Source organism: Brevundimonas sp. (genome assembly GCF_004210735.1).
GTDB lineage: Bacteria > Pseudomonadota > Alphaproteobacteria > Caulobacterales > Caulobacteraceae > Brevundimonas.
Genome location: NZ_SDZL01000011.1, coordinates 1 through 55,866, shown reverse-complemented (window position 1 = coordinate 55,866; position 55,866 = coordinate 1). Strand labels below are relative to the sequence as shown.

Below are 55,866 nucleotides of genomic sequence, written 5' to 3'. Positions count from 1 at the left end.
CGCCCGTCCCGTGCGCAATGCCACGGTCGAGCTGTGGCAGTGCGACGGCGCCGGCCGCTATCTGCACAGCGCGGACGCCGGGCGCGCCCCGCGCGATGAGGGCTTTCAGGGCTATGGGGTGGTCAAGACGGACGATCAGGGCCGTTATCGGTTCCGCACGCTGAAGCCGCCGTCCTATACCGCCGACGCCGGCCCCTATGGGATCATTACGCGCGCGCCGCACATCCACATGGCGGTGACGGTCGGCGGAGTGCGGCGATTGACCACCCAGCTGTTCTTCGCCGGAGAGCCCCTGAACGATCAGGATGTGGAACTGGCCCGCATCCCCGAGCCGCAGCGCAAGGCCGCCTTGATGACCACGCCCGTCGATGGCATCGCGCGGTTCGACATGATCGTGCTGCTGTAACGGACTGAGAGGATCATCGATGGCGCTGACGCTCTGGTATCATCCCTACGCCGGCTATGGGCAAAAGGCGGTTGTCGCCTTGTACGAGCTGGGCCTGCCCTTTGATCGCCGGATCGTCGACGCCCAGGACGCCGCGGTCATGGCCCAGTTTCGCGGCCTGTCGCCCTTCGCCAAGATGCCGACCCTGGTCGACGATGCGGCGGGGCGGACCGTCTATGAATCGAGCATCGTGATCGAGTATCTGGATGGGCTGGCGGGCGGCGATCGCCTGATACCCGTTGACCGCGATCGGGCGCTTGAGGTGCGGTGGGTTGACCGGATCCTGGACACCTATGTCGGTGGGCCGATGAACCGCATCGTCCTGGAGACCTTTCGGCCGGAGGGTTCGCGCGACCCCTATGGCTCGGATCAGGACCTACAGGTGTTGGCCCAGGCCTGGGACTGGCTGGAGGCGCGACTGTCGGACGGGCGGACCTGGGGCGCGGGTGAGGATTTCACCCTGGCCGACTGCGCGGCCGCGCCGCTGATCACCTATGCGCGGCGTCTGGTTCCATTGGGCGATCGCCCACACCTGCGCGCCTGGCATCGGCGGCTGATGGACCGGCCGTCCTTTGTTCAGGCGCTGGCGGATGCGGCCCCCTATGGCGACCTGATGCCGGCGCCGCCCGCCGAGGATTGATCCCGCGCGCCAATGCGGGGAGAAGAGGGCTCGCCTCAAGGAGCTCCCCGCCATGAAAACCCGCGCCGCCGTCGCGTTCGAAGCCAAACGTCCGCTGGAGATCGTCGAGGTCGATCTGGAAGGCCCGCGCGCCGGCGAGGTGCTGATCGAGATCAAGGCGACGGGTGTCTGTCACACCGACGCCTATACGCTGGACGGTCTGGACTCAGAGGGCATCTTCCCCTCGATCCTGGGGCACGAGGGCGCAGGGGTCGTGGTCGAGGTCGGGCCGGGCGTGACCAGCCTGGAGGTCGGCGATCACGTCATCCCGCTGTACACGCCGGAATGCCGCCAGTGTAAGTCGTGCCTGTCGCGCAAGACCAACCTGTGCACCTCGATCCGCGCGACGCAGGGCAAGGGACTGATGCCCGACGGCACGTCGCGCTTCAGCTACAAGGGTCAGGCCATCGCCCACTATATGGGCTGCTCGACCTTCTCGAACTTCACCGTCCTGCCCGAGATCGCGGTGGCGAAGATCCGCAAGGACGCGCCGTTCGACAAGGCCTGCTACATCGGCTGTGGCGTAACCACCGGCGTCGGCGCCGTGGTCAACACGGCCAAGGTCGAGCCGGGCGCCAACGCCGTGGTCTTCGGTCTGGGCGGCATCGGCCTGAACGTTATCCAGGGGCTGAAGATGGTCGGGGCTGACATGATCGTCGGCGTCGATCTGAACCCGGACAAGGAGGAGTGGGGCCGCCGCTTTGGCATGACCCATTTCGTCAATCCCAAGGATGTGCCCGACGTGGTCGCCCATCTGGTCGAGCTGACCGGCGGCGGCGCGGACTACACCTTCGACTGCACCGGCAACACTGTCGTCATGCGCCAGGCGCTGGAAGCCTGCCACCGCGGCTGGGGCGAGAGCATCATCATCGGCGTGGCCGAGGCGGGCAAGGAGATCGCGACCCGTCCGTTCCAGCTGGTCACCGGTCGCGTCTGGAAGGGCTCGGCCTTCGGCGGCGCGCGCGGCCGCACGGACACGCCCCGGATCGTCGACTGGTACATGGACGGCAAGATCGAGATCGACCCGATGATCACCCACACCCTGCCGCTGGAACGCATCAACGAGGCGTTCGACCTGATGCACGAAGGCAAGAGCATTCGCTCGGTGATCGTGTTCTGACCTGTAAGGGTTGCTAAAGGAAACTGACATTGTCTACCCTCCCCTTCGCCGCCAACGAGCGGCCAAGGGAGGATTTGCGATGTTCACTCACGTTACCGTCGGCTCGAACGATCTTGAGGCGTCGACTCGTTTTTACAACGCCGTCCTGGGCGCGCTGGGCACGGCGTCCGGCATGCCGGACGAGGCCGGTGGGCGGGTCTTCTATCTGTCGTCGCGCGCCATGTTCGGCGTTACGCGCCCCATCGACGGTCAGCCCGCCTGCCACGCCAACGGCGGCACCATCGGCTTTGCGGCCTCCAGCACCGAGGCGGTCGACGCCTTCCACAAGGCGGGGGTCGAGAACGGCGGCGTCTCTGTCGAAAGCCCGCCTGGCGTGCGGAACATGAAGTTCGGCGCCATGTATCTGGCCTATCTGCGCGATCCGGCCGGCAACAAGATCTGCGCCGTCCATCGGATGGGATAGTTCGCCTTCCGTTCATCCCCGCGGAGGCGGGGACCCAGCGAAAACCACGGACTCGCCGGTGGCCTTTTGCGCCAAGGCTTCCTATTGCAGCAGCGAAGCCAAAGACTTGGGTCCCCCGCGGGGATGAGCGGAGTATTCGCATGGACGTCGTCAAGCAGCATCAGGTCCACGGCGGCACGCTGCGCTATCTGAAGCACGACAGCACGACCACCGGCACGCCCATGACCCTGTCGGTCTTCGTTCCGGCGGGGCAGGGGCCGTTTCCGGTGCTGATCTGGCTGTCGGGCCTGACCTGCACCGAGGATAATTTCACGACCAAGGCCGGGGCCTATAAAGCCGCCGCTGAGCACGGCGTCATTATCGTCGCGCCAGACACCAGCCCGCGCGGTGAAGGTGTCGCGGACGATCCGGCCTACGACCTGGGGCAGGGGGCGGGTTTCTATGTGGACGCGACGCAGGCGCCTTGGGCGTCGCATTTCCGCATGGAGAGCTATGTCACGGGTGAGTTGATCGCCCTGATCGACGCCCAGTTCCCGACGACGAAGACCCGCTCTATCTCGGGCCATTCCATGGGGGGGCACGGGGCGTTGACGCTGGCTCTGCGCCATCCGGCGCTGTTCAAGTCCGTATCGGCCTTTGCGCCCATCGCCTCGCCCACGCGCTGCGCGTGGGGTGAAAAGGCGTTCGGCGCCTACTTGGGCGACGACCGGGTCGAGTGGGCCAACCACGATGCCGCCCTGCTGATCGCCCGTGGCGCGGCGCGGGGCGTCTATGACGACATCCTGGTGGATCAGGGCGACGCCGACAGCTTCCTGACGGATCAGCTAAAGCCCGAACTGCTGATCGAGGCGGCGAAAGCGGCGCGTCAGACGCTGACCCTGCGCATGCAACCGGGCTATGACCATTCCTATTTCTTCATGGCCAGTTTCATCGACGACCATGTCGCCTTCCACGCCAAGCGGCTGAAAGCCTGAACCATGACCGACGACGCACCGATTAACGCCGACCCGATCCAGCCCGACTGGGACGCCCTGTTCGCCGCCCTGTGCAAGGAGGTGGGCTTCTGCCTGCACGAAAAGGGCGAGGCGCGCGTCAAGGCGGCCCTGCCGAACGGTCTGGACGCCGGCGTTCGCGCCGTTCTGGCGGCCGAGGGGGTGGACGAACCGAACGCCCCCGGCGACCTGAAGCGCGCCATCCGCGACTGCCTGAAGGCGCATCTGCCGCAGCGCTGAGCTGAACTAAATTTCGCCGATACAGTTGGGTTTGCATCAGCGGCGCCTAGATACGGCGCAGTCATTCCCTTGTCTAAAAGGAGCCTCCCCATGGCCTTCACCCTGCCCCCGCTGCCCTACGCCTATGACGCGCTGGAGCCGGCCATCGACAAGGAGACGATGACCTTCCACCACGACAAGCACCACCAGACCTATGTCGACAATCTGAACAAGGCGGTGGACGCCGACGCCTCGCTGCAGGGCAAGTCGCTGGAAGAGCTGTTCGCCACTATCTCGACGCTGCCCAAGGCCGTGCGCAACAACGGCGGCGGTCACTGGAACCACAGCCTGTTCTGGGAACTGCTGGCGCCCCAGGGCCAGACCGGCGAACCCTCGGCCGAACTGGCGGCCAAGATCGACGCCGAACTGGGCGGCATGGACAAGTTCAAGGCCGATTTCGACGCTGCCGGCGCCGGTCAGTTCGGTTCGGGCTGGGCCTGGCTGATCCTTCAGGACGGCAAGTTGAAGGTCACCTCGACCCCGAACCAGGACAACCCGCTGATGGACGTGGCCGACGAAAAGGGCGCCGTCCTGCTGGCCGCCGACGTGTGGGAGCACGCCTATTACCTGAAATACCAGAACCGCCGGGTCGACTATCTGAAGGCGTTCTGGTCGGTCGTGAACTGGAACAAGGTCAACGAACTGTACGACGCCGCCAAGTAAGCGACGCCGTCTGATCACGGTGCTGAGGGGTCGGGTTCGCCCGGCCCCTTTTTCGTGTTCAGGGCTTGTTAAGCGTAACCGTTCGCCGTCCCTTCAAACCTTGGCTTCAGAAAGGGCTGTTTCTCCCCCGAAGTAACCGGTTTCATGCGCGTCCTTTCCTGCCTGTTCGAACAGCACGACCATCTGCTGGTGGCGTTGGCCGCGCTGATCTGCGTGGTCGGCTCGATCGTCACCGCCCGGCTGTATGTAAAGACGCGCGCCAGCATCGGCCGCGCCCGGGTGGCCTGGCTGTTCATGGGCGCCGTGGCGGGTGGAGCGACCATCTGGTGCACCCATTTCGTGGCCATGCTGGCTTATCGGCCGGGGGTCGAGACGAGCTATGCGCCGGCGATGACCGGGGCGTCCCTGCTGGTCGCCATGCTGGGCTGTGCGGTCGCCCTGTGGCTGGGATCGGCCCGTTTCCGCCGCGCGCCGGAAGTCGGGGGCGCTGTGTTCGGCGGCGCCGTCACGGCCATGCACTACACCGGCATGGCCGCCTTTACGGCCGAAGCCTTTGTCATCTGGTCGCCGGCCTATGTCGTCGCCTCGGTTCTGGCGGCTCTGGGCGGCGGCGCGCTGGCGTTGCGCCTGGCGGCGGACACACGGAGCAAGCGGCCCATCGCCTGGTCCAGCCTGGCGCTGGTCCTGACCATTGTGGCTCTGCATTTCACCGGCATGGGCGCCCTGACGGTTCTGCCGCTGGCGCCGATGGACGGTTCGCTGAACGGCCAGGACGCCGCCGCCCTGCTGGCGGTCGGCGTGGCCGCCGTGGGCTTCCTGATCCTGGGCACGGCTGTGGCCAGCTATGCTCTGGAAGAGCAGACCCAGCGCCTGTCGCGTGGTCGCCTGAACTCCCTGATCGAAGGCAGCGTGGACGGCATGGTGGTCGAGGCGGACGGTGTCGTCCTGCTGGCCAACGCCGCCTTCCTTCGCCTGTGCGATGCGACCGCCGACGCTGTCACCGGCGCTCCGGCAAGTCGCTGGATTGAGGACGCTGACACCCTGACCGGCGGTGAACTGGTGCAGACCCGCCTGACGCCGCGCGATGGCGTCACCATACCGGTCGAAGTGGCGGTGCGGCGCGAAACGGGCGCTGACGGGCGTGTGTTCCGGGTCCTGGCGGTGCGCGACCTGCGCGCGCGTTTGGCGCAGGAACGCCGGATCGCGCACCTGGCCCGCAACGACAGCCTGACCGGCCTGCCCAACCGTGCGTCCTTCCTGGAAAAGCTGAACCGCATGGCGGCGGCGGGCGAGGGCGCGCGCTTCGCCCTGCTGGCCATCGACCTGGACCGGTTCAAGGAGGTGAACGACCTCTATGGCCACGCCGTCGGCGACCGCCTGCTGACCCATGTCGCCGAACAGATGTCCGCCGTGCTGAGGGAGGGCGAGTTCATCGCCCGTCTGGGTGGGGACGAGTTCGTCGCCCTGACCCCGGTCAATGATCGACTGGAAGCGATGGAGGCGGCCGAGCGTCTGCGCGCCGCGATCCAGACCCCGACCCGGGCGGACCACGCCGACCTGCAATGCGGCGCCTCGGTCGGCGTCGCCCTGTGGCCCGACGACGCGCGCGAGGCGTCGGTCCTGATCAACAACGCCGACCTGGCCATGTACCGGGCCAAGGCGGCCCTGGCGACGGACGTCTGTTTCTATGAAGAGGCGATGGACGAGGCGGTGCGCCAGCGTCGCCGCGTCACCCAGGGCTTGCGTGAGGCATTGGATAACGACCGGTTCGAGCTGCACTACCAGCTTCAGGCTTCGGTCGAGACGGGCGAGGTGACGGGCTATGAGGCGCTGTTGCGCTGGCGGCAGCCGGACGGGACCTATATCTCGCCGGTCGACTTCATTCCCATCGCCGAAGACACAGGCATGATCCTGCCGATCGGCGAATGGGTTCTGCGCCGGGCGTGCGAAGAGGCGGCCGGCTGGCCTGAACCGCACCGCGTCGCGGTCAATCTGTCGCCGATTCAGCTGTCGCACGTCGACCTGCCGCGCCTGGTCCATCGCATCCTGCTGGAGACCGGCCTCAAGCCGTCACGGCTGGAGCTGGAGATTACCGAGAGCGCCATGATCTCCGACATGGAGCGCACGACCCATATCCTGCGTCAGCTCAAGGCGCTGGGCGTGTCGGTGGCGATGGACGATTTCGGCACCGGCTATTCGTCGCTGTCGACCCTGCGCGCCTTCCCGTTCGACAAGATCAAGCTGGACCGGTCCTTTATGTCCGAACTGGACGGTAGTCCGCAATCACAGGCCATCATCCGCGCCGTTCTAGCGCTGGGCGAGAGCCTGGCGATTCCGGTCCTGGCCGAGGGTGTCGAGACGCAGGATCAGCTGGACTTCCTGCGCAGCCAGGGCTGTAACGAGGCGCAGGGCTATCTGCTGGGTCGACCCGCGCGCGAGGCGGCCTCGGGCGTCGCCGAAACGCCGCCCGCAAAGGTCCGCGCGGCTTGACTCAATCGGGCTGAATGGCCATAAGCCGCGCCTTCACGTTCCGACCTTCGGGTCCGGCGCGCGACAAATGACGGATGATGCGTGGACCGCCGTTGAGATCGCATTCCCAATCGGGGGGATGCCGGGCCGCATCGTGATGAAGAGTGACATATGTCCAAGCGCCATAGCGCCAAGTACAAACTCGATCGGGTCATGGGTGAAAACCTGTGGGGCCGCGCCAAGTCGCCGGTCAACAAGCGTTCGTATGGCCCCGGCCAGCACGGCCAGCGTCGCAAGTCGAAAGTCTCGGACTTCGGCCTGCAGCTGAAGGCCAAGCAGAAGCTCAAGGGCTACTACGGCAACATCACCGAGAAGCAATTCTCGGCCATCTATGATGAAGCCGGCCGCCGCAAGGGCAACACCTCGGAAAACCTGATCGGCCTGCTGGAATCGCGCCTGGACGCCATCGTCTACCGCGCCAAATTCGTCCCGACCGTCTGGGCCGCCCGCCAGTTCGTCAGCCACGGCCACGTGACCGTCGACGGCAAGAAGGTCGACATCGGTTCGTACCGCGTCAAGCCAGGCCAGGTCGTCGAGATCAAGGAAAAGAGCCGCGCGATGGCTCTGGTTCTGGAAGCCCAGCAATCGTCGGAACGCGATATCCCGGATTACCTGGAAATCGGCGATCGCGGCTTCTCGGTTCGCTACGTCCGCGTGCCGGAACTGGCCGATGTGCCGTTCCCGGTGAAGATGGAGCCGAACCTGGTCGTCGAATACTACTCGTCGTAAGCGCGTAGTTTCGAACCTGGATACAAAGGGCCCCGGATCCGTCCGGGGCCCTTTTCCTTTTCGCCGGTTCCCTCGGATGGCGAATAGGGGCAAGATCAACACGCTGACCGCATGGGGCGGGGAGGCTGGGATGACCCATAGAATCGTCGCGATCGCCGCTGTGGCCATGCTGGTTTCCGGCTGCGCCTGGCTGCGTCCCGATGCGCCGGAACAGGCCCGCGTCCCCACCGACATGCCCGGCCAGCTGGAGCCGATCCACGCCGCCGCCTTCACCAAGGATCTGGCGGTGTTCTGGGTCAGCTCGAACGGCTGCACCGACAAGGACGATCTGCAGCCCGTCATCAGCAATGAGGGCAGGGGCGGGTCGATCATCACCCTGCGCCGCTTGGAAGAAGACCGCTGCGACCGGCCCATGGCCGACGGCGTTGAACTGCAATGGTCGTTCGAGGAACTGGGCCTGAAACCCGGCGCCTCGGTCGCCGTCAACAACCCCTATATGCTGCCGCAGAGCTGACTGCGGGCTCCGCCTCAGCCCCCGCCGTGGATGCGATCATAGGCCGGCCAGGTTTCGGCCGTCGCGCGCCCGTACTGCTTCGGCCACTCCCCCTTCGCGCCCAGCGCCGCCGCCGCATGCAGCGGCCAGTGCGGATCATCCAGCACCGCCCGGGCGACGGCGATCAGGTCCGCCTGGCCTGAGGCCACGATGGCCTCGGCCTGATGCGCGTCATAGATCATGCCCACGGCCATCACCGTCGCCTGGGGAACCGCCGCCTTCATCCCTTCGGCGAAGGACAGCTGATACGACGGCTGGTCGCCCGGAATGGGCGCGCGCGGGACATTGCCGCCGCTGGTCAGGTGCAGATAGTCATAGCCCAGGTCATGCAGCGCCCGGCCGAAGGCCTGAACCTCGTCTGGCGTCACGCCGCCCTCGACCCAGTCTGACCCGTTGAACCGCGCGCCTAGCGCTCGCGTCCGGGGCCAAACGTCGCGCAGGGCCTGCGCCACCCGCAACGGGAACCGCATCCGGTTATCGGCTGACCCGCCATAGGCGTCGGTCCGCAGGTTCGAGATCGGCGACAGGAATTCGCTCAGCAGATAGCCGTGCGCGGCATGCAATTCGACCAGGTCGAACCCCGCGCGCTCCGCCCGCCGTGCGGCGTCGACAAAGGCGTCGATCACCCGCTGCATGCCCGCCTCGTCCAGTTCCGTCGGCGTGTGCCAGTCGTCGCGGAAGGGGATGGCCGAGGGGGCGACGGTTTCCCATGCGCCTTCCTCGGGTTTCATTGCGCGCCCGCCGTCGATCCACGGCGGGGCCGTCGAAGCCTTGCGCCCGGCATGGCCCAGTTGCACGCCGATGGGTGTGTCCGAATAGGTGCGGATGTCACGGATCAGGGCGGCGAAGGCGGCCTCCTGCGCGTCGTTCCACAGGCCGGTGTCGGCCGGGCTGATCCGGCCGGCGGCCTCGACGCCCGTCGCCTCGACGATCAACAGGCCCGCGCCCGACAGCGCCAGTCGGCCCAGATGCTGCGCATGCCACGGCTGGGGCACGCCATCCACGGCCGAGTACTGGCACATGGGTGCGATGACGATCCGGTTGCGCAGGGTCAGCGGACCCACGGCGCGGGGCGAGAACAGAACGGACATGGAGGACTCCGGGGAGGATATCCTTCGCACCTATGTCTGTTGCGGTTTCATTCAAGGCGCAGCTTGCGGATTATTCATGTGCAATCCCGCAAGAGGCTTGGCACTAACGGGACACTGTTTTTCGGGGATCCCATCATGCTTCGTCTCGCTATCGTCATCGCCATCGCCGCTCCGCTGCTGTCGGGCTGCATCATCATCGCCAGCGAAAAGCCGACCACGCGCGTCATCCACACCGCGCCGGCCGAAGCCGCCCAATGATCCGGCCGCTTCTGATCGGCGCCGTCGCCCTGCCGATGCTCGGCGGCTGCGTCATTTATTCGAACGAGGGTGGCGAACGGGTTTCGGTGCGCGTGGCGGACGCCGCGCCGCTGGCCTCTGCAGCCGTGCTGGAGACTGTGCGCGGCGCCGCGTTCGAGGGGCAGCGACTGAATGTTCGCGTCGACTCCAACGGCTGCACCGAGGCCGCCAGCTTCGAAGTTCAGGTGACCGCCGGCGACCCGGCCGACATCACCCTGACGCGGCGTTCGGCGGACCTGTGCAAGGCGCTGGTTCCGGACGGCGTGGTGGTCAGCTGGACCTACGACGAACTGGGTCTGGCCGCCGGTCAGGCCGCCCGGGTGCTGAACCCCGTCAGGCTGTAGGCCCCGCCGCAAACGGTCCCAGCATGTCCGCAGGGATACGGCTGGGGCGCAGCGACTTCGCCTCGACCAGACACCATTCAGAGACGCCCTGGGCGCACAGGCGACCCTCGGCGTCCTCGATCCGGACATAGCGGTTGAAGCGCGGACCCTGCGGGTCTCCGACCCAGGTCCGGGCGGCGATGCCCGTAGCGCCCGGCTCTATGCCGCGCAGATAATCGATCTCGTGGCGCAGGGCGACCCAGGACCATTTCGTCCGCGTCGCCTCGTCAAAGCGCGCGTTCCAGTGCGCTGTACCCACGTCCTGCAGCCAGCCGACATAGACCACATTGTTGACGTGGCCGTTCTCGTCGATGTGCTCGGGCCGGACGTCCAGCGGCACGACGAAGACCTCGCGGTCCTCACGCGGCTGAAGCTGGGCGCGCGCCATGGGGGCTTACGCCTCGCCCAGGGGTACGCCCTCCTCGACCATCAGGGCCTGAAGCTCGCCCGCCTGGAACATCTCGCGCACGATGTCCGAACCGCCGACGAACTCGCCCTTCACATAGAGCTGGGGGATGGTCGGCCAGTCGGTGAAGCTCTTGATGCCCTCACGCAGGGCCTCGTCCTGCAGCACATCCACGCCGACGAAGGACGCGCCCACATGATCCAGGATCTGCACCGCCAGCGACGAGAAGCCACAGCGCGGCGAATCCGGCGTGCCCTTCATGAACAGCACCACGTCATGCTCGGCCAGGGTCTGGGCGATGAAGGCGTGGACGGGGTCGGCGGTCGCTTGATCGGTCACGGAACAGGGCCTTTCGTTCAGCCCGTCAGCTAGGCGTCGCCCCCCGCCCGGTCAAGGGCGACGCGGCCTCACGCCGCGCCCTCAGGCTGCGGCCGTGCCGACGCGGGCCATCTCGATCTGGGCCGCCAGGCCTGGCGGCAGGTCGCGATCAGGCACCAGCGCCAGAGTATTCAGCCGCACATCATCGGCGGCCTTCACCAGCACGCTGGAGACCGAGGGCTCCAGCATCGCATAGGCCAGGCAGATTTCTTCGGCCGTCCAGTTGGGCGTCCGGTTCAGGAAGCCGAACGCGTCCCTGGCCGTCATCGCCGCCGCCTGTTCGGCCGATGGCGCGCGGCGGGTAAAGCCGAACAGGCTCTTCTTCTCGGGCTCGGGCGCCGTTGGGGCGGCCTGCGGCGCAGCGAAGGTGGCGGGCTGATAGCCATAGGCGAAGATGGCCATGTCCTGCTCGCGGGCGGCGCGCATCCGTCCCCGGATCGGCCACTGCGAATTCATGTGATACGGCGTGGCCAGCACGTCGAAGGCGTTGGTCGAGACATAGGTGTCCATCACCTCACCGTCGCCTGACACCCCCAGCAACCTTACCCGCCCATCGGCGCGCAGGGCCTTCAGCGCGTTCAGCGAGGTCTGCGGCAACTCATGCTCGCCCGGCTCGTCCAGCAGCGCCACGTCGATCCAGCCCAGGCCCGAGGCGTGCAGGGTGCGATCGATAGCCGAGGTCATGCCTTCGGCCGAGAAATCGCGCTCCAGCGCCCGACGTCCGTCGCCATTGCCCAGGTTCAGGCTGATGCAGACCAGCCGCCGCTCGACCTGACGCAGCGCCTGACCCACGACCTCCGCCAACACCGGATCGGGCGTTTCCAGACGATAGGCGTTGATGCCCGCCTCCAGCGCCGAAAAGATCAGCTGTCGCGCCGCTTCCGGCCCTTGGGCCAGGGTGTCCGCGCCCAGGCTCAGCGTGACCGACGACACCGCCGCGCCCGATTTTCCGAACGGCCGATAGCGCATCAGCCACCCTCGGCGGGGGCGGATGTCTCCAGCGCCAGGGCGTGCAGTTCGCCGCCCATCTGACCCTTCAGTGCAGCATAGACCAGTTGGTGCTGTTTCACCCGCGACAGACCGGCGAATGCGGTCGAGACGATGCGCGCGCGATAATGATCCCCGTCACCGGCCAGATCCTCGATCGCGATCACCGCGTCGGGAAAGGCGTCGGCCAGATGGGCGCGCAGGGTTTCGACGGGCATCGGCATGGGTCGTTGGGGCTCCGGCTGTTCAGGCTCAGAATGCAGCATAAACCTTAATGAGCGGAAACGGCGATCAGCCGCCCATCGGCCGCTGGAACAGGGTCACCGCCGACCCCTTGTAGGTCGTGTCGGCATAGGTGGCGTATCCGACGCGCCCGGCCAGCCGGATCGACGGCGCGTTGTCCGGTGAGATCATGCAGACCGTGCGCGACGCCTTCAGCGCCGTGTCCGCCCATTGCAGCGCCGCCTGCAAGGCCTCAGCCGCCAGCCCCTGACCCTGGAAGCGCGGCGCCAGGCCCCATCCCAGTTCGGGCGCGTTCAGGGCCGGTTCGACCTCGCGTCGGAAATCCAGCACACCCACGCTGCCGACATAGTCGCCGCTGTCTCTTAGTCGGATGGTCCAGTTGCCGTGACCCAGCGCCGTCCAATGCCCTATGTCACGCAGCAGCCGATACCAGACGTCCTCGGCCGACAGCGCATGCCCCATGATGAAACGGGTGAAATCCGGGTCGGCCCACAGGGCGCACAGCTCTTCGAAATCGCCCACGGCTTTCGGCATCAGAATCAGGCGTTCGGTGGTCAGGATCGGTCCGGCGGTCACATCAGTCCCAGTTGCTTGAAGCTGGCCACGCCTTCGCGGCCGACGATCAGGTGGTCGTGAACGGCGATGCTCAGCGACTGCGCCGCCTCGATCACCTGGCGGGTCATGTCGATGTCGGCTCGACTGGGCGTCGGGTCGCCCGACGGATGGTTGTGCACGATGATCATGGCGCTAGCCGACAGCTCCAGCGCCCGGCGCACCACTTCGCGTGGATAGACGGGCGCATGGTCGACCGTGCCCCGGTTCTGGATCTCGTCCAGGATCAACTGGTTCTTCTTGTCCAGATACAGCACCCGGAACTGCTCGCGCGGTTCATGCTGCAGCGACAGCCGCACATAGGCCAGCAGCGCCGTCCAGGACGAGATGACGGTGCGCCGGTTGGCCTCTTCCTTGGTCACCCGCCGCGCGACTTCATGCAGGGCGGCGATATCCAGCGCCGTCTCGGCCCCGACGCCTTTCGAGCGCCCGCGCGAATCCTCGGCGCGAACGGTCATCAGATCCTCGACCGAGGCGGCCAGAACCGCCGCCAGCGATCCGAACCGGCCCAGCAGCGCCTTGGCGATCGGTTTTACGTCACCCTGCGGCTGGCTGCGGAACAGGAACAGCTCCAGCAACTCATAGTCCGGCAGGTGATGGATGCCCGCGCCGCGTGCGCGGTCACGCAGCCGTTCGCGGTGACCGGCATGATGCGGCTTCGTCGGCTTGGCCGGCGTGTCGGGCGGTTGATCGATCATGCGCCTCCCCAGGGAAGCGCAGCCTATCCTAGAATTGCGGGCGGAACAGGCCCTGCGGCGAGGCGGTGAAGATTTCGATCCCGTCCTCGGTCACGCCGATGCTGTGCTCGCACTGGGCCGACAGCGACTTGTCGCGGGTCACGGCGGTCCAGCCGTCCGACAGCACCTTCACCGCCGGCTTGCCCAGGTTCACCATTGGCTCGACGGTGAAGAACATGCCCGGCTTCAGCACCGCGCCTTCGCCCCGGCGGCCATAGTGCAGGACGTTGGGGCTGTCGTGGAAGACTCGCCCGATGCCATGGCCGCAGAAGTCGCGCACCACGCTCATCCGCTGCGCCTCGACATACTGCTGGATGGCCCAGCCGATGTCGCCGAATGTATTGCCCGGCTTGATCTGGGCCAGGCCCTTCTCCAGCGACTCATAGGTCACGTCGATCAGCTTTTTGGCCCGGGCGTTGACGTTCCCGACCGCGTACATGCGGCTGGAATCGCCGTGCCAGCCATCGACGATGACGGTGTGGTCGATGTTGACGATGTCGCCGTCCTTCAGAACCTTGTCGCCCGGAATGCCGTGGCAGACGACGTGGTTGATCGAGGTGCAGATCGTCCTGGTATAGCCCTTGTACCCCAGGCAGGCGGGGACGGCGCCGTTGTCCAGGGTGAACTCCCGGATCAGGTCGTCCAGCTCGCCGGTGGTCACACCCGGCTGGACGTGCGGCGTGATCATGTCCAGCGCCTCGGCCACCAGACGGCCCGCCTTGCGCATACCCTCGAAGCCTTCGGCGTCGTGGATGCGGATGGCGTTCGACCGGGTGAAGGTGTCGGTGTCCAGCTCGGGGGTCTCGTACATATCGGTCCAGGGGCAGGGGAGGCGGGGCGAAAACGGCCCGCGCCGTCAGATGGCCATTGTAGCACGGAACCTCAAGCCCGGTCGAACCGGCGGGTCAGCGCGCCTTCACATCCACCCGCAACTGATAGATGCCCGGTCCGGTGCGCTCGAAATTGGCCCGGTAGCTGGCGCCCCACTGATAATCCTGACGCGGGGTCAGCGGCTGGCTGACCATCATCGGACGGCCGTTATGGCGCGCGGTGATCTCGTAGATCTGGGGGCGCAGGCCGGTGACGACATAGCCTTCGCCGGTGTTGCGCAGGCGGCGCGTGATGGTCTCGCCGCCGGCGACGGGCCGCAGGGTCAGCTCCACCTCGGCCAGATCGGTGTAGTCGCCGATGGCGGAGGTGACCAACACCATGGCGCCCGTTCCATAGGCGTTGTCCTCGGTCTGCTCGGTGAATTTGACCGAGAAGTTCCGCACCGCGCCGACATTGCCCGCGAACGGCGCGTCGTCATTCGGCGTCAGGTCCATCATCATCGAGCCGTTGGCCGTGCTCACCCGCGCCTTCGCATAAACGGTCCAGGTGCCCAGCCGGTCGGCGACGTGGATGCTGTACCGGCCGTTGGCGTCGGTGCGGGCGCTGCGCGAATAGCTGACGTAATAGGTGCTCTGCCCATACTGGGCGGTGATCTGCGCGCCCGCGACAGGACGTCCCGCCTCGTCCAGAACCCGGCCGGTCACATAACCTGCGCGAACGGACTGGTAGGCCGACGCTTTGCCATGAACAGCCGTCACGACCATGGCGCAAACAAACGCCGCGAGGGCGAGGATCAGAATTCTGGGGGACATGTCTGGGGGCTCCGGGTCTTTACCGACGCGCAGACATGACGTCGGAACATCAGCCCCGCGCGGCGTTTGCGACGAAGGGCCGCCCGGCTGCGGCGAAGCGCCCCTGATCCTTGCGGCGACGAAGGCGTCGACACATATCCGCCACAGCCGGGTCTGATTTCAGACAGCGGGCGCCGCCGTCGGCAACCCTCTGGCTTGATGCACTTTCCCGCATCCCAAGACGACTTCCTCCCCCTACGTCGCGTCGCTGTTCGGCGAGCGACGGTCGATAAGTGAACGTTGATTATGTACCAAGTCCTCCCCCGATCCAGCCGCGTCCTTCTGGCCGGTATTCTGATGGCCTCCGTGGCCGCTCCGGCTTTCGCCGGCTCGTTTTATCTTCAGGAACAGTCGGTGCGCGGCGCGGGCCGCGCCTATTCGGGCGAGACCGCTGATCGCGGCGTCTCCTCGCTGTGGTGGAACCCGGCTTCGATCGCGCGCAGCGGCCGTGAGCTGTACTTCGGCGCTCATGGGCTGAAGATCGACTCCAACGTCGACAACGCCGGCTCGACCATCACCTATGCCAACGGCGCCGTCGTCCCGGTCCAGGGCCAGGACCACAACATCGACCCGATCGAGAGCGGCCTGGCGCCCAATTTCGCCTTCGCCACGCCCATCGGCGACCGGTTCGCCGTCGGCCTGTCACTGGCCGCGCCGTATAATTTCACGACCAAATATCAGCCGACCAGTTTCGCCCGCTACGACGCCCTGACGTCCGAGCTGCGCACCGTCGACGCCGGCGTGACTGTCGCCATGCGCGTCACCGACTGGCTGGATGTCGGCGCCGGTTTCAACGGGCAGTATGTGAAGGCCAAGCTGACCTCGGCCATGCCGGGCGTATCGCCCCTGCTGCCGGACGGCTCGTCCTCGCTGGAAGGCGACGGCTGGGACTATGGCTGGAACGTCGGCGCCCAGGCGCACACCGGTCGCTGGGATTTCGGCCTCAGCTACCGGTCGGAAATCGCGCATGAGCTGGACGGCGACGTGAACGTCGTCCTGACCGGTCCGCTGGCGCCCAACAGTGTCTCGTCGTCCGGCGTCGCCAGCTTCAACACCCCGTGGTTCGCCTCGGCCTCGGTCCGTTATGCGGCCACCGACCGCCTGACCCTGAACGCCCAGGTCAACCGCATCGGCTGGAGCGAGTTTCAGGCCATCACCGTCGACTATCCCGGCGGCGGCGACGTGATCCATCAGAGCTACAAGGACGTGACCACCGGCGCGATCGGCGCCGACTATGCGGTCAATGACAAGCTGACCCTGCGCGCCGGCGTCGGCTATGATCCGACTCCGACGCAGGACGCGCTGCGCACGGCGCGCATCCCCGACGCGGACCGCTGGCTGTTCTCGGTCGGCGGCTCGGCCGAAGTGCGCGAGGGCGTTACCGTCGATGCGGGCCTGACCTATATCGCCTTCAGCGACAGCGACATCCACGACGACCGCACCTTCTACGCCGGCACGCCCGTCGAGACGGTGTCGAACCTGCGTGGCACGGCCGAAGGTTCGGGCGTGGTCGCCTCGATCGGCGCGCGCTGGGCCTTCTGATCCCCAGCGACAGCCTGACATGAAAACGGCGGCTCCCTTGCGGGAGCCGCCGTTACTTTTGGTCGCTCAGGCGGCGTATCAGCCCTGCGGCGCATAGCCCTTGCCGCCGTTCGACGGGCGACGACGCGGGCGGCGCTTCATCTCGCCGACCGGCTTGGCCTCGGCCGACGGCGCGGCGCGAACCGACGAACGGGCGCGATCACCCGACATCGGATCATAGACCGCCGCCGGACGATCCGCGTGGTGCGTCCGGTCGCGCTGGGCGCCACCCTTGCGCTGGCGATGGGGCTGGCCGCCACCCTCCGGCTTGACGCCGTCGCGGTGCGGGTTGCGGTTGCGGCCGCGGCCCTCGCCCTGGGGACGACCTTCGCGTTCGGGCAGGGTGGCCTTCTTGTTGACGCCGGCCGCCATGATCGAAGCGTCCAACTGGCCCAGCGCCTTGTCGTTACGGCGGTCGATGGCCGGGATTTTCTGGCGCGTGACCTTCTCGATGTCCTTCAGCAGCTTCATCTCGTCGCCGGCGACGAAGCTGATGGCGGTGCCATCCTTGCCCGCGCGGGCCGTCCGGCCGATGCGGTGGACATAGGCTTCGGGCACATAGGGCAGCTCGAAATTCACGACGTGGGTGACCTTGTCCACGTCGATGCCGCGGGCGGCGATGTCGGTGGCGACCAGCACGCGCAGCTTGCCGTTCTTGAAGGCCTCCAGAGCGCGTTCACGCTGCGGCTGGCTCTTGTTGCCGTGGATGGCGCCGGCCTCGACGCCGCCGGCTTCCAGATAGGCCGCGACCTTGTCGGCGCCGTGTTTGGTCTTGGTGAAGACCAGGCAGCGCGTATAGGCCGGATCGCTGAACAGCTCGGTCAGCAGGGCGCGCTTGCGGCCCTGTTCGACGTGGATCACCGACTGCTTGATACGCTCGACCGTGGTGGCCTGCGGCGTGACCTGGACCTTGACCGGGTCCTTCAGCAGTTCGCCCGCCAGCTTGCCGATCTCGGACGGCATGGTGGCCGAGAAGAACAGGTTCTGGCGCTTGGCCGGAATGCGGCTGACGATCTGGCGGATCGGCTTGATGAAGCCCAGGTCCAGCATCTGGTCGGCCTCGTCCAGGACGAAGATTTCCGTCGACGACAGGTCCAGCGTCTTCTGCTGCAGGTGGTCCAGCAGGCGGCCGGGGGCGGCGACTAGGACATCCAGGCCCTGTTGCAGCGCGCGTTCCTGCGGGCCGTACTTCACGCCGCCGAAGATCACGGCGACGCGGAAGCCCAGATGGGCGCCGTATTGCTTGAAGCTGTCGGCGATCTGGGTCGCCAGTTCGCGCGTCGGCGACAGGATCAGGGCGCGCGTGGTGCGCGGCTTGGGCGCGATACGGTTCTCGGCCAGACGATGCAGGATCGGCAGGGCGAAGGCTGCGGTCTTGCCGGTGCCGGTCTGGGCGATGCCCAGCAGGTCCTTGCCCAGCATGACGTCGGGGATGGCCTTGGCCTGAATCGGCGTCGGATTGACGTAGCCGGTCGTTGCCAGAGCCTGAAGGAGAGCCTTGTTCAGGCCCATGGATTCAAAGGTGTTGCTCACGGAGAGTCTTTCACATGCGACGAAGCGCAGTCCCTGCATGCGTCGGATCGGGAAGGCGAAAGCCTTCTGACCGCACGCCACAAGAGAGACGCCTCGCCAGTCCCGATGGGGCCTCAGATGAAGCCTTCGGGGTGGATCGGGCGCCGCCCCGCGTGTCCAGGCAGCGAATGAATTCTTGAGTAGCCGGCGACCGTGCCCAGTCAGGTCTTCGTATCAGCAGAAGACCCACACGCGCTGGAGGCGCCGGAGATCGCGATTGTGCGATGCAGCGCAGATGGGCCTCAACTACGGCCAAGTCAAGGCTGAGGCGCTCGAAGGCGCCTTCAGCCCAGCAGTCCCGCCGCCAGATTGACGGTCAACGCCAGGATCACGGTATTGAAAACAAAGGCGATCAGGCTTTGCAGGGTCGAGACTTGCCGCAACCGTCTGTCGGAGATCTGGATATCCGCGGTCTGGTTGGCGACGCCGATGATCAGGGCGAAATGCAGGAAGTCCCAATAGTCGGGCTCGTCCTCCCCCGGAAAGATCAGGCCGCCGCGCTCGGCCCGGTCATCGTCGGTGGGGCCGTAAAAGCCGTGAGCGTAATGCAGCGCAAAAATGACGTGGACGAAGGCCCAGGACAGGGCGACCGTCAGTAGGGGAGCCGTCACGGTTTCGACCGAGCCATGCCGCCCGCCGACTGCCTCGGCCAGCACAACCGCCACGCTGGCGGCCGCCGCCACGACGCTCAGCGGCATGACCCAGCCGCCCGCCTGATCCAGGGCGGCGGCGCGGCGACGGATCGCCTCGGCCGAACGGGCCCGCGCCATCCGCGACAGGGTCAGCACCAGGAACAGCGCCACCCCCGCGTCCCACCCCAGCGCCGCACGGGTCGCTCCATCCCACGGGACCGGCGCGAAAAGGCCCACACCCAGTCCGACCATCGCCGAGACGACCAGTGGGCCATGCAGTCGAAAGAAGCCATGCGGGGCGGACGGCGTGCTCATGACCGTCAGTCTGATCCCACTTGGGAAGAGACGAAAGGGCCACGCTTTTCCCTCGACTTCCGTGACGTCATCACGGAATGTTACAGCCGCGTCCGCCTCCCTGCGGACGGGGGACGGATGCCATGAGCGGATACGAAGCGCGGGCGGGCCTGCAGGTCGCCTCGGAACTGATCACCCTGATTGAGGGCGAGGCGCTTCCGCCGCTGGGGATCGAACCGGCCGCCTTCTGGGCCGGGGTCGCCGCCGTCTTCGCCCGCTTCGCGCCGCTGAACCGCGACCTGCTGGCGCGGCGTGATGATCTGCAGGCCCGGATCGACGCCTGGCACGCCGAGCGACGGGGGCGTCCCTATGATGTCGCGGCGTCCGAGGCCTTCCTGCGCAACATCGGCTATCTGGTCGACGAACCGGCGCCGTTCGCGGTCGGCACGACCCGCGTCGATCCCGAGATCGCGACCTTGGCCGGGCCGCAACTGGTGGTGCCGGTGCTGAACGCCCGCTTCCTGCTGAACGCCGCCAATTCGCGCTGGGGCAGCCTGTATGACGCCCTGTACGGCACGGACGCGCTGTCGCCTCCCGATCCGACGCATCGCGGTTATGATCCCGCGCGCGGCGCTCAGGTCATCGCCTACGCCAGGGCGTTTCTGGATCAGGCGGCGCCGCTGGCGACCGGCTCGCACGAGGCCGTCACGGCCTATCGCATCGAAGGCGACGCCCTGGTCCCGGCGCTAAAGGACCCTTCGCAACTGATCGGCTGGATCGGCCCGGCCCAGTCGCCGTCGTCCGTCCTGCTGAAGCATAACGGCCTGCATCTGGAGCTGGTGATCGACCGCGCCCATCCAATCGGTGCGACAGACCCGGCCGGGCTGGCCGACGTGGTTCTGGAATCCGCCCTGACGACCATCGTCGATCTGGAGGACTCGGTCGCGGCCGTGGACGCGCAGGACAAGGCCGCGGCCTATCGCAACTGGCTGGGCCTGATGCGCGGCGACCTGTCGGCGCAGTTCCAGAAGGGCGGTCAGACCCTGACCCGCGCGCTGGAGGCGGATCGTCGCTGGACGGCGCCAGAGAGTGGATCAGGGGCGGGGGAGCCGGTCCTGCCCGGCCGCAGCCTGCTGTTCGTGCGCAACGTCGGCCATCTGATGACCACCCCAGCCGTGCTGCTGGCCGACGGGGCCGAGGCGCCCGAGGGCATGCTGGACGCCATCGTCACCAGCCTGATCGGTCTGTTCGACCTGCGGGGTCTGAGCGCCCATCGCAACAGCCGCGAAGGCTCGATCTACATCGTGAAGCCCAAGATGCACGGGCCGGACGAGGCCGCCTTCACCAACGCCCTGTTCGACGCGGTCGAGGATCTGCTGTCCCTGCCGCGTCACACGATCAAGGTCGGGGTGATGGACGAGGAGCGCCGCACCAGCGCCAATCTGGCCGCCTGCATCCACGCGGTGCGTGACCGCATCGTGTTCATCAACACCGGCTTCCTGGACCGCACGGGGGACGAGATTCACACCGCCATGCAGGCGGGCCCGGTGGTGCGCAAGGCGGACGTGAAGACCAGCGACTGGATCGCCGCCTATGAGGCGCGCAACGTCGCCATCGGCTTGTCTTGCGGCCTGTCGGGTCGGGCCCAGATCGGCAAGGGCATGTGGGCGGCGCCCGACCGCATGGCCGACATGCTGGCGCAGAAGGCGGCCCACCCCCGGACCGGCGCCAACACCGCCTGGGTCCCCAGCCCGACCGCCGCGACCCTGCATGCGCTGCACTATCATCAGGTCGACGTCTTCGCCGTGCGCGAACAGGTGGCGAAGCAGCCGACGCCGGGTCTGACGCCGCTGCTGACCCCGCCGCTCGCCGATGGTCGCAACTGGTCGGAACAGGAGATCGCCGACGAACTGGACAACAACGCCCAGGGTATTCTGGGCTACGTCGTGCGCTGGATCGATCAGGGCGTTGGCTGTTCCAAGGTGCCGGACATCCACGACATCGGCCTGATGGAGGACCGGGCGACGCTGCGCATCTCGGCCCAGCACATGGCCAACTGGTTGCTGCACGGCGTCTGCACCGGGGTTCAGGTCGAGGCGGCCCTGCTGCGCATGGCGGCCAGGGTGGACGCCCAGAACGCGGGCGACCCGCTGTACCGCCCCATGGCGACCGCCCCCAACGACAGCCTGGCCTTCCAGGCCGCGCGGGCGCTGGTGTTCCAGGGCGTCGAACAGCCGAACGGCTATACCGAGCCGCTGCTGCACGCCTTCCGCCGTCGCGTTAAGGGGACCTGACCGATCGGTAACTTGCCCCGGCGCCGCCTGACCCCCTAACGTCTTCACGTCTGCAAACGGGGATCGGGCATGCTCAGCATCAATCAACTGACTCACGTCTACGCCAACGGCACCAAGGCGCTGGACGATGTCAGTCTGGAGATCCCCACTGGCATGTTCGGCCTGCTGGGTCCCAACGGCGCGGGCAAGTCGACGCTGATGCGCTCGATCGCCACGCTGCAGACCCCGACCTCTGGCGCCATCCGCTTCGGCGACATCGACGTGATCCGCGAGCCCGAGAAGCTGCGCCGCACCCTCGGCTATCTGCCCCAGGATTTCGGCGTCTATCCGCGCGTCTCGGCCTACGACATGCTGGACCACATGGCCGTGCTGAAGGGCGTCGCCTCGGGCAAGGAGCGCAAGGACACGGTCGAGAGCCTGCTGAACCAGGTCAATCTGTGGAGCGTGCGCAAGAAGGCCCTGGCCGGTTTCTCGGGCGGCATGCGCCAGCGCTTCGGCATCGCCCAGGCCCTGATCGGCAATCCCCGCCTGATCATCGTCGACGAGCCGACCGCCGGCCTCGACCCGGAAGAGCGCAACCGCTTCCTGAACCTGCTGGCCGAGATCGGCGAGAACGTGGTGGTCATCCTGTCCACCCACATCGTCGAGGACGTGGCCGACCTGTGCCCGCGCATGGCCGTGCTGGCCGGCGGCAAGATCCAGCTGGAAGGCGCGCCCGCCGACCTGATGCAGCGCCTGGACGGCCGCGTCTGGAAAAAGACCATCGACAAGGAGGCGCTGGACGATCACCGCGCCCGGCACGAGGTCATCTCCACCCGACTGTTCGCGGGCCGCACCGTGATCCACGTTCTGGCCGACAAGCGCCCGGGCGACGGGTTCGAGCCGGTCTCGGGCGGACTGGAAGACGTTTATTTCTCGACCCTCAGCGCCTCGCGCCGCGTCGCCGCCTGAGGTCCGCATCATGTTTGGAAAAGTCGCGGCCTTCGAGCTCCGCTATCAACTGCGCCAGCCCGCCTTCTGGGTGATCTTCTGCCTGTTCGCTCTGCTAGGCTTCGGCCTGGTGGCCAGCGAGAACGTGTCCCTGGGCACGGGCGGAAACGTGCACAAGAACGCGCCTTTCGCGCTGGTTCAGGCGCACGCCGTCTTCAACATCTTCTATATGCTGGCGACCACGGCCATCGTGGCTAACGTCGTCGCGCGTGACGCCACGACCGGCTTCGGCCCCATGATCCAGACAACCCGGATCAGCAAGGGCGCCTATCTGTACGGCCGCTTCTTCGGCGCCTTCGCCGCGGTGGCCCTCAGCTTCCTCAGCATCAGCCTGGGCATACTGCTGGGCACGCTGATGCCGTGGGTGGACCCCGAGACCCTGGGCGCCTTCCGGCCCGGCGACTACGCCTATGCCTATCTGGTGATGGGCCTGCCGGGTCTGTTCCTGACCTCGGCCATCTTCTTCGCCCTGGCGACCGTGACGCGATCGATGATGGCGACCTATGTCGGCGTGGTCGCGGTCTTCATCCTGTATCTGGTGACCACCAGCGTCTTCGGTCCCAAGCCCGAGCTGGAGACCATCATGGCCTGGGCCGAGCCGTTCGGCATCGGCGCCTATGAACTGGTCAGCCGCTACTGGACCGCCGCCGAGCGCAACACCCTGAATGTACCCCTCGAGGGCGTGTTGCTGTGGAACCGTTTGATCTGGATCGCCGTCGGCGCTTTGTTCCTGGCCGCCGCCTATGCCTTCTATCGTCCCGCCGCCCGGGGTGCGAAACTGAAAAAGGCCGACCGCCTGCGCGCCCTGGCTGACAAGGAAGCGGTCGCCCCCACGCCGTCCGGCCCGCTGCCGACGCCCAGCTATGGCTTCCGTTCGGGCTGGGCCCAACTGATGAAGCGCACCGGCTTCGAAATGGCCCTGGTGTTCAAAAGCCCGGCCTATCTGGTCCTGCTGCTGATGGGCTTCGCCTTCTCCATCGCCGCCCTGGCCTTCAGCGGCGAGATGTATGGCGCACCGATCCTGCTGGTCACCCGCGTGGTGATCGAGACGCTCAGCGGCTCCTTCGCTCTCGTGGTCATCATCATCGCCATCTACTATGCGGGCGAGCTCGTCTGGCGGGACCGCGACCGCAAGATGCACGAGATCATCGACGCCTCGCCGACGCCGGACTGGACCTTCCTGGTTCCGAAGACGCTGGCCCTGATCGCGGTTCTGGCCTCGACCCTGCTGGCGGCTGTCGTGGCCGGGGTCATCGTCCAGACCTTCAAGGGCTACACGACCTATGAACTGGGCCACTATCTGGCCTGGTACGTCTGGCCCCAGGCGATCAGCTTCAGCCTGCTGGCCGTGCTGGCGATCGTGGTCCAGTCGTTGTCGCCGAACAAGTTCGTCGGCTGGGCGATCATGGTCGTCTATCTGATCGGCACGATCGTGCTGACCAATCTCGGCTTCGACCATCTGCTCTATCGCTATGGCGCGACGCCCGCCGTGCCCTTGTCGGACATGAACGGCACGGGCGATTTCGCGACTTTCGAGGCCTGGCTGTCAGCCTACTGGGCCGCCTTCGCGGTTTTGCTGCTGGTGGGCGCCTTCGCCCTGTGGCGGCGCGGGACCGAGACCCGGCTCAAGCCCCGACTGATGCGCGCGCCCCTGCGTCTGAAGGGACCGGCGGGCCTGATCGGCGGTGTCGCCCTGGCGGCCTTCATCGGCCTGGGCGCCTTCGCCTATCTGAACACCAACGTCTGGAACGAGTATCGCAGCCGCGACGATATCGAGCTGTTGCAGGCCGATCTGGAAAAGACCCTGCTGCGCTATGAGGACACGCCCCAGCCGGCGGTCGTCTCGGTCAAGCTGGACCTGGATCTGCATCCGCACGACCCGCGTCTGGTCACCAAGGGGTCCTATCTCATCGAGAACAAGACCGCCCAGCCGCAGACCGAAATCCACCTGCGCTGGAACGACGATCTCGAGATGACGCGGCTGGACGTCCCGGGCGCGCGTATCGCCCGCGAGTGGCCTGAGTTCCGCTATCGCATCTATCGTTTCGACCGGCCCCTGCTGCCGGGCGAGCGCCGCACCATCACCTTCGAGACAGTGCTGGCGCAGCGTGGTTTCAAGAACAGCGGCAACACCACCCGGCTGGTCGACAACGGGACCTTCGTCAACAACGGCGAGTTCGCCCCCTCTATCGGCATGAGCCGCGACGGCCTGCTGCAGGACCGCACCAAGCGCCGCAAGCACGGCCTGCCGGCCGAGCTGCGCATGGCCAAGCTGGAGGATGCGTCGGCCCAGGCGAAAAACTACGTCGGGGTCGATTGGGTCAACGCGGACATCACCGTCATCACCGATGCGGACCAGACGCCCATCGCCCCCGGCTACAAGGTGTCGGACCAGACGAAGGACGGCCGTCGCACGGCCCGCTTCGTCACCGAGGCGCCGATCCTGCATTTCTTCTCGGTGCAGTCGGCCCGCTATGAGGTGCTGGAACAGGCGCACAACGGCGTCCAGCTGGCCGTCTATCACGACGCGGCCCACGCCCGGAACGCGCCGCGCATGATCAAGGCGATGCAGACGGCGCTGGACTATTACCAGACCGCCTTTGGTCCCTATCAGTTCCGGCAGGCGCGGATCATCGAGTTCCCGGCCTATGCCAGCTTCGCCCAGGCCTTCGCCAACACCATGCCGTACTCCGAGGGGTTGGGCTTCATCGCCGACTTCTCGAACCCGGAAAAGATCGACTACGTCACCTACATCACAGCTCACGAAGTGGGCCACCAGTGGTGGGCTCACCAGGTGATCGGGGCGGACATGCAGGGCGCGACCGTCCTGTCCGAAACCCTGGCCCAGTATTCGGCCCTGATGGTGATGGAAAAGACCTACGGCGCCGACCAGATCCGCCGCTTCCTGAAGTACGAACTGGATCGCTACCTGCGCTCGCGCAGCGGCGAAACGATCGAGGAACTGCCGCTCGAACGGGTCGAGAACCAGCAGTATATCCACTACCAGAAGGGCGGCCTGGTCATGTACCTGCTGCGCGACCAGATCGGCGAGGATGCGGTCAACCGCGCCCTGCGCCGGGTGATCCAGCAGTACGCCTTCAAATCGGCGCCTTATCCGCGCTCGCTGGACCTCGTCGCCGCCCTGCGGGCAGAGGCCCCGGCCGACAAACAGGCCCTGATCACCGACCTGTTCGAGAAGATCACCCTGTATGATGTGAAGACAAAGTCGGCCACGGCCACCAAACGCGCCGACGGCCGCTGGGACGTTACGGTCACGGTTGAGGCGCGCAAGCTGTATGCCGACGGCCAGGGCGTCGAGACGCCGGCGCCGCTGGCCGAAACCTTCGACGTCGGCCTGTTCACCGCCGAGCCGGGCAAGCGCGCCTTCGACCGTGCCGATGTGGTCGCCCTGGACCATCGCCCCCTGCGCAGCGGCACCCAGACCTTCCGCTTCGTCACGACCAAAAAGCCCGCCTTCGCCGGCGTCGATCCCTACAACAAATGGATCGACCGCAACTCCGACGACAACGTCGTCAAGGTGGACTGAGGTCTGAATCTCCTCCCCGGAGACGGGGAGGAGAACGACTCGCCTTCACCCGCGTTCTTCCGCCGTTACGGGAGACGAAACATGGCTGCGCGACCCACATGGCAAGGGCATCTGAAGCTGTCGCTGGTGACCTGTCCGGTCGCCCTCTACACGGCGACGACGCGGGCCAACGACATCAGCTTCCACCTGATCAATCCCGAGACCAACAACCGCATCCGCATGATCACCACCGACCCCGACACCGGGCCGGTCGAGCGGTCCGATCTGGTCAAGGGCTATGAGGTGTCCAAGGACGAATACGTCCTGTTCGACGACGCCGACTTCGACAAGGTCAGGGTCGAAAGCACCCGCACCATCTCGATCGACAAGTTCGTGGACGAAAAAGACATCGACCGTCTGTATTGGGACGATCCCTTCTACGTCGTGCCGGAAAAGGGCGTCGGGGCCGAGGCCTTCGCCGTCATCCGCGAGGCGATGAAGAAGGCGGGCAAGATCGCCCTGGGCCAGCTGGTCCTGCGCGGCAAGGAGCGTCAGCTGGCGCTCGAGGTTCGGGGCAAGGGGCTGGTCGCCTACACCCTGCGCGCTAACGAAGAAGTGCGCGACGCCGACGACTTCTTCGACGACATCCCGGTGGTGAAGGCCGACAAGGACATGGTCGAGATCGCCGCCCGCATCATCGGCCAGAAGGAAGGCGACTTCGACCCCGCCGACTTCCGCGACACCTATGACGAGGCCCTGCGCGAAATGATCAAGGCCAAGCAGAAGGGTCAGAAGATCGTCGCCGCCCCCGAACCCGACGATACCAACGTCATCGACCTGATGGAGGCGTTGCGCGCCAGCCTGAAGGGCTCGGCCTCACCCCGCCGCGCGCCCGCCCCACGCAAGACGGCGGCCAAGGCCCCCGCGAAAAAGGCGGCCCCGCGCAAGAAGGCGGGCTAGCGCTTCTTGCCCAGTTCGGCGGCGATATCCTTGGTCATGCGGCCGACCTTGCGGTGGGCGGCGGTGATCTGGTCGCGTGTCACGCCCCAGCGCTTCATCCAGTATTCGACCGCCTGACGCTCGGACAGGTCCAGCCGGTCCTTGTCGATAAAGCCGCGCTTGTCCTTCAAGCCCGCCATGGGGTCGTCCTTCGCTGTTCGGAGGCAGGGTAGCACACATCAAGCGCGCGGCTCTCAAAGCCGTCATCCTCGGGTCAAGCTCGAGGATGACGGCGCGAAGATGAGATGGCTGAGCTGATCACCACAGCCCCATCTTCTTCAGCGCCGGCTTCAGCGGCGCGGCCGAGGCGTGGAAGTTCTTCCACGGATCCGCCTTCTTCAGCAGGGCTTCGGCCGTCCGCAGATTGAACGTCTTCGGGTCCAGCCCCGTCTTCACCTGGCTCCACGCCAGCGGAAACGCGATCCCGGCGCCCGGCCGTGCGCGCGGCGACCACGGCGCGACCGCCGTCGCCATCCGGCCGTTGCGCAGATAGTCCAGGAAGATCTTCCCGCCCCGCGCCTTCTTGGCCAGGGTGGTGGTGAAGCGGTCGGGCTGGTCCGTCTTCATCGCCTCGCTGACCGCTCTGGCGAAGGCCTTGGCCTGGTCCCATTCGACCCGGCTGCGGGCGTCCGCCTTGATCGGCACGACGACGTGCAGCCCCTTGCCCCCGGTCGTCTTGACGAAGGGCGTCAGACCCAGCGCCTCCAGCCGGGGCTTCAGCTGTTTCGCCGCCGCGATCACATCGTCGAAATCCAGCCCTTCGTCGGGGTCCAGGTCAAAGGTGATCTGGTCCGGCGTCTCCGGATCGCCCGGCCTGGCGCCCCAGGGATGCAGCTCCAGCCCGCCCGACTGGCCGATGGCCACCAGACCGCCGACGTCCGTCACGCCGACATAGGGTTTGCGCTCCTTCACATCGATGAGTTTCAGGCGCGGATTGTGGCCCGGCATGGCGTGGCGCTGAAAGAATTTCTCGCCCTCGATCCCGTCCGGCGCGCGGATGATCGACACCGGCCGGTCGGCGACATGGGGCAGGAGGCGCTCGGCCGCCATCTCGTAATAGCGGGCCAGCTCGCCCTTGGTGATCGGCGGATTGCCGTCATGCGCGGGCCACAGCACCTTGTTGGGGTTCGAGATCGTCACCCCCGCCACGACCAGCTTGCCTTTCGCCGCCTTGAGCGCGCCTGCCGCGGCGGGCGCCGAGGCAGGCGGCTGCGGTTCGGCCGTCACCTCGTCCGCCGGCTTGTCCTCGCGCAGACCCTTGTAGGCCGCCTGCCGGACCGAGCCGGTGTCGGTGATGCCCGCGTGTTCGATCTCGGCCACCAGCACCGGTTTCAGCCAGTGGATGTCCTTGCCGCCTTTCGGCGCGCCCTTGCCGGTGAAGGGGCTCTTTGTCGCCGCCTCGCGTTTCAGCGCGGGCAGCAGGGTCTTGCTCAACACCGCCGAAAAACCGGTGCCGACCCGGCCCATGTAGCGCAGGCCGTCCTCGTCCCGCACGCCGACCAACAGCGACCGCAGTCGCGCCCCGCCCTCGGACGACCAGCCGCCGATCACCACCTCGTCCCGACCCCGGCATTTGGACTTCAGCCATGACGCGGTCCGACCCGAGCGATAGGGATCGTCCAGCTTCTTGGAGATGACGCCTTCCAGATCCATCCGACAGGCGCTCAGCAGCACCGCCTCGCCGGAGCTGGCGAAATGATCGACGAAGCGCAGGTTCGGCCCCGCCTTGCCGACCCGGTCGACATAGGCCTGCAATCGCGCCTTGCGGTGCGACAGCGCCTTGGGACGCAGATCCTCGTCCCCCTCGAACAGCAGGTCGAAGGCGAAATAGATCAGCTCGTCGGTCTTCCCCTCCGAGATCGCCGCCTGCAGGGCCGAGAAATGCGGCATGTGATCGTCATCCAGCGCGCACAGCTCGCCGTCGATCACTCCGTCGGGCCAGGTCGCCGCCTGTTTCGCCAGCGCCGGAAACCGGTCGGTCCAATCCAGTCCGTTGCGCGTCCGCAGCACCGCCTTGCCCCCTGCGACCGAGACCTGGATGCGATAGCCGTCGAACTTGATCTCATGCACCCAGCCCGCGCCCGGCGGCGGATGATCCACCACCTTGGCGAACTGGATGGGCACGAAGGCGCGCGGCCTGGCGGATTTCGACGCCGCCGCCTTACTTACCTTCGGCTTGGGCGGCGCCTTGCGCCCCGTCGCTTTGGACGATGTCCACTGGGCTTTGCCGTCCGCGATCTCGGCCAGGCTGCGACCCGTCGTGACCGAGGCGTCGATCTCGGCCAGGGCGTCGCCCTCGCCCGCCACGGCGTGCTCGTCCTTCTCCTTGATCAGCAGCCAGTTGGCCCGCTTGGAGGGTTTGCCGCGGTCCGACTTCAGCCGGATCAGCGCCCATTTCCCTTTCAGGCGCTCGCCGTCCAGCACCATCTTGATCTGGCCCTTCTTGAAGGCCGCCTCCAGATCGTCCTCCTGCGGCGTCCAGGTGCCGACGTCCCACATCTGGACCGTTCCGGCGCCATAGTTGCCGGACGGAATGGTCCCCTCGAACCCGCCGTAGTCCATCGGGTGGTCCTCGACCTCGACCGCCAGCCGCTTGACGGTCGTGTCGCGCGACGGCGCCTTGGTCACGGCCCAGGACTTCAGCACCCCGTCGACCTCGATGCGGAAGTCATAGTGCAGCCGCGTCGCCGCATGGCGCTGGATCAGATAGCGCAGGCCGCTGTTGCGTGCCTTCTGCTTGCGGCCCTTCGGCTCCGGCGTGACGCCGAAGTTCCGCTTGGCCTGATAGGTTTCCAGTTCACCGCGCGCCGCCATGAGGGCTCAACGCCGCAGGACGGCGAAGGCTTCATTCGTCGGGCAGCGGATACGTCAGGCCAACTGGGCCAGCCTGACATCAGTTTCGGCCGCCTCGGCAGCGACGACGGTTTTCGGCGCGATGCGGACGAAGCGGGGCAGGCCATTGTCCCAGTCCGCCAGCAACCGCCGCGCCAGAGGCGAGCCTGTCGCGCCCGCATGCGCCTCGACCAGCGCGCGCAGGCGGTCGGTCGCATCCGTATCCATCACGGCCACAGCCGCCAGATCGCCGTTCAGCGCACGCGGAACCACGCCAGCCGGATCCAGAACGAACAGTTCGCCACCGCTCATCCCCGCCGCCAGGTTCCAGCCCACCGGTCCCAGCACCACGACACGCCCGCCGGTCATATATTCGCAGCCGTGCGCGCCCAGTCCCTCGACCACCGCCTGGGCGCCCGAGTTGCGGACCCCGAACCGCTCGCCCGCCGCCCCCGCGACGAACAGCCGACCCGAGGTCGCGCCATACAGGGTGGTGTTGCCGCAGATCTGCTGGCCTTCGCGCCATTCGGACGGCCGCACATGGATGTCGGCGCCCGACAGGCCCTTGCCGACATAGTCGTTCACCTCGCCCGTCACATCCAGGATCAGCCCCTTGGCGCCGAATGCGCCAAAGCTCTGCCCGGCGATGCCTTCCAGTTTCAGCTTCAGCCGGCCCTGCGGACCCTGCGGCCCGAATTTGCGCACGATGGCCGAGGACACGCCCGCCCCTGCCGTGCGCTGGGTGTTGTTCAGCGGGTACGACAGCTCCAGCGTCTGGCCCCGCTCCAGGAAGGCGCGGGCGTCCTTCAGCACCTGGGCGTCCAGGCTGTCGGGCACCTCGCGCCGGACCTTGTCGGCCCAGCGGCCGGGCCGATCCACGTCCACCTTCACCAGCAGCGGGTTCAGGTCCAGGTCGTCCAGATGCGTCCCGCCGCGCCGCGTCTGGCGCAACAGGTCGGTGCGGGCCACGATCTCGTCGATGGTCCGCGCGCCGATGGACGCCAGGATTTCGCGCACCTCTTCGGCGATGAAGGTGAACAGGTTGACCACCTTCTCGGGCGTGCCGGTGAATTTGGCACGCAGCCGCTCATCCTGCGAACAGACGCCGACGGGGCAGGTGTTGGAATGGCACTGCCGCACCATCAGACAGCCCATGGCGATCAGGCCCGCCGTGCCGATGCCGAACTCCTCGGCCCCCAGCAGAGCGGCCATCACCACGTCGCGGCCGGTGCGAATGCCGCCGTCGGTGCGCAACGACACGGACGAGCGCAGATGGTTCAGGCTCAACACCTGATGCGCCTCGGCCAGGCCGATCTCCCACGGCATGCCGGCGTGCTTGACCGAGGTCTGGGGCGAGGCGCCGGTGCCGCCGTTGTGGCCGGCGATCAGGATGGCGTCCGCCTTGGCCTTGGCCACGCCCGACGCAATGGCGCCGATGCCGGTGGCCGACACCAGCTTCACCGTGACCTTGGCGTCCGGATTGATCGCCTTCAGGTCATAGATCAGCTGCGCCAGGTCCTCGATCGAATAGATGTCGTGGTGCGGCGGCGGGCTGATCAGGGTCGTGCCCGGCACCGCATGGCGCATCCGGGCGATGAATTCGGTGACTTTGAAGCCGGGCAGTTGCCCGCCTTCGCCGGGCTTGGCGCCCTGAGCCACCTTGATCTCGATCTCGCGGCACTGGTTCAGATATTCAGCCGTGACGCCGAACCGGCCCGACGCGACCTGTTTCACGGCCGAGTTGGCGTCGTCGCCGTTGGCGCGGGGGACATAGCGTTCCGGATCCTCGCCGCCTTCACCGGACACGGCGCGCGCGCCCATCCGGTTCATGGCGATGTTCAGCGTCTCGTGCGCCTCGGGCGACAGGGCGCCCAGCGACATGGCCTGCGACAGGAAGCGGCGGCGGATGTCCGAAACGCTCTCGACCTCATGCAACTGGACCGGCGTCAGCCCGTCCTTGAAGTCCAGCAGATCGCGCAGCGCCAGGTCCGGCTGCTCGCGCACGGCCTCGGAATATTGCTTGAACCGCTTGTAGTCGCCCCGGTTCACCGCATCCTGCAACAGGTGGATGGTCCGGGCGTCGTGCGCATGCGCCTCGCCCCCCGCGCGGATGCGGAAGAAGCCGCCCATGGACGGCGAGGGGACCGCCTCGCTCCACGCCACCGTGTGCCGCCGCCGCGCCGCCTGCTCCAGTCCGGCCAGACCGATGCCCGAAATACGCGACGACGCGCCGGGAAAGAACTCGGCCGCCAGCGCTCGCGACAGGCCCAGCACCTCGAACTCGCACCCCCCGCGATAGGCCGAGATCACGCTGATCCCCTTGCGCGCCAGCACCTTCAGCAGGCCTGCCTCGATCCCGTGCTTGTAGTTCAGACAGGCGTCGTGCAGCGACAGCGCGCCATAGGCGCCGCGATCCAGCCGTTCCTGGAACAACTCCTGCGCCAGCCACGGATTCACCGCCGTGGCCCCGACACCCACCAGCACCGCAAAGGCGTGGGGGTCCAGCGTCTCGGCCGACCGCACCACCAGCGAACAATAGCTGCGCAGGCCCGCATCGATCAGGCGCCCGTGCGTCCCCGCCGTGGCCAGGATCATCGGCGCCGCCAGCCGTTCGGCCGAGGCATGCTCGTCCGTCAGCACGATCAACGTCGCCCCGTCCCGCGCCGCCGCCTCGGCCTCGTCACGAATACGATCCAGCGCTGTGCGCAGGCCCGCGCCCGCACGGTCGTCCGTCGCGGGCAGGGGATAGGTGCAGTCGATCACCGCGGTCGAGCCGTCGGCCACCACACCCAGCAGCCGCTCGTACATGCCGGTCGTCAGCACCGGGCTGTCCAGCACGAAGACCTCGGACTGGGCCGCGTCCTGGGCCAGGATATTGCCCAGGTTCTTGAACCGGGTCTTCAGGCTCATGGCGCCGGTCTCCCGCAGGGGGTCGATCGGCGGATTGGTGACCTGGCTGAAATTCTGACGGAAATAGTGGGCCAGCGGGCGCGGCAGGCTGGACAGGACGGCGGGCGGCGCGTCATCGCCCATGCTGCCCACCGCCTCCTTGCCGTCCACGACCAGCGCGTCCAGCAACAGGTCCAGATCCTCGCGGCTGAAACCGGCCGCGATCTGGCGACGGATCAGGCCCTCGCCGCTGGCGGCGCGCGGCTCGGGTCCGGGGCCGATCAACGGCTCCAGATCGACCATATTGCCCAGCCATTCCTCGTAGGGATGGGCGGCGGCCAGGGCGGCGATCGCCTCGTCCTCGTCATAGATCCGGCCGTGCTTCATATCGACGGCGATCAGCTTTCCCGGGCCGATATGCAGGCGGCGCTTGATCCGTCCCTCGGGCAGCGGGACCAGCCCCGCCTCCGACCCCGCCAGCAGCAGGCCATCCACTGTCTCGACGGCGCGCAGCGGGCGCAGGCCGTTGCGGTCCTTGCCCGCCACGACCCAGCGGCCGTCGACGGCGCACAGGGCCGCCGGGCCGTCCCACGGCTCCATCACTGCGTTGCAATAGGCGTACAGCGCCCGGTGCTCGGCCTTCATCGCCACGTCGTCGCTGGACCAGGCTTCGGGGACCAGCAGCGCCTTGGCCATCGGCGCGGGGCGCCCGGCGTGGACCAGCACCTCGAACACATTGTCCAGCGCGGCCGAGTCCGAGCCCCCCGGCTGGACCACCGGCTTTACCTCGTGATCACGGTCGCCGAATGCGCTGGCGGCCATGCGGATCTCGTGGCTGCGCATCCAACTCAGATTGCCCTTCAGCGTATTGATCTCGCCGTTATGGGCCAGCATCCGGAACGGCTGCGCCAGCCGCCACTCGGGGAAGGTGTTGGTCGAATAACGCTGGTGGAACAGGGCGTATCCCGCCTCGACCGCCGGGTCGTTCAGGTCGACGTACAGCTGGCCCAGCAGTTCGGCCCCCACCATCCCCTTGTAGACGATCGACCGCGCCGACAGCGAACACAGGTAGAAGCCGTTCAGCCCCGCGGCCTGCACCGCCTTTTCGATCCGGCGGCGGCACAGGAACAGCTCCCGCTCCAGCGCCTCTCCGTCGGCGGCCAGCCCTTCCGGCGCCGCCAGCATGATCTGTTCGATCTCGGGCCGCGTCGCCTCGGCCCGCTCGCCCACCACCGACAGGTCCAGTGGCGTCTGCCGCCAGCCATAGATATAGAATCCGGACCGCAGCGCCTCGGTCTCGACGATGGCGCGGGCGTGGTCCTGAGCGCCCAGGTCGGTGCGCGGCAGGAACACCTGGCCGACCGCGATGGGGCCCGGCCGCTGCGTCTGGCCGACGGCCTTCAGCTGCTGGGCGAAGAAGCCCTGCGGAATCTCCAGCAATATGCCGGCCCCGTCGCCCGACAGGCCGTCGGCGTCGACCGCGCCCCGGTGGGCCACGGCCTTCAGCGACTTGATCGCCATCTCCACGATCTCGCGGCGCGGCCTGCCGTCCAGCGCACAGACCAGGCCGACCCCGCAGGCGTCGCGCTCGGACGCGGGGTCATAGGCGCCGGCTTCGACCAGGCGCGAACGGGTTTCGGTGTATTGCGACAGCCAGTCCATCACGCGGCGGCCTCCTCGGTGCGCGCACGCAGATGACGGTCGATTTCAGCGGCGGCGTCCTGGCCGTCACGCACGGCCCAGACCACCAGCGAGGCGCCGCGCACGGCGTCCCCGGCGGCGAACACCCCCGGCAGGCTGGTGGCGAAACCGCCGCGCGCTACCTGCAGAGTGCTCCATTTCGTCAGCACCAGGCCGGGGTCCAGTTGCTCGGTGAACGGCTCGGGCTCAAAGCCCAGCGCCTCGATCACCAGGTCGGCGGGCGCGTCGAAATCGGACCCCGGCACGGGCGCGATGTCGCGCCGTTGACCGGGGGCCGCATCGGTCAGAGCCATGCGCTGCGCCCGCACGGCGGTGACCGCCTCGCCCTTGGACATCAGCGCCTTGGGCGCGGCCAGCCATTCGAAGACGACGCCTTCCTCCTCGGCGTTCTGCACCTCGCGGGCCGAGCCGGGCATGTTCTCGCGGTCGCGGCGATACAGGCAGGTGACGTCGGTCGCGCCCTGACGCACGGCGGTGCGGACGCAGTCCATGGCCGTGTCGCCGCCGCCGATGACGACGACGCGCTTGCCCGCGGCATGGGGCAGGGCAGTGTCCACCACATCGCCCAGATCGCGGCGGTTCTGCGCGATCAGATAGTCCAACGCCGCCGCCGTCGCGCCCGGCCCGCGCCCCGGCACGCTCAGCCCACGCGCCCGATAGACGCCGGCCGCCAGCAGCACCGCGTCGTGGCGCGCTCGCAGGTCGTCCAGCGTCACATCGACCCCGACGTTGCAGTTCAGCACGAACTCGACCCCGCCCTCGGCCAGGCGGTCGGTGCGGCGGCGCACGACGTCCTTCGACAGCTTGAAGCCCGGAATGCCATAGATCAGCAGCCCGCCGGGCCGGTCGTGACGGTCATAAACCGTGACCCGATAGCCCGCCTCGCGCAGGCGGTCGGCGGCGGCCATGCCCGCCGGACCCGCGCCGACGATCCCAACGCTCTGCGCGCGCTCATGCAGGGGGCGGATCAGCTTGACCCAGCCGTTGGCGAAGGCCAGATCGCCCAGATACGCCTCGACCGAGCCGATGGTGACCCCGTTCCAACCGGACTGCTCCAGCGTGCAGGCGCCCTCGCACAGTCGGTCCTGCGGACAGATGCGGCCGCAGATTTCGGGCATGGCGCTGGTGGCGGCGGCGACGTCCCACGCCTCGCGCGCGGCGCCCTCGGCGGTCAGGGCCAGCCAGTCGGGGATGTTGTTCTGCAGCGGGCAGGCGTTCTGACAAAAGGGCACGCCGCAGTCGGTGCAGCGCCCGGCCTGCGCCTGGGCGCCCGTCACGTCAGGCTTGATCGTGATCTCGCCGAACCCGCCCACGCGCTGGCCGGCCGCCTGTTTCGACAGGCGTCGCGGTTCGATGATGAAGGCTCCGGGCGATGAGGGCGTATGCTGCATGGCAATATATGACCGGAAACGCCTTCATCCGGCAAATCTTTTCGCCACAATATGACATTGCGAATAAATATGGGTGTGGATGTGTCGTTGCGCTCGGTTTGCAGCGATTTTCGTTCGGATGTGCGCGCTGATGCGGGAAAGGAATGTCGGCGCCCTTTCCCCGCCGCCGCCCTGGGCAAGCGGAACCGTCGCGACGGCCCCGGCGTTGCCCGGTCAGCCAGGCTGATCGAGAAAAGGGGCGTCAGATGCCGATTTCACGCGGATATCGCGGCGTAGAGCGCGGGTCGGGCGGTATCGCCGCCCTGGTCCTGGGCGTCCTGTTCATCCTGATCGGCCTCGTGCTGACGGTCGGCGGTGGCTGGCTGATCGTACTGGGCGGTTCGGCCTATTATCTGCTAGCCGGACTGGGTCTGATCGCGTCGGGCGCGCTGCTGTGCCTGGGCCGTTCGCTGGGCGCCTGGGTCTATATCGGGGTCTTCATCCTGACGGTGCTGTGGGCGCTGTGGGAAGTTGGGCTGAACGGCTGGGCGCTGGTGCCGCGCGTCATCGCGCCGCTGGTCCTGCTGGTGCTGGTGATCCTGGTCCTGCCGACCCTGTTGCCGCGCGGCGGCCTGCGCGCCCTGTGGATCGGCCTGGCGGCTACGGCGGTGTTCGTCATCGTCGGCGGCGTCACGGTCGGTCAGGCCAATAAGGCCCGCGTGACCCAGGCCGTGCCCGCCGCCCGCGCCGTCTCGGTCGGCGATCCCGCCCTGATCCCGACGGCCTCGGACTGGACGGCCTATGGCGGCACGACCGCCGCCCAGCGCTATTCCTCCCTGACCCAGATCAACCGCGAGAATGTCGGCCAGTTGCGCCGCGCCTGGACCTATCGCACCGGCGACACGCCCGACAAATTCGGCGCGGAAACGACACCGCTCAAGGTCGGCGACACGCTGTACGGCTGCTCGGCCATGAACAAGATGTTCGCCCTGGACGCCCGCACCGGCCAGCGCCGCTGGATGTACGATCCCAAGGTGTCGGACGACGCCATTCCCTACACCGCCGCCTGCCGTGGCGTGACCTATTACACGGCGCCCGACGCCGATCCGGCCCAGCCCTGCGCGGCGCGCCTGATCGAGGGCACGCTGGACGGCCGTCTGATCGCCGTCGATGCCCGCACCGGACAGCCGTGCCCCGCCTTCGGCCAGAACGGCCAGGTCGACATCAAGGTCGGCATGGGCGAGGTCGTGCCAGGCATGGTGTCCATCACCTCGCCGCCCGTCGTCGTGCGCGGCGTCATCGTCACCGGCCATCAGGTGCTGGACGGCCAGAAACGCTGGGCCCCCTCGGGCGTGATTCAGGGCTTCGACGTTCAAACCGGCGCCCTGCGCTTCGCCTGGGACATGATGCGCCCCGACATCACCACCCTGCCGCCGGCCGGACAGACCTATACCCCCGGCACGCCCAACATGTGGACCATGGCCACCGGCGACGAGGCGCTGGGCCTGGTCTATCTGCCGATGGGCAACTCGGCCGCCGACTATTACAGCGGCCTGCGTCGCCCGGAGGAGAACCGCTATTCCACCTCGCTGGTCGCGCTGGATGTCCTGACCGGCAAGCCGCGCTGGCATTTCCAGACGGTGCGCAAGGATGTCTGGGACTACGACCTGGGCTCGCAGGCGACGCTGGCCGACTTCCCGACGCCGGGCGGCATGGTCCCGGCCGTGATCTTGCCCAGCAAGCAGGGCGACTTCTACATCCTGGATCGCCGCACCGGCCAACCGCTGCACGGTGTCGAGGAACGGCGCGTGCCCCAGGGCGGGGTCGAGCCCGCCCAACGCAGTCCGACCCAGCCGTTCTCGCTGTACCACACCCTGCGCAAGGCCGACCTGACCGAGCGGGACATGTGGGGCATGTCGCCGATCGACCAGATGATCTGCCGCATCAATTTCAAGCGCGCGACCTACGACGGCTATTTCACCCCGCCGACCTCGGACACGCGCTGGATCCAGTATCCGGGCTATAACGGCGGCTCGGACTGGGGCGGCATCGCGGTCGATCCGGCGCGGGGCGTCATCGTCGCCAACTACAACGACATGCCCAACTACAACCGGCTGGTCCCCCGCGCCGAGGCCGATGAAAAGGGCTGGTATCCCCGCGGCGACCCCCGCGCCCGCAAGGGCGGGGCCGAGGGCGCCGGCGATCCGCAGATCGGCGTGCCCTACGCCATCGACGTGAACGCCGGCTGGCGCATGCCCGTCACCGGCATGTTGTGCAAACAGCCCCCTTACGGCGGCCTCCGCGCGATCGAACTGGGCACCGGCAAGACCCTGTGGGATCGGCCGTTCGGCACGGCGCGCAAGAACGGGCCGTTCGGCATTCCCTCCATGCTGCCCATCGACATCGGCACGCCCAACAACGGCGGCTCGGTGGTCACGGCGGGCGGCCTGATTTTCATCGCCGCCGCCACCGACGACCTGATCCGCGCCATCGATATCGAGACGGGCAAGACCGTCTGGTCGGACACGCTCCCCGCCGGGGGCCAGGCCAATCCGATGGTCTATGAGCAGGGCGGTCGCCAGTATCTGGTCATCATGGCCGGCGGCCACCACTTCATGGAGACCCCAGCCGGCGACTATGTGATCGCCTACGCCCTGCCAGAAACCGGGCCCCGCTGATCGTCAGCCGGCCTGCAACAGCAGGCCGGCCAGCGGCGGCAGTCGGCCGGCGTCGCCGCCATTGACGGCTTCGACCACGATCCAGCCGGGCTGCGGCGTCCAGTCGACCGCGTCGTGGCCCAGGTTGAACACGGCCATCAACCGCTGCCCCTCGTCCTCGCGCGTCAGGATCAGCAGCGGCTCGGTCGCCTCGACCTTCAGGGCGCCGGTTCGCAGCGCGGGGTGCGATTTGCGCAGGGCTGTCAGCCGCCGTGTCGCATGCAGCATGGACGTCGGATCGGCCTCCTGCGCATCCACGGCCAGCGAGGGATGACGCGCATCAATCGGCAGCCACGGCTCGGTGGTCGTGAACCCCGCGAAGGGGGCATTCGCCTTCCACGGCATCGGCGTGCGCGCGCCGTCCCGGCCTAGGGTCTGCGGCCAGTTGGCGATGGCCTCGGGATCAACCAGTCGCTCGAACGGCACCTCGCCCTGCGGCAGGCCCAGCTCTTCGCCCTGATAGATGAAGGCATTCCCGCGCAGACACATCAGCAGCAGCATCAGCATTTCAGCCAGCGCGCGCGGATCGCGTCCTTCGGCCCAGCGCGAGACGACGCGTGGCGCGTCATGGTTGGAAAACGCCCAGGACGGCCAGCCTTCGCCCTCGGCGCCCGACCACATCGCCGCCCCCCGCGCCACCAGATCGGCCGTCAGCTGGTCGGCGTACAAATAGATAAAGCCATAGGCGCTGCTCAGCCGGTCGCCGCCTGCCGTGACGGCCAGCATCTCCTGCGCCTCCCGCTCGCCGGGCACCTCGGCTACGGTGAACCGGTCGCCCGGATAGCTGTCGGTCAGCGCCCGCAGCCGCTTCAGCACCGGGATCAGGTCGGGGTGCGACTGGTTGAACCGCTTGTCCTGGAAATCGAACGGCCGCGTCCGCCTGCCCCCCGGCGGCAGCGCCGGATTGTCACGCAGCGACGGGTCGGGCATGGCGAAATTGATCGCATCCAGCCGAAACCCGTCCACGCCCCGGTCCAGCCAGAACCGCGCCGCGTCCAGCAGCGCCTCCTCTACGGCCGGATGCCGCAGGTTCAACTGCGGTTGCTGGCTCAGGAAATTGTGCATGTAGTACTGGCCGCGCCGCGCGTCCCAGGTCCAGGCCGCCCCCCCGAACACCGACTGCCAGTTCGACGGCGGCGTTCCGTCCGCCTTCGCTTCGGCCCAGACATACCAGTCGGCGTGAGCGTTGACGCGATCCTGCCGACTGGCCTGGAACCACGGATGCTGGTCCGAGGTGTGGGCCCAGACCTGATCGATGACGACCTTCAGCCCCAGCGCATGGGCCCGCGCCAGCAACCGGTCGAACGCCGCCAGATCGCCGAACATCGGATCGACGCCGCAATAGTCGGCGACGTCATAGCCAAAGTCCTTCATCGGCGAGGGGAAGAACGGTGACAGCCAGACCCCGTCCACCCCCAACGACGCGACATGCTCCAGATGCGTCGTGATCCCGTCCAGATCGCCGACCCCGTCGCCGGTCGTGTCCGCGAAACTGCGCGGATAGATCTGGTACAGCACCGCCCCCCGCCACCATTCCCGACCCGTCATCAACGCCATCCTTTCGGTGATGGCCGCAACCTAGACCGGGTCGGGCGGCGCTACACTTTTTCTTTCAACGCAGCGTCTGCGCTGGACGTAACCGGTTACGAGTGAGAACCAAGGGCCACGGCCGCACCAATAGCGGCGATCGGGGAGCGACATGACCGACACCCAAGTCTCCAAGGCGCGCGGCACGGGCCTCGCCTTCGCCTATGTGACCAGCCTGTTCTTCGCCTGGGGCTTTGCGACCTCGCTGATCGACCCGTTGATCGCGGCGGTGCGGCGGGTGTTCGATCTCAGCTACACCGAATCCTTCCTGACCACCTCGGCCTGGTTCATCGCCTATGGGGTGGCCTCGCTGCCGGCCGCCGCCGTGTTGTCGCGGCTGGGCTACAGCCGGGCCATCATCGCCGCCCTGCTGACCATGGTGGCGGGCTGCCTGATCGTGCCGGTGGCGACCATCGTCGACTTCTATCCTGGTATCCTGCTGGCCCTGTTCGTCATCGGCTCAGGCGTGACCCTGTTGCAGGTCGCGGCCAATCCGCTGGTGGCCGAGCTGGGCTCGCGCAAAAGTTCGCACTTCCGCCTGGTCTTCTCCCAGGCCTTCAACTCGCTGGGCGCCACCTTTGCGCCGTGGGTGGGGACGCACATCCTTCTGACCGGCGGGATCTTCGCCGCCGGGGCGGTGGTCACCGCCGCGACCCGCGCCGAAAGCCTGCGCAGCATCGACATCGCCTTTCTGGGCATGGGCGTCTTCTTCGCCCTGATCGCCGCCTTCATTTTCTCGGCCCGCAAACAGATCAACGCCGCCGCCCCGGCCCGCGACGCCGCCGCCCCGGCGGGCGCGGCGTCGATGCTGTCGGCGCTGAAGTCGCGCTGGGCGCTCTTCGGCGCCCTGGCCATCTTCGTCTACGTCGGTTCGGAAGTGGCCATCGGCGCCATGCTGACCAACTTCCTGGCCAGCCCCGACATCCTGAACCTGGAGCTGGAGCAGGCGGGCAAGATGGTCCCGCTGTACTGGGGCGGCGCCATGATTGGCCGGTTCGTCGGTTCGGCCCTGCTGACGAAGGTGCGCGCGGGGGTGCTGCTGTCGGTCTGCACCGTCGTGGCCGCCAGCCTGTGCCTAGTGGTGACCCAGACCGGCGGCGTCACCGCCGCCTATGCGGCGCTGGCGGTCGGCTTCTTCAACTCGATCATGTTCCCGACCATCTTCACCCTTACGTTGGAGCGGTCCTCGGCGCCGGCCTCGGCGACCTCCGGCCTGCTGGTGTTCGGCATCATCGGGGGCGCCATCCTGCCGCTGCTGGCGGGGCAGGTGGCCGACCGGTCGGGCGATCTGCACCTGGGCTTCTTCGTGCCGCTGGCCGGCTATGCTCTGCTGACCGTCTTCGCCGTCATCTGCGCCCGCATGCCGGGCCGGGTCGAGCCCGGCGCAAGCGTCGCTTCGCCTCACTAGGGACGGGGGAGCCCTACCAACTGCTGGGCGCCGCGATCCGGGCCCGTCGCGCGCGGGCCGGCGCCTCGGGCGAGGCCATCGGGCTGGCCATCACGGGCGGTGACGCGGGGCGGGCGGCGACAACGGGCGCCGCCTCCTCGGCCGGGGCGGGCTCCACGACGGCGACGGCCTCGATCAGTCGCGGGGCTGCGACCTCGATCTCGACCGGCGTCGTCGCCATCTCGATCGGCGCGGGCGGCAGGATCTCGACCACAGGCTCGGCCAGTGGCGACAGCGCCGCGACCACTGGCTCGGCCCCCGGATGCGCGCCGGTAAAGGCGGACGGCAGGCCCCACGCCCCCGGCCAGCGATAGAAGATGTGCGTCCCGATCTGCTTCATCTTCACCAGCCGCGGCGCCCAGTACGGGGCGACCCAGTCGGTGTGATAGTGGGTCGCCATACCGACGCCGGGCGCAACCGCCCCGTTCAGCGCGGCCGAGGCCACGGCCCGCGCCCGCGCCCAGCCGGCGGCGTTCGGCGTCCGCGCCATCGCCCCGTCGCAGCTGAAGGTGAACTGGCAGCCGGTGGTCCGCTCCGATCCCTGGAACACCACGCCGCACACCGTGCGCGGATAGGCCGGGTGGCGCGACCGGTTCAGCACCACCTGGGCCACGGCGGCCTGACCCTCGGTCGTTTCCGACGCGGCCTCGTAATAGATGGCGGCCGTCAGGCAATCCAGCGCGCGGGCGTAATCCTCGGGCCGATCCACCGGCATGACGAACGGCCGCGCCGACAGGATCGGCAACGTCGAGAAGGGCAGGGCGGCGTTGGCGGCCCGCGCCTCGTCGGCGTCCAGATCGCGCAGGGCGTCGGGCGACAGCGTCAGCTCGGTCATCGCCTGGGGCGGGGGCGCAACCTGTGCGATCAGGCGCGCCTCCGCCGGCGCGGCCAGCAGCGCCAGGCCGGACATGACGACCGCCGCTCCGGCCCACAGGACCACCAGCGCCGCGCCCAGCCCGGCGGCGGCCAGCGGCGCGATCTCGCGCTGGATCAGCGCCAGTCCGATGCGACGGGCGTCGGCCCACAGCCGCAGCGCCGGATCGATCGCGCGCGGCAGAACCTGATCAACGGACGACATGGTCTCTCCTCAATCCCGCAGCGCGCCAAAGGCGAACTGCAGGCCCAGCAGGAAGGCCCAGAAGGCCGCGATGGACGGGGTTTGCAGGGCGTAGTCGGTCAGGCCGTGCGCCAGCACCACCAGATTGGCCGCGATCAGTCCGCGTTGCAGGCTCTGCCCCGGCCGGGGATCGACGGCGCGTCCCACCGCAACCGTCATGACGACGGCGATCACGGCGAACATCGCCGCCGCGCCCAGCACGCCGATTTCGGTCAGCCACTGCAGATAGACGTTGTGCATGGCCCGGATGAAATGCAGCGCGCCATAGGTCTCGGGCGTCATGATGGCGTTGTTGACGTCGTTGAACGCGCCCAGTCCATGACCCGTCAGCGGCGTTTCAAGGAAGGCGCGCCAGTGGGCCGAGAAGATGGTCTCGCGCGCCCCCGTGTCCTGACCCAGCCGCGCCAGCCGCGACAGGAACAGGTCCCCGCCCAGCAGCAGCAGGCCCACCAGCGCCAGCGCCAGCCCCCCGACCAGCCGCAGCGGATGACGACGCAGCGTCGTGAACTGGCTCCACAGCACCAGCGCAGCCAGCGCCAGCAGGGTCGAGGCCACGCCCATCCGCGACGCGGTCAGCAGCAGACAGCCGGAAAACAGTATCCCGCACGCCAGCGCCGGGCCCATCGCCTGTAACCGCAGCGGCAGGGCCACCGGCGCCCCGCGCAGCCGCCGCAGCATGTCCGACGCCGCCAGCACGGTCAGCACGCCGAACACGGTGGCGGCGCTGTTGGGGCTCATCAGGCCGCCGGTCAGGCGCGGCGTGTCGGCCACCTGAACGCCGGCCAGATACATGGTAAGGGCCAAACCTGCCCACACCGCGCCGACGGCCAGTATGGCGTTGACGGTGAACACTGCGCTGGATCGCCGCGCACCCTGCATGCAGCCCAGCAGGAAGACACAGGCCAGTCCCCCCAGCTTGGCGATCTCCAGCAGGGTGGCCGAGCGGTTGATCGTGCCGGCCTGACCGCCGACCCGGCTCCAGACCGGATGTGCGCCGTCCGGCCCCGCCACGAACAGGCTCAGGATCGCCCACCCCGCGATCACGCCGAACAGGGCGGCCACGGTCCACAGCGGGCGCACCGCCGCCAGCTCCCCGGCCGCCGCCGGTCGCATCAGCCCGACAATAAGCGCGACCGCCAGCAGCATGGCCAGCACCTGGGCCGCCAGCATCTGATTGGCCCCGAACGCCAGATGCGCCAACGTCAGCAGGGCGGGAACAATGACCAGTCCCAGCCGCGTCCGGCCGCTCAACCGCGCGCCGGCCCGCCGCCGGGGCGCGAAGGCCCGACTGCGTGATGACGAGGATGCTGCGGGGGCGGATATCCGGCCCATGGTCAGCTTGCGTAGTATTTCTTGTAGTCGGCGTAATAGTAGCCGGCGTCGCCGTAGCCGTAGCGGGCCTGGGCGTTCATATCGACCTGCGTCAGGGCCACGCCCGTCACCGTCGCGCCGGCCTTTTGCAACAGGCGGATGCCCGTGCCGATGGCCTTCTCGGGCGTCTTGCGCCAGCGGGCCAGGAAGATGGTCGCGTCCGCCTTGGCCGCCAGCACGCGGGTGTCGGCCACGGCCAGCACCGGCGCGGTGTCCAGGATGACCAGGTCGAACCGGCTGCGCAGTTCGGCGATCAGATCATCCATTCCGCTTTCGCCGAATATGTCGCGCGGCGTGAAGCTGTTGCTGGTCAGCGGCAGGACACTGGCGCCCGACGGGGCGTCCAGCATCAGCGCCTGATCCAGCGTCGCCTTGCCGGTCAGCACCTCGACCAGGCCGACTTCAGGCTCGACGCCTAGCAGGCGGTTCACGTTGCGGCGGCGCAGGTCACAATCGACGATGACCACCTTGCTGCCGGCTTGCGCCGCGACGCGCGCCAGGCACAGCGAGGTCGTCGTCTTGCCCTCGGCGGGCAGGGCCGACGTCAACGCCAGCACCGACACCGTCTGGCCGGTGTTCGAGTACAGGACCGAGGTGCGCAGCGCGCGCACCGCCTCGGCAAAGGCCGACAGCGGCTTGCGGGCGATATAGTCGACCGGCGTCTCGTCCCCGTCCAGCGGTTCGGAGACCGACGACACCAGCGGCACGGAACCCAGATGGGCGACGCCCAGCCGTTGCTCCACGTCGTCGGCGGTGGTCATGCCGCTGTCCAGAATCTCGGCCAGGACGATGCCCGCCACGCCGCCGGCCAGGGCCAGCATCAGGCCCAGCAGCAGGTTCACCGGAATGTTCGGCGCGCTCTGCGACGTCGGGATGCGCGCGCGCGAGACGATCCGCGCGTCGGACTGTTCGATGCCTTCCTGGGCGCTGGTTTCTTTGAAGCGATCGAGGAAGCTCTGGTACAGGGTCCGCGCCGATTCCGCGTTGCGCGACAGTTCGTTCAGTCGAACCGAGGCAGCGTTGTTGGCGGCTAGGGTGCCGCGCGCGGTCCCCAGGCTGGACGCCATCGATCCGGTCCGCTCGCGCGCGACCTGGACCCGGGCCTCCAGGTTCGAGATGATGCGCTGGATCTCGGCCTGGATCTGGCCGTCGATGTCGGTCAGTTCGCGCTGGGCGCGGATCATGTCGGGGTGGCGCGGGCCATAGCGGCCGGACAGGTCGGCGACGCGGCCGCTGACGGTGGCGCGCTGGGCGCGCAACTGCTGCACCACGGTTGAACCCAGGGCCTCGCCCACATCTTCGCCTGTCGAGCCGCGCGACAGCTGGGCGCGCGCGGTGCGCAGGCGCGCCTCGTCCTCGGCCTGTTGCGCACGGACGGTGGCCAGTTGCTGGTTATAGGTCGAGATCTCCTGCTCGGTCAGGGTCGCGCCCGATGCGCTGAGCAGGTTGTTGGCGATGCGGTACTGCTCCACCGCCGTCTCGGCCTGCTGCACCTCGATGCGCAGTTCGCCCAGACGGGTGTTCAGCCACTGGTTGGCCTGACGCGTCGCGTCGAACTTGGCCTCCAGCTGCTCCAGCAGATAGCGATCGGCGAAGGTGTTGGCGATCTTGGCGGCCTTGGCCGGGTCGGCCGAGGTGAACTGCACGTTCATGACGTACGTCAGACCCGCGCGCTTGATCTTCAGCCGCGACAGGACGGAATCGACGACCCGCTCCTTGGCCTTCAGTTGCTCCATTTCCGACAGGCGCGCCCGCGCTCCGTCCGGCGCAGCGCCGGTCAGGATGGCGCCGGCAGCGCCGGTCACGGTCTTGATCAGGCCCGGGCGACGGATGTCGGGGTTGAACTCGGGGTCCTGGTCCAGTTTCAGCGTGTCGACCACGCGCTGGGCCAGATGTCGCGACCGCAAGATCTCGACCTCGGTGTCGATGACGCCGGAATCGGCGCTCAGTCCCGACAGCACGGCCTGGGTGTCGACCACCTGCTGCTGGCGGGTGTCGATCATGACGTTGGCCGTGGCTGTGAACATCGGCGTGGCGCGGGCGGTATAAACCACCGTCGCCAGCAGGATCACCGCCGCGATCGCCAGGAACAGCCGCAGCCGGCGGCGGAAGATGGCGATCAGCCGATGCGGATCGATCGCGTCACCCAGCGCCTGTCGCAAGCCCTGGCCCCCACCCTGGCCCTGAAACCAGTCAGCGGCCCCGGGGGCGCCGGGACCGCGGATGCTGCGGGGATCGAGTTCACGATTCATGGGGTACGCTTCCCGGCGCCCAAAGGGCGCTCAGCACTAGAACTGGGTGACGAGGGTGACCGTCAGGCGGTTGACGTCGAAATCCGCGCCGCTGTCCAAGCCCTTGGACGACTGCTCGAACTTGCTGGCGGCGACGGTCACACCGGCGCGGCGATTGACCAGCCAGGTGCCGCTGACCGAAACGCCAACGCGCTCGTCCTCGCGGTCGATACCCTCATATTCGTCGCGGGCGACGGTGGCGTTGGCGCTCAGGATGACGTTGCGGCGCAGTTCGTGATCGACGCGCACACCGGCCGACGACGACATATAGCCGCCCGAGGAGGCGATGCCGGAATCCTCGACCGCGCGTGCGCCTGTCAGGGTCACGGTGGTCATCTGGGTGGGGAACCACTCCAGCAGGCCACGCGCGGCGAAACCGTCGATGCTGTCGTAGTTGTCGAAGTCCTGGCTGACATAGCCAGCGGCGATTTCACCGCGCGACACGGCGCTGATCTCGAAATTAACGCCGCCCAGCACTTCATAGCCGTCGGAATCGCGCGACAGGACGCCCGGCGCGCCTGTGTCGTCATAGTCGCGGGTGTTGGCGGTCAGCTGTCCGAAGATCGCCGTCGCCGGGCTCAAGGCGTAGTCGCCGCGGCCCGACAGGCTGGTGATGGTGCGATCACGGCTGTCCTGGTCGATCTCGACCCCGCCGGCGGTGAAGGCGTCGTCATAGTCGAACGCGCGCAGATCGGCGCGGACGCCCAGCTTCAGGCGACCCGAAACGCGGGTTCCGGCGGCGAAGGCCTGGGCCAGGTCATAACGCACCGGCTCTGCGGCTGCGGCTGGCGCGCTGGACGAGGTGCGCGGCTCGGTCAGGCGGGCATAGTCGGCGCCCAGCGCCAGATTGGCGGCGCGCGTGATGTCGATCCGGCCGGCGGCGCCCGTGCCCCAATCCTCGGAATTCTCGTCCGAGAAGTCGGAATAGCGGCTGATCGCGGCGCGGGCATAGGCGCGCAGCGAATGGCGCGACCAGCCCGATTCCAGCGCCAGCTCCGGCTTGACCCGCCAGATCAGGTCGCTGTCCTCGCCCGTGGCCACGGCGAAGACGTTGTCGTTCTGCTCGGCCTCGATCTCCACGCGCGGGAAGGCGGAAAAGACCCCCATCGGCACGCCCAGCGCCTCATAGTCCGGACGCGGGCGCTCCCGTACCGACACATTGCGGTCGCGCGCGAACAGGTCGGCCGACTGACCTTGCGCGCGGCTGACGGCGGAGCCGGCCGACTGGGCCTGGACGACGGCCCCTGGGGCGGCGGCGCTCAGGGCGGCGACAGCGGCCACGCTGGTTTTCAGAAAGGACATGGCAAACCTCATACGGGCGCACGGGCGCCCGTCTCGACGGTTACGGTTGGGAAGAGCGAGCAGGCGTCCGGCCGCGTCAGGCGGCCGGAAACCGGGATCAGGTGTTGGGACGGTAATCCGAGCCGCCACCGCCGGATCCGCCGGCCGAAGGCGGGGCGCCCAGCGGGCTGCCGCCGCTCTGACCACCCGAAGCGGGGGCGCTGGAGACGGCGCCGATGACGCGGGTCACCGAGGCCACGGCGGCCGAAGCGGCGGCCGACAGCGAGCCCGAGGCGGCCAGACTGGCGCGCGCCTGGCCAAGGGCCGCAGCGGCGACTTCAGGCGCGGCGCCCGAGGCGGCGATGGCGGCCTCGATCGCGGCTTCGATGGCGACCTGGGCTTCGGCGTCCGACAGGCCGCGTGCGGCGGCGTCAGCCTGGGCCTCGACGATGGCGGCCTGAAGCGTCAGGGCCAGGGCGGCCGTCTGATCCACCCCTTGGACCACGGCTGCGGCGGGCGCGGCGGGCGCGGCGACGGCGAAGCCGGCCATCGCCAGAACAGGCAGGGCGGCGAGCCATGCAGAGCTTTTCATTCGGAAGTCCCCCTTAGGAATGCCGCTTGGCCCTATATGGTAAAGTTTTGTTAGCAAAGCTGACTAGACGAAATTGCCGCGTTGCAACGGTGTTTCGTTTCGGGACTGTGCTTATTGGATTACACTGTTCGCCGAATTGGGGTGTTTCTCCCGAAGCGCGATCCGCACTGCCATTCGCGCCGCCAGACGGCCGGCGGGATCCTGGATGGTGTCTGCGAAATCGTCTGAACTGCGGGCCCGCGTCTTGGACCGTGCGCTCAGTTCGGCGATCGCCTTCTGGCGCAGCGGCGCGGGCAGATCGCGCCAGCGCTCGAACAGGAAGGTCAGCCGCCAAAGGGTCACGTCCGGTCCCAGCGGCGCCGCCTCGTACGACCGCTCCAGCGCCTCCAGGGCGGCGGGCGTCAGGCCGCCGGCCTTGCGCGTCTCCAGATCGGCCACCCGCAGCCAGACGGTCGCGGCGGCGGGAGACAGTTTCAATGCCGCGTGCGCTTCGGTCAGAGCCCGGTCCAGGTCGGCGGGCGCCAGGGCGTGGGCCAAGGCGTCGGACCGCGCCTCGCGCACGCTGATCATCGACGACGCCAGAGGTGAGGGGATTTGCGGCGCCGCCAGCGCCAGCACCAGTCCGCCGCTCAACCCCAGTACGCCCAGGGCGAACGCCCCTATGATCAAGCGTCGCGCGCGACCGGCTTGTCGTTCAGCCATGAACCGTCCCCCTGCGGGGCGTTCTGCGGCCCCTTCAACCCTGCATCGAGACCCAGTCGAAGGTTCGGCCGGGCGCCTGACGCTGGCGCCACTCATAGTCGACCTGATCCCAGCGCGAAATCCACGGCGTCAGGTTGTCCAGCACGAACTCGCCCTCGTGGGTGGCCAACAGCAGCACGGCGTGCTCTTCACCCCACCGCGTGCGCACCAGCGCGATCGACAGGGCGGTGGCCGGCACGCCCGCCGCGACCAGGGCGCGGCGCTTGGCCAGGACATAGTCCTCGCAGTCGCCACGCGCGCCCGATGTGGTCGGCACGGTCCAGCGGTCGGCCGACCCATAGGTCTTCAGGTCGGACTGGTGGCGGATGCGGCGATTGACGTCGCGGTTCAGGGCCTGGACCTGTTTCCAGGTCGCCTTGTCCATGGCCACGGCGAAATCGGCGGGTTCCGCGGGCGCTATCACCGCCACGACGTCGCCGGCCGCATCGATGGCCGAGACGGCGTCAGCATCCATGAGGTCCGCCACGGCGACCTCGGCCACTGCGATCTGCGCGACATCGCCGGCCGCCAGGGCCACGTTGTTGTCCGCTAACGGGGCCTCGACAGCGACCGCATCGACCGCCAGCGCCTGGCTTGCAGCGTCCGTTGCTGCGGCGGCGCCGAACACGCCGCTCCAGTCGAACCGGCCGGCGCGGGCGGGCCTTGCGGCCGCCGGTGCGGCGTCGTTGCTTTGACGCCCAAAGATCTCGGCCCAGTATTGGTCGGCGGCTCGCGCGCTGATCGACGCCAGTTCAAGACTATCGGAAGGCTGCCCGGATTCTACGCAGTCTTCCGGTGTGCGGCGGCAGAAGTCGAGAAAGCCTGTCGGCGGCGATGCCGCCGGGCCTGCGGGGGCCAGACGGGCTGCCGACGGCGCAGTCACGGCCGCGATCAGCGCCCCGCCCGCAGGCGCTGCGGCGTCAGTGGTGGCGCATGCCGCCGCTCCGGCCGACAGGGCCAGCAGGGCGGACAGGCGAAGGATCATATGGCGTGTCAGGTGCATGCCGGGCCTCTTGTTCTGAGGCTACTCTGACGCTTGTCTTGTAAGATATAGAATACAAACGTCGTATTCTAATCGTTGATTGTCATGGTATTCGACTAGTTAATCTGAATGCTTGTTAAGGACGTTGCGCCCCGCAGCGCCTTGGAGAACGACGTCATTTACGGCTATAGTCCTGCCTCCAGGGGGGCTTGTGGACATGTTGAACGGACTTCGGGCGGGACTCGTTGGTCTCGCTTTGCTGGTTTTTGGCGTCGCGGGATGCGCGCCGGCGCCGGCCGTCGGTCTGCCTGCAGAGCCTGCCGCGGCCACCTCTTCGGCCGCGGGGCAAGAGGCGGTGTCTGACCGCATCATCCCGGAATACCGTCTCGGCGTGGCCGACAAGGTGCGCGTCAACGTCTTCGGGGAAGAGGCCCTGACGGGCGAGTTCCTGGTCGGCTCGGGCGGCAAGGTCTCCCTGCCGCTGATCGGCGAGGTCCAGGCCGCCGGCTACACCATCTCCCAGTTCCAGACCGAAATCGCCGAGGCCCTGAAGCAGGGTTACATCATGGAGCCGCGCGTCAGCGCCGAGGTGCTGAACTACCGCCCCTTCTACATCCTGGGCGAGGTGAACAAGCCCGGTGAATATCCCTACACCATGAACCTCAGCGTCATGAACGCCGTGGCCACGGCCGAGGGCTTCACCTATCGCGCCGATACGCGCCGGGTCTTCATCAAGCGCGCCGACAGCGCGGGCGAACAGGCGTTTCCCCTGACCACGGCGACCCAGGTCGCGCCGGGCGACACCATCCGCATCGGCGAGCGGTTCTTCTGATCCTTGGGCTGGCTGTCCCGACTTCTGGGCGGCCGGTCACGGCCTGATCCCTCGGCCACGCCCGCGCCGTCCGTGCGTGCGCGCGCCGCCTCCACGCCGCCCGGCGTCGTCGTCTGGGCCGTGGGCGACGTGCATGGCCGGCTGGACCTGCTGGACCCTCTGCTCGATGCGATCGAGGCCGACGCGGCGAGCAGCGACGCCGAACGCAAGGTCGTGGTCATGCTGGGCGACTATGTCGATCGCGGGCCGGACTCACGCGGCGTGATCGACCGCCTGCTGCGCCTGCCCCAGGGTGAGGGCCGCGAGCGGCGCTTCCTGCGCGGCAATCATGAGGACCGGATGGAGGCCTTCCTTTCCGATCCCGAGCTTGGCCCCGGCTGGTGCGACTATGGCGGGCGCGAGGCCCTGCGCTCCTATGGCGTCACGCCGCCCGCCATGCGCGGCGACGCCGACGGCTGGGCCGGGGCGGCGAGGGGGCTGAACAAGGCGATGGGTCCCGATCACCGCGCCTTCCTGCGCGACCTCGAATATTCGGTCCAGATCGGCGACTATTTCTTCGCCCACGCGGGCGCCCGGCCCGGCGTCGCCCTGGCGGACCAGTCGCAGCAGGACCTGATGTGGGTCCGCAACGCCTTCCTGTCCGATCCGCGTCCGTTCGAGCAGGTCGTCGTTCACGGCCATACGCCCGAAGATGTGCTGGTCGCCGACCATCGCCGCATCGGCGTCGACACCGGCGCCTACGCCACCGGCGTGCTCAGCGCCGTGCGTCTGGAGGGGGCGACGCGCACCCTGATCCAGACCGCCGTCGAGGGCCGCGCCGTCAGCGTGCGGCGGGCGCCGCTTTCAGGATAAAACCCCCCACCGTCTCGGCCACCCCGGGCGCCAGCGGCAGGTCAGGATCGCCATAGGTCGCCAGATTGCCGGCCCGCTCGGCCGGCGCGACCTTCAGCACATGATTGACCCCCGCCAGCCTGACCAGTTCGGCATGCGGCTGGGCCGCCGCCACGCGCTCGGCGTCGCTCATCGGGATCTGCAGGTCATGGTCGCCCTGAACGATCAGGATCGGCCCGTCGTACTCCGCCGCCAGCCTCGCCGGATCCAGCGGCAGCCAGGACATCAGATAGGGTTGGACCGACGGCCGGAACACAGCGGCCAGCGCCGCCGGCGCCTCGGTCGGGCGCCCGGCTTCCAGATCGTCCAGCGCGCTCATGGCAGCGGGTTTCAGCGCATCGGGCAGGGCGGCGTTCAACTGTTCGCGCAACACCTCGCCCGCCGGGCGTCCGGCGCCGGCGATCAGCACCAGTCCGCAGACGGGCGTGTCCGACGATTGTGCGGCCACCAGCGCCACCAGCGCGCCCTCGCTATGGCCGATCAGCCAGGCGCAGGGCAGGCCGGTCCTCGCCACGGCCTGGGCTGCCCATCCGCGGGCGTCCGTCGCCATGTCGTCGAACCTGAGGTCAGCCTCGTCGGTCCCTGCCGCCTGACTCTCGCCGATGCCCCGCTTGTCATATCGGATCGAGGCGATGCCTTGCTGACCCAGCGCCTCGGCCAACAGCCGCATGTTGGCGGCGCGCACGCCCAGCGGGCTGTCGCCATTGCGGTCGGTCGGCCCTGAGCCGGGCAACATGATCGCCGCCGCGCGCGGCGCGCCGTCCGGCGTCATTAAGGTCCCGTGCAGCGCCGCCGGCTGGGCGGGCAGGGTGACCGGCGTCTCGGTCGGGGAAACGATCAGGGCGGCGGCGAGGGCGAGGCTCAGCATGGCGGGCTCCGTCTTTGGCGTGGAAATCAGAAGGGTTGGCGCTCGGGATCGGTGCGCCACACGCGCCAGCTCTCGACCACGGCCCAGAGGGCGGACAGCAGGACGCCTCCGATCAGCAATTGCAGCCCCAGCGGTTGCGGCGCGACCGGCGAAGCGATCAGCCCGGCCAACCCCAGCCAGAAGAAGCACCGACCGGCCAACCGGTTCGACCGTTCCCACGCCAGCCTGCTCTTGTAGCTCCACGGCGTGCGCACCCCGACCACCGGATTGGCGCCTACCCGGCCCAGAAACGCGCCGATGGCCAGGAACAGCAGCGCCAATCCCGCCATGGGCGCGGCCCCGCCTAGCGAGTCCACGGCGCCCAGGCTGGTCGCCGCGCCGAACGCGCCGACCCCGCCCATGGCCACGGCCGTGACCACCTGATTGACGCCCAGGCTTCGCCTGCGCGCGGGATCGTCGCTGCGCCGCCGCGCCAGGCTTGTGAAGGTCCCGATCACCCCGTTCAGCAGGCCCAGCCCGCCGATCAGGGCCGCCAGCTCATACCGGCTGGCCCAGCGGTCGGCCTGGCCGTCGATGCCGAAATGAACCGGAACCTCGCCGGTCGGTCCGGCCAGGGCGATCCAGACTCCGCCCGCGATCAGGGCCACGCTGACGGCGGAGCTCAGGGCGTCGGCGGCCGTGGGGTCGTGTCGTTCGGTCATGGCGTCTTCGTCTCCTTTGTCGCGTCCTGGTCCGTGATCGGGCCGGTCATCTCCATCAGAAAGGCCAGCGCCTCCTCCACCGCCGAGATGTTCAGCCGATAGCGGATCGAGGCGCCCTCCCGTTCGGGATCGACCAGTCCGGCCTCCTTCAGCGCATTCAGATGGCCGGTGATGGTCGGCCAGCTCATGTCGAAGGCGGCGGCGATATCGCCCGACGCCATCGGACCGCGCCGCAGCATGGCGATGATCCGACGCCGCACCGGATGCGACAGGGCCTTGAACAAGGTGTTCATAGGCATGCTCCTAATTAGGAATATTCCTAAATGCAAGTCCCAACGAACGGCGTGACGCCGTTCTCGCTTCCGGGGATCAGATCGAGAAGCTGACGCCGCAGCCGCAGCTAGTGGCTGCGTTCGGGTTGCGGATCACGAACTGCGCGCCCGCCAGTTCATCGACAAAGGCGATCTCCGACCCCTTCAGGAACGGGACCGACACCGGGTCGATCAAGGCCGTCTGGCCGTCGCGCTGGATCTTCAGGTCGTCGTCGGCCGCCGTCTCGACCAGGTCCAGCTGATACTGGAAGCCGGAACAGCCGCCGCCCTCGACCGCGACCCGCAGCATCAGCGCCCTGCCTTCGACCGCCGCCAGTTTTGCCAGCCGTTTCGCCGCGCTCTCGGCCAGGACGATGCCTTCCGGGGCGCGGGGCGAAACCTTCAGCTCGAAGGCGGCGGGGGCTGTGGATTGGACGCTGCTCACAGGGCTCTATATGAGGCGCGTGCGGGCGAACGCAAAGGCCCGCGTCATCACGAAGCCGCTGCCGTTGAGCCAGACCGAACGCGCGCCCTACGCCGAGACCTCCGCCACGTCGCGCGGACGGCGTTTCCCCGAAGACGCCAGCCGCACGCGGACGGCCTTTGCGCGGGACCGCGACCGCATCATCCACTGCACCGCCTTCCGCCGCCTGAAGGAGAAGACCCAGGTCTTCGTGGCGCACGAGGGCGACCACTACCGCACCCGTCTGACCCATTCGCTGGAGGTGGCCCAGATCGCGCGGTCGCTGGCCCACGCCCTGCGGCTGGACGAGGATCTGGCCGAGACCGTCGCCCTGGCCCACGACCTGGGCCATCCGCCCTTTGGCCACGCGGGCGAGGATGAGCTTCAGGCCCGGATGGCCGAATGGGGTGGCTTCGACCACAACGTCCAGACCTTCCGCGTCGTGACGAAGCTGGAGGAACGCTATCCCCGCTACGACGGCCTGAACCTCAGCTGGGAGACGGTCGAGGGGGTGGTCAAGCACAACGGCCCGGTCGCCCATCGGCTGGACGAGCCCGCCTGGCGCGCCATCGCCGACTACGCCCAGGGCTGGGATCTGCGCCTGGACAGCTTCGCCTCGCTGGAGGCCCAGGCCGCCGCCATCGCCGACGACATCGCCTACAACAACCACGACGTGGACGACGGGGTGCAGGCGGGCCTGTTCACCCTGGACGACCTGCGCGACGTGCCCCTGATCGGCCCGATCCTGCGCCAGACCCGTCAGGACTGGCCGGACGTGGACCAGCGCATGATCCGGCTGGAGGCCGTGCGCCGCATGATCGGCGTGATGATCGAGGACGTGCTGGCCGAAACCGAACGCCGCCTGGCCCAGGACGCCATCCGTTCGGCCGAGGATGTGCGCGCCGCCCGCCGCACTCTGGTCGCCTTTTCCGACGGCATGCTGGCCGATCTGGGGGTGCTGCGCGCCTTCCTGTTCGAGCGGATGTATCGCCACTATCGGGTCAACCGCACCCGCAGCCAGGCGCGCCGCGTGCTGGGTGAGATGTTCCAGCTGTTCATGGCCGATCCCAGCGTCCTGCCGCCCGAATGGTCGGCCAAGGCGACGACCGACGACCCGCACAAACGGGCCCGCGCGGTGTGCGACTACATCGCCGGCATGACCGATCGCTACGCCATCGAAGAGCACCGCAAACTGTTCAGTCTCGACCTGGCGCTCGATCTGTGATTCGAAAGGTCGGCTGGGCGGGTTAGGATAGGCATCCGGCGCGTCGATTCGCGTGCTGGCCACGGCAGAGAGCGCGACCATGTCCCATGACGATCCCTACGGCCCGAACGGCGGCCGCGACCGCGGCGCCTATACCCCGCCGACGGACGACGACGATCTGCCGTTCCACCGACCCGGCGGCTACGACGCCCGTCGCGCTCCGGCGTCCAAGGCGCCGCCCCTGACCCTGATCATCAGCGCGGCGGTCCTGCTGCTGCTGATCGTGGCCGTGATCGCCTTCTATCGCTCGGGCGTGCGTTCCTCGACCGACGCCCCGCCCGCCGTGGGCACGCCCGTTGGCGACATGAAGACCGAAGCGCCGATCGACGCCCAGCCCGTCGACCCCGAGGCCGGCGTCACCGTCTATGACAACGCCGAGGATCCGGCCGCCGCCCCGACCTTCACCCCGCCGCCAGAGGCCGTGCTGCCGCGTCCCGCGCCCGCCCCGGTGGACGCCGGCCT

The 55,866-nt window shown here is 68.0% G+C and carries 49 protein-coding genes and 1 pseudogene; 23 read left to right on the top strand and 27 right to left on the bottom strand.

What is annotated here, in order from left to right:
- From EON91_RS04015 to EON91_RS03970, 10 genes are all read left to right on the top strand, one after another.
- The coding region (locus EON91_RS04015) for a protocatechuate 3,4-dioxygenase (protein ID WP_292091770.1) at positions 1-406 on the top strand (406 nt) is incomplete at its 5' end.
- Between the two features lie 19 nt (positions 407-425).
- Entirely contained in the window at positions 426-1,085 is a 660-nt protein-coding gene (locus EON91_RS04010) for a glutathione S-transferase family protein (protein ID WP_292091769.1), read from the top strand.
- Positions 1,086-1,137: 52 nt separating this feature from the next.
- Complete coding sequence (locus EON91_RS04005; protein WP_292091768.1) at positions 1,138-2,244, top strand: S-(hydroxymethyl)glutathione dehydrogenase/class III alcohol dehydrogenase; 1,107 nt, start codon at positions 1,138-1,140, stop codon at positions 2,242-2,244.
- A gap of 79 nt (positions 2,245-2,323) precedes the next feature.
- A complete protein-coding gene (locus EON91_RS04000) occupies positions 2,324-2,707 on the top strand; it encodes a VOC family protein (RefSeq protein WP_292091767.1) in 384 nt (127 codons plus the stop codon).
- A gap of 140 nt (positions 2,708-2,847) precedes the next feature.
- On the top strand, positions 2,848-3,681 hold the full coding sequence (gene fghA, locus EON91_RS03995) for an S-formylglutathione hydrolase (RefSeq protein WP_292091766.1): 834 nt from the start codon (positions 2,848-2,850) through the stop codon (positions 3,679-3,681).
- Positions 3,682-3,684: 3 nt separating this feature from the next.
- On the top strand, positions 3,685-3,939 hold the full coding sequence (locus EON91_RS03990; RefSeq protein ID WP_292091764.1) for a hypothetical protein: 255 nt from the start codon (positions 3,685-3,687) through the stop codon (positions 3,937-3,939).
- A gap of 90 nt (positions 3,940-4,029) precedes the next feature.
- Positions 4,030-4,641, top strand: coding sequence for a superoxide dismutase (locus EON91_RS03985; RefSeq protein ID WP_292091763.1), 612 nt, complete (start codon positions 4,030-4,032; stop codon positions 4,639-4,641).
- Positions 4,642-4,785: 144 nt separating this feature from the next.
- Positions 4,786-7,131 (top strand): EAL domain-containing protein, encoded by a 2,346-nt coding sequence (locus tag EON91_RS03980; protein ID WP_292091761.1) that lies wholly within the window; start codon positions 4,786-4,788, stop codon positions 7,129-7,131.
- A 150-nt stretch (positions 7,132-7,281) separates the two neighbouring features.
- A complete protein-coding gene (rpsD, locus tag EON91_RS03975) occupies positions 7,282-7,899 on the top strand; it encodes a 30S ribosomal protein S4 (protein ID WP_292091760.1) in 618 nt (205 codons plus the stop codon).
- 130 nt (positions 7,900-8,029) lie between these two features.
- Entirely contained in the window at positions 8,030-8,413 is a 384-nt protein-coding gene (locus EON91_RS03970; RefSeq protein ID WP_292091759.1) for a hypothetical protein, read from the top strand.
- 14 nt (positions 8,414-8,427) lie between these two features.
- On the opposite strand, the gene EON91_RS03965 is transcribed toward EON91_RS03970, so the two are convergent.
- On the bottom strand, positions 8,428-9,543 hold the full coding sequence (locus tag EON91_RS03965) for an NADH:flavin oxidoreductase/NADH oxidase (protein WP_292091758.1): 1,116 nt from the start codon (positions 9,541-9,543) through the stop codon (positions 8,428-8,430).
- A gap of 135 nt (positions 9,544-9,678) precedes the next feature.
- Between EON91_RS03965 and EON91_RS03960 the strand changes: the two genes are divergently transcribed.
- The gene (locus EON91_RS03960) at positions 9,679-9,801 is read left to right on the top strand and encodes a hypothetical protein (RefSeq protein WP_292091757.1); all 123 of its coding nucleotides are present in this window, start codon (positions 9,679-9,681) and stop codon (positions 9,799-9,801) included.
- On the top strand, positions 9,798-10,184 hold the full coding sequence (locus EON91_RS03955; RefSeq protein WP_292091755.1) for a hypothetical protein: 387 nt from the start codon (positions 9,798-9,800) through the stop codon (positions 10,182-10,184). The genes EON91_RS03960 and EON91_RS03955 overlap by 4 nt, the downstream gene beginning before the upstream one ends.
- Here the strand turns inward: EON91_RS03955 and EON91_RS03950 are convergent.
- The 8 genes from EON91_RS03950 to EON91_RS03915 form a co-directional block, all read right to left on the bottom strand.
- Positions 10,174-10,611 carry an acyl-CoA thioesterase gene (locus EON91_RS03950; protein WP_292091754.1) on the bottom strand — a complete coding sequence of 146 codons (438 nt, stop codon included), beginning with the start codon at positions 10,609-10,611 and terminating at the stop codon, positions 10,174-10,176. The genes EON91_RS03955 and EON91_RS03950 overlap by 11 nt on opposite strands.
- Positions 10,612-10,617: 6 nt before the next feature.
- Complete coding sequence (gene grxD / locus EON91_RS03945; protein ID WP_292091752.1) at positions 10,618-10,968, bottom strand: Grx4 family monothiol glutaredoxin; 351 nt, start codon at positions 10,966-10,968, stop codon at positions 10,618-10,620.
- An 81-nt stretch (positions 10,969-11,049) separates the two neighbouring features.
- Positions 11,050-11,976, bottom strand: a complete 927-nt coding sequence (locus EON91_RS03940; protein ID WP_292091751.1) for an aldo/keto reductase — start codon at positions 11,974-11,976, stop codon at positions 11,050-11,052.
- Complete coding sequence (locus tag EON91_RS03935) at positions 11,976-12,218, bottom strand: BolA family protein (protein ID WP_292091750.1); 243 nt, start codon at positions 12,216-12,218, stop codon at positions 11,976-11,978. The genes EON91_RS03940 and EON91_RS03935 overlap by 1 nt, the downstream gene beginning before the upstream one ends.
- A gap of 67 nt (positions 12,219-12,285) precedes the next feature.
- A complete protein-coding gene (locus EON91_RS03930) occupies positions 12,286-12,813 on the bottom strand; it encodes a GNAT family N-acetyltransferase (protein WP_292091748.1) in 528 nt (175 codons plus the stop codon).
- The gene (radC, locus tag EON91_RS03925) at positions 12,810-13,547 is read right to left on the bottom strand and encodes a DNA repair protein RadC (RefSeq protein WP_292091747.1); all 738 of its coding nucleotides are present in this window, start codon (positions 13,545-13,547) and stop codon (positions 12,810-12,812) included. Before radC ends, EON91_RS03930 begins: the two co-directional genes overlap by 4 nt.
- A 28-nt stretch (positions 13,548-13,575) precedes the next feature.
- Entirely contained in the window at positions 13,576-14,397 is an 822-nt protein-coding gene (gene map, locus EON91_RS03920; protein ID WP_292091746.1) for a type I methionyl aminopeptidase, read from the bottom strand.
- Between the two features lie 94 nt (positions 14,398-14,491).
- Entirely contained in the window at positions 14,492-15,229 is a 738-nt protein-coding gene (locus EON91_RS03915) for a carboxypeptidase-like regulatory domain-containing protein (protein ID WP_292091745.1), read from the bottom strand.
- Positions 15,230-15,514: 285 nt separating this feature from the next.
- Here EON91_RS03915 and EON91_RS03910 point away from each other — a divergent pair, with 285 nt between their 5' ends.
- Positions 15,515-16,810, top strand: coding sequence for an outer membrane protein transport protein (locus EON91_RS03910; RefSeq protein ID WP_292091744.1), 1,296 nt, complete (start codon positions 15,515-15,517; stop codon positions 16,808-16,810).
- A gap of 78 nt (positions 16,811-16,888) precedes the next feature.
- Here EON91_RS03910 and EON91_RS03905 read toward each other — a convergent pair whose 3' ends face one another.
- Together EON91_RS03905 and EON91_RS03900 are read right to left on the bottom strand one after the other, a co-directional pair.
- Positions 16,889-18,361 (bottom strand): DEAD/DEAH box helicase, encoded by a 1,473-nt coding sequence (locus EON91_RS03905; RefSeq protein WP_292091774.1) that lies wholly within the window; start codon positions 18,359-18,361, stop codon positions 16,889-16,891.
- 344 nt (positions 18,362-18,705) lie between these two features.
- Positions 18,706-19,368, bottom strand: coding sequence for a DUF1345 domain-containing protein (locus tag EON91_RS03900; protein WP_292091743.1), 663 nt, complete (start codon positions 19,366-19,368; stop codon positions 18,706-18,708).
- A 122-nt stretch (positions 19,369-19,490) separates the two neighbouring features.
- Between EON91_RS03900 and EON91_RS03895 the strand changes: the two genes are divergently transcribed.
- The 4 genes from EON91_RS03895 (at position 19,491) to EON91_RS03880 (ending at position 27,117) form a co-directional block, all read left to right on the top strand.
- Positions 19,491-21,641, top strand: coding sequence for a malate synthase G (locus EON91_RS03895; RefSeq protein ID WP_292091742.1), 2,151 nt, complete (start codon positions 19,491-19,493; stop codon positions 21,639-21,641).
- A gap of 69 nt (positions 21,642-21,710) precedes the next feature.
- A complete protein-coding gene (locus tag EON91_RS03890; RefSeq protein ID WP_292091741.1) occupies positions 21,711-22,592 on the top strand; it encodes an ABC transporter ATP-binding protein in 882 nt (293 codons plus the stop codon).
- A gap of 10 nt (positions 22,593-22,602) precedes the next feature.
- On the top strand, positions 22,603-26,178 hold the full coding sequence (locus tag EON91_RS03885; protein ID WP_292091740.1) for a M1 family aminopeptidase: 3,576 nt from the start codon (positions 22,603-22,605) through the stop codon (positions 26,176-26,178).
- A gap of 81 nt (positions 26,179-26,259) precedes the next feature.
- Entirely contained in the window at positions 26,260-27,117 is an 858-nt protein-coding gene (locus EON91_RS03880; protein WP_292091737.1) for a Ku protein, read from the top strand.
- Here EON91_RS03880 and EON91_RS03875 read toward each other — a convergent pair.
- From EON91_RS03875 to EON91_RS03860, 4 genes are all read right to left on the bottom strand, one after another.
- Complete coding sequence (locus tag EON91_RS03875) at positions 27,114-27,296, bottom strand: DUF3606 domain-containing protein (protein WP_047413801.1); 183 nt, start codon at positions 27,294-27,296, stop codon at positions 27,114-27,116. The genes EON91_RS03880 and EON91_RS03875 overlap by 4 nt on opposite strands.
- A 118-nt stretch (positions 27,297-27,414) precedes the next feature.
- The gene (gene ligD, locus EON91_RS03870; RefSeq protein ID WP_292091735.1) at positions 27,415-29,970 is read right to left on the bottom strand and encodes a DNA ligase D; all 2,556 of its coding nucleotides are present in this window, start codon (positions 29,968-29,970) and stop codon (positions 27,415-27,417) included.
- A gap of 54 nt (positions 29,971-30,024) precedes the next feature.
- Positions 30,025-34,539, bottom strand: coding sequence for a glutamate synthase large subunit (gltB, locus tag EON91_RS03865; RefSeq protein ID WP_292091773.1), 4,515 nt, complete (start codon positions 34,537-34,539; stop codon positions 30,025-30,027).
- Positions 34,539-35,969 (bottom strand): NAD(P)-dependent oxidoreductase, encoded by a 1,431-nt coding sequence (locus tag EON91_RS03860; protein WP_292091734.1) that lies wholly within the window; start codon positions 35,967-35,969, stop codon positions 34,539-34,541. Before EON91_RS03860 ends, gltB begins: the two co-directional genes overlap by 1 nt.
- Positions 35,970-36,214: 245 nt before the next feature.
- Here EON91_RS03860 and EON91_RS03855 point away from each other — a divergent pair, with 245 nt between their 5' ends.
- Positions 36,215-38,626 carry a membrane-bound PQQ-dependent dehydrogenase, glucose/quinate/shikimate family gene (locus EON91_RS03855; RefSeq protein ID WP_292091733.1) on the top strand — a complete coding sequence of 804 codons (2,412 nt, stop codon included), beginning with the start codon at positions 36,215-36,217 and terminating at the stop codon, positions 38,624-38,626.
- Positions 38,627-38,629: 3 nt separating this feature from the next.
- On the opposite strand, the gene EON91_RS03850 is transcribed toward EON91_RS03855, so the two are convergent.
- Entirely contained in the window at positions 38,630-40,213 is a 1,584-nt protein-coding gene (locus EON91_RS03850) for an alpha-amylase family glycosyl hydrolase (protein ID WP_292091732.1), read from the bottom strand.
- A gap of 151 nt (positions 40,214-40,364) precedes the next feature.
- Between EON91_RS03850 and EON91_RS03845 the strand changes: the two genes are divergently transcribed.
- On the top strand, positions 40,365-41,660 hold the full coding sequence (locus EON91_RS03845; RefSeq protein WP_292091731.1) for a sugar MFS transporter: 1,296 nt from the start codon (positions 40,365-40,367) through the stop codon (positions 41,658-41,660).
- Between the two features lie 13 nt (positions 41,661-41,673).
- Here the strand turns inward: EON91_RS03845 and EON91_RS03840 are convergent, their stop codons facing one another.
- The 7 genes from EON91_RS03840 to EON91_RS03810 all read right to left on the bottom strand — a co-directional run bounded on the left by EON91_RS03840 (position 41,674) and on the right by EON91_RS03810 (position 50,095).
- The gene (locus EON91_RS03840) at positions 41,674-42,777 is read right to left on the bottom strand and encodes a cell wall hydrolase (RefSeq protein ID WP_292091729.1); all 1,104 of its coding nucleotides are present in this window, start codon (positions 42,775-42,777) and stop codon (positions 41,674-41,676) included.
- Positions 42,778-42,786: 9 nt separating this feature from the next.
- Positions 42,787-44,067: an O-antigen ligase family protein gene (locus EON91_RS03835; protein WP_292091727.1), complete on the bottom strand. Its 1,281-nt coding sequence runs from the start codon at positions 44,065-44,067 to the stop codon at positions 42,787-42,789.
- Positions 44,068-44,150: 83 nt separating this feature from the next.
- Positions 44,151-46,439: a polysaccharide biosynthesis tyrosine autokinase gene (locus tag EON91_RS03830; RefSeq protein ID WP_292091726.1), complete on the bottom strand. Its 2,289-nt coding sequence runs from the start codon at positions 46,437-46,439 to the stop codon at positions 44,151-44,153.
- 36 nt (positions 46,440-46,475) lie between these two features.
- Positions 46,476-47,780 (bottom strand): outer membrane beta-barrel protein, encoded by a 1,305-nt coding sequence (locus EON91_RS03825; RefSeq protein WP_292091725.1) that lies wholly within the window; start codon positions 47,778-47,780, stop codon positions 46,476-46,478.
- Between the two features lie 97 nt (positions 47,781-47,877).
- On the bottom strand, positions 47,878-48,351 hold the full coding sequence (locus EON91_RS03820; protein WP_292091722.1) for a hypothetical protein: 474 nt from the start codon (positions 48,349-48,351) through the stop codon (positions 47,878-47,880).
- 111 nt (positions 48,352-48,462) lie between these two features.
- Positions 48,463-49,053 (bottom strand): hypothetical protein, encoded by a 591-nt coding sequence (locus tag EON91_RS03815; RefSeq protein WP_292091721.1) that lies wholly within the window; start codon positions 49,051-49,053, stop codon positions 48,463-48,465.
- A gap of 34 nt (positions 49,054-49,087) precedes the next feature.
- On the bottom strand, positions 49,088-50,095 hold the full coding sequence (locus EON91_RS03810) for a transglutaminase-like cysteine peptidase (RefSeq protein WP_292091720.1): 1,008 nt from the start codon (positions 50,093-50,095) through the stop codon (positions 49,088-49,090).
- A 334-nt stretch (positions 50,096-50,429) separates the two neighbouring features.
- On the opposite strand from EON91_RS03810, the gene EON91_RS03805 reads away from it, so the two are divergent.
- A complete protein-coding gene (locus EON91_RS03805) occupies positions 50,430-50,906 on the top strand; it encodes a polysaccharide biosynthesis/export family protein (protein WP_366250161.1) in 477 nt (158 codons plus the stop codon).
- A 72-nt stretch (positions 50,907-50,978) separates the two neighbouring features.
- Positions 50,979-51,758: a metallophosphoesterase gene (locus EON91_RS03800; RefSeq protein WP_292091717.1), complete on the top strand. Its 780-nt coding sequence runs from the start codon at positions 50,979-50,981 to the stop codon at positions 51,756-51,758.
- Here the strand turns inward: EON91_RS03800 and EON91_RS03795 are convergent.
- From EON91_RS03795 to erpA, 4 genes are all read right to left on the bottom strand, one after another.
- On the bottom strand, positions 51,727-52,665 hold the full coding sequence (locus tag EON91_RS03795; protein ID WP_292091716.1) for an alpha/beta fold hydrolase: 939 nt from the start codon (positions 52,663-52,665) through the stop codon (positions 51,727-51,729). The genes EON91_RS03800 and EON91_RS03795 overlap by 32 nt on opposite strands.
- 26 nt (positions 52,666-52,691) lie before the next feature.
- Positions 52,692-53,366: an SdpI family protein gene (locus EON91_RS03790; RefSeq protein ID WP_292091714.1), complete on the bottom strand. Its 675-nt coding sequence runs from the start codon at positions 53,364-53,366 to the stop codon at positions 52,692-52,694.
- A complete protein-coding gene (locus EON91_RS03785; RefSeq protein ID WP_292091712.1) occupies positions 53,363-53,659 on the bottom strand; it encodes a metalloregulator ArsR/SmtB family transcription factor in 297 nt (98 codons plus the stop codon). Before EON91_RS03785 ends, EON91_RS03790 begins: the two co-directional genes overlap by 4 nt.
- 76 nt (positions 53,660-53,735) lie before the next feature.
- Positions 53,736-54,083, bottom strand: coding sequence for an iron-sulfur cluster insertion protein ErpA (gene erpA, locus EON91_RS03780; protein WP_292091771.1), 348 nt, complete (start codon positions 54,081-54,083; stop codon positions 53,736-53,738).
- A 103-nt stretch (positions 54,084-54,186) separates the two neighbouring features.
- Between erpA and EON91_RS03775 the strand changes: the two genes are divergently transcribed.
- Both EON91_RS03775 and EON91_RS03770 read left to right on the top strand, forming a co-directional pair.
- Entirely contained in the window at positions 54,187-55,365 is a 1,179-nt protein-coding gene (locus tag EON91_RS03775; RefSeq protein WP_292091710.1) for a deoxyguanosinetriphosphate triphosphohydrolase, read from the top strand.
- A 79-nt stretch (positions 55,366-55,444) separates the two neighbouring features.
- Positions 55,445-55,866, top strand: a pseudogene (locus tag EON91_RS03770) (SPOR domain-containing protein); the annotation flags it as partial.

Excerpts from the sequence above, each read along its gene's own strand:
- EON91_RS03885 (WP_292091740.1), top strand. The coding sequence starts at position 22,603 with ATGTTTGGAAAAGTCGCGGCCTTCGAGCTCCGCTATCAACTGCGCCAG.
- EON91_RS03980 (WP_292091761.1), top strand. The coding sequence starts at position 4,786 with ATGCGCGTCCTTTCCTGCCTGTTCGAACAGCACGACCATCTGCTGGTG.
- EON91_RS03905 (WP_292091774.1), bottom strand. The coding sequence starts at position 18,361 with ATGGGCCTGAACAAGGCTCTCCTTCAGGCTCTGGCAACGACCGGCTAC.
- EON91_RS03790 (WP_292091714.1), bottom strand. The coding sequence starts at position 53,366 with ATGACCGAACGACACGACCCCACGGCCGCCGACGCCCTGAGCTCCGCC.
- EON91_RS04000 (WP_292091767.1), top strand. The coding sequence starts at position 2,324 with ATGTTCACTCACGTTACCGTCGGCTCGAACGATCTTGAGGCGTCGACT.
- EON91_RS03850 (WP_292091732.1), bottom strand. The coding sequence starts at position 40,213 with ATGACGGGTCGGGAATGGTGGCGGGGGGCGGTGCTGTACCAGATCTAT.
- EON91_RS03845 (WP_292091731.1), top strand. The coding sequence starts at position 40,365 with ATGACCGACACCCAAGTCTCCAAGGCGCGCGGCACGGGCCTCGCCTTC.
- rpsD (WP_292091760.1), top strand. The coding sequence starts at position 7,282 with ATGTCCAAGCGCCATAGCGCCAAGTACAAACTCGATCGGGTCATGGGT.
- EON91_RS03895 (WP_292091742.1), top strand. The coding sequence starts at position 19,491 with ATGAGCGGATACGAAGCGCGGGCGGGCCTGCAGGTCGCCTCGGAACTG.
- EON91_RS03990 (WP_292091764.1), top strand. The coding sequence starts at position 3,685 with ATGACCGACGACGCACCGATTAACGCCGACCCGATCCAGCCCGACTGG.
- EON91_RS03825 (WP_292091725.1), bottom strand. The coding sequence starts at position 47,780 with ATGTCCTTTCTGAAAACCAGCGTGGCCGCTGTCGCCGCCCTGAGCGCC.
- EON91_RS03830 (WP_292091726.1), bottom strand. The coding sequence starts at position 46,439 with ATGAATCGTGAACTCGATCCCCGCAGCATCCGCGGTCCCGGCGCCCCC.
- EON91_RS03860 (WP_292091734.1), bottom strand. The coding sequence starts at position 35,969 with ATGCAGCATACGCCCTCATCGCCCGGAGCCTTCATCATCGAACCGCGA.
- EON91_RS03960 (WP_292091757.1), top strand. The coding sequence starts at position 9,679 with ATGCTTCGTCTCGCTATCGTCATCGCCATCGCCGCTCCGCTGCTGTCG.
- EON91_RS03985 (WP_292091763.1), top strand. The coding sequence starts at position 4,030 with ATGGCCTTCACCCTGCCCCCGCTGCCCTACGCCTATGACGCGCTGGAG.
- EON91_RS03840 (WP_292091729.1), bottom strand. The coding sequence starts at position 42,777 with ATGTCGTCCGTTGATCAGGTTCTGCCGCGCGCGATCGATCCGGCGCTG.
- EON91_RS03795 (WP_292091716.1), bottom strand. The coding sequence starts at position 52,665 with ATGCTGAGCCTCGCCCTCGCCGCCGCCCTGATCGTTTCCCCGACCGAG.
- fghA (WP_292091766.1), top strand. The coding sequence starts at position 2,848 with ATGGACGTCGTCAAGCAGCATCAGGTCCACGGCGGCACGCTGCGCTAT.
- map (WP_292091746.1), bottom strand. The coding sequence starts at position 14,397 with ATGTACGAGACCCCCGAGCTGGACACCGACACCTTCACCCGGTCGAAC.
- EON91_RS03970 (WP_292091759.1), top strand. The coding sequence starts at position 8,030 with ATGACCCATAGAATCGTCGCGATCGCCGCTGTGGCCATGCTGGTTTCC.
- EON91_RS03880 (WP_292091737.1), top strand. The coding sequence starts at position 26,260 with ATGGCTGCGCGACCCACATGGCAAGGGCATCTGAAGCTGTCGCTGGTG.
- EON91_RS03785 (WP_292091712.1), bottom strand. The coding sequence starts at position 53,659 with ATGAACACCTTGTTCAAGGCCCTGTCGCATCCGGTGCGGCGTCGGATC.
- EON91_RS03940 (WP_292091751.1), bottom strand. The coding sequence starts at position 11,976 with ATGCGCTATCGGCCGTTCGGAAAATCGGGCGCGGCGGTGTCGTCGGTC.
- EON91_RS03965 (WP_292091758.1), bottom strand. The coding sequence starts at position 9,543 with ATGTCCGTTCTGTTCTCGCCCCGCGCCGTGGGTCCGCTGACCCTGCGC.
- EON91_RS03875 (WP_047413801.1), bottom strand. The coding sequence starts at position 27,296 with ATGGCGGGCTTGAAGGACAAGCGCGGCTTTATCGACAAGGACCGGCTG.
- EON91_RS03890 (WP_292091741.1), top strand. The coding sequence starts at position 21,711 with ATGCTCAGCATCAATCAACTGACTCACGTCTACGCCAACGGCACCAAG.
- EON91_RS03950 (WP_292091754.1), bottom strand. The coding sequence starts at position 10,611 with ATGGCGCGCGCCCAGCTTCAGCCGCGTGAGGACCGCGAGGTCTTCGTC.
- EON91_RS04010 (WP_292091769.1), top strand. The coding sequence starts at position 426 with ATGGCGCTGACGCTCTGGTATCATCCCTACGCCGGCTATGGGCAAAAG.
- radC (WP_292091747.1), bottom strand. The coding sequence starts at position 13,547 with ATGATCGATCAACCGCCCGACACGCCGGCCAAGCCGACGAAGCCGCAT.
- EON91_RS03820 (WP_292091722.1), bottom strand. The coding sequence starts at position 48,351 with ATGAAAAGCTCTGCATGGCTCGCCGCCCTGCCTGTTCTGGCGATGGCC.
- EON91_RS03915 (WP_292091745.1), bottom strand. The coding sequence starts at position 15,229 with ATGTCCCCCAGAATTCTGATCCTCGCCCTCGCGGCGTTTGTTTGCGCC.
- EON91_RS03935 (WP_292091750.1), bottom strand. The coding sequence starts at position 12,218 with ATGCCGATGCCCGTCGAAACCCTGCGCGCCCATCTGGCCGACGCCTTT.
- gltB (WP_292091773.1), bottom strand. The coding sequence starts at position 34,539 with ATGGACTGGCTGTCGCAATACACCGAAACCCGTTCGCGCCTGGTCGAA.
- ligD (WP_292091735.1), bottom strand. The coding sequence starts at position 29,970 with ATGGCGGCGCGCGGTGAACTGGAAACCTATCAGGCCAAGCGGAACTTC.
- EON91_RS03900 (WP_292091743.1), bottom strand. The coding sequence starts at position 19,368 with ATGAGCACGCCGTCCGCCCCGCATGGCTTCTTTCGACTGCATGGCCCA.
- EON91_RS03810 (WP_292091720.1), bottom strand. The coding sequence starts at position 50,095 with ATGCACCTGACACGCCATATGATCCTTCGCCTGTCCGCCCTGCTGGCC.
- EON91_RS04005 (WP_292091768.1), top strand. The coding sequence starts at position 1,138 with ATGAAAACCCGCGCCGCCGTCGCGTTCGAAGCCAAACGTCCGCTGGAG.
- EON91_RS03955 (WP_292091755.1), top strand. The coding sequence starts at position 9,798 with ATGATCCGGCCGCTTCTGATCGGCGCCGTCGCCCTGCCGATGCTCGGC.
- EON91_RS03910 (WP_292091744.1), top strand. The coding sequence starts at position 15,515 with ATGTACCAAGTCCTCCCCCGATCCAGCCGCGTCCTTCTGGCCGGTATT.
- EON91_RS03855 (WP_292091733.1), top strand. The coding sequence starts at position 36,215 with ATGCCGATTTCACGCGGATATCGCGGCGTAGAGCGCGGGTCGGGCGGT.
- EON91_RS03815 (WP_292091721.1), bottom strand. The coding sequence starts at position 49,053 with ATGGCTGAACGACAAGCCGGTCGCGCGCGACGCTTGATCATAGGGGCG.